This is a genomic window from Ferroplasma sp. Type II (genome assembly GCF_000496155.1).
The window spans coordinates 1-55,546 of record NZ_KI542801.1 but is presented as its reverse complement, the minus strand read 5'-3'; the positions used below and the strand labels follow the sequence as shown (position 1 = coordinate 55,546).

59 protein-coding genes and 1 tRNA gene are annotated in these 55,546 nt (G+C 36.8%); 47 read left to right on the top strand and 13 right to left on the bottom strand.

Annotation, left to right across the window (positions count from 1 at the left end; genetic code table 11):
• From AMDU4_RS12385 to map, 5 genes are all read left to right on the top strand, one after another.
• On the top strand, positions 1 to 759 hold a 759-nt coding region (locus tag AMDU4_RS12385; RefSeq protein ID WP_290705335.1), incomplete at its 5' end, for an IS4 family transposase.
• A 248-nt stretch (positions 760 to 1,007) separates the two neighbouring features.
• Positions 1,008 to 1,526 carry an RNA-guided endonuclease TnpB family protein gene (locus tag AMDU4_RS12380; protein ID WP_021788289.1) on the top strand — a complete coding sequence of 173 codons (519 nt, stop codon included), beginning with the start codon at positions 1,008 to 1,010 and terminating at the stop codon, positions 1,524 to 1,526.
• A gap of 281 nt (positions 1,527 to 1,807) precedes the next feature.
• On the top strand, positions 1,808 to 3,211 hold the full coding sequence (gene bgaS / locus AMDU4_RS12375) for a beta-galactosidase BgaS (RefSeq protein WP_021788288.1): 1,404 nt from the start codon (positions 1,808 to 1,810) through the stop codon (positions 3,209 to 3,211).
• 516 nt (positions 3,212 to 3,727) lie between these two features.
• Positions 3,728 to 4,258, top strand: coding sequence for a DUF6789 family protein (locus tag AMDU4_RS12370; RefSeq protein ID WP_021788287.1), 531 nt, complete (start codon positions 3,728 to 3,730; stop codon positions 4,256 to 4,258).
• A gap of 52 nt (positions 4,259 to 4,310) precedes the next feature.
• Entirely contained in the window at positions 4,311 to 5,186 is an 876-nt protein-coding gene (map, locus tag AMDU4_RS12365) for a type II methionyl aminopeptidase (RefSeq protein ID WP_021788286.1), read from the top strand.
• Here the strand turns inward: map and tmk are convergent, their stop codons facing one another.
• Complete coding sequence (gene tmk / locus AMDU4_RS12360) at positions 5,187 to 5,807, bottom strand: dTMP kinase (RefSeq protein WP_021788285.1); 621 nt, start codon at positions 5,805 to 5,807, stop codon at positions 5,187 to 5,189.
• 96 nt (positions 5,808 to 5,903) lie between these two features.
• Between tmk and AMDU4_RS12355 the strand changes: the two genes are divergently transcribed.
• The 5 genes from AMDU4_RS12355 (at position 5,904) to AMDU4_RS12335 (ending at position 10,562) form a co-directional block, all read left to right on the top strand.
• The gene (locus AMDU4_RS12355) at positions 5,904 to 6,482 is read left to right on the top strand and encodes a CBS domain-containing protein (RefSeq protein WP_021788284.1); all 579 of its coding nucleotides are present in this window, start codon (positions 5,904 to 5,906) and stop codon (positions 6,480 to 6,482) included.
• On the top strand, positions 6,475 to 7,032 hold the full coding sequence (locus tag AMDU4_RS12350) for a CDP-2,3-bis-(O-geranylgeranyl)-sn-glycerol synthase (RefSeq protein ID WP_021788283.1): 558 nt from the start codon (positions 6,475 to 6,477) through the stop codon (positions 7,030 to 7,032). The genes AMDU4_RS12355 and AMDU4_RS12350 overlap by 8 nt, the downstream gene beginning before the upstream one ends.
• Positions 7,026 to 7,376, top strand: coding sequence for a peptidyl-tRNA hydrolase Pth2 (pth2, locus tag AMDU4_RS12345; protein WP_342765611.1), 351 nt, complete (start codon positions 7,026 to 7,028; stop codon positions 7,374 to 7,376). Before AMDU4_RS12350 ends, pth2 begins: the two co-directional genes overlap by 7 nt.
• A gap of 572 nt (positions 7,377 to 7,948) precedes the next feature.
• Entirely contained in the window at positions 7,949 to 9,775 is a 1,827-nt protein-coding gene (locus AMDU4_RS12340; RefSeq protein ID WP_021788281.1) for a class I SAM-dependent methyltransferase, read from the top strand.
• Positions 9,776 to 9,779: 4 nt separating this feature from the next.
• Positions 9,780 to 10,562, top strand: a complete 783-nt coding sequence (locus AMDU4_RS12335) for a TdeIII family type II restriction endonuclease (RefSeq protein ID WP_021788280.1) — start codon at positions 9,780 to 9,782, stop codon at positions 10,560 to 10,562.
• A gap of 76 nt (positions 10,563 to 10,638) precedes the next feature.
• On the opposite strand, the gene AMDU4_RS12330 is transcribed toward AMDU4_RS12335, so the two are convergent.
• On the bottom strand, positions 10,639 to 11,262 hold the full coding sequence (locus tag AMDU4_RS12330; RefSeq protein ID WP_290705332.1) for a helix-turn-helix domain-containing protein: 624 nt from the start codon (positions 11,260 to 11,262) through the stop codon (positions 10,639 to 10,641).
• Positions 11,263 to 11,310: 48 nt separating this feature from the next.
• Between AMDU4_RS12330 and AMDU4_RS12325 the strand changes: the two genes are divergently transcribed.
• The 7 genes from AMDU4_RS12325 to AMDU4_RS12295 all read left to right on the top strand — a co-directional run bounded on the left by AMDU4_RS12325 (position 11,311) and on the right by AMDU4_RS12295 (position 19,811).
• Positions 11,311 to 12,369, top strand: a complete 1,059-nt coding sequence (locus AMDU4_RS12325) for a DUF763 domain-containing protein (RefSeq protein WP_021788278.1) — start codon at positions 11,311 to 11,313, stop codon at positions 12,367 to 12,369.
• A gap of 440 nt (positions 12,370 to 12,809) precedes the next feature.
• Positions 12,810 to 13,283: a hypothetical protein gene (locus tag AMDU4_RS12320; protein WP_009887036.1), complete on the top strand. Its 474-nt coding sequence runs from the start codon at positions 12,810 to 12,812 to the stop codon at positions 13,281 to 13,283.
• Between the two features lie 66 nt (positions 13,284 to 13,349).
• Positions 13,350 to 14,303, top strand: a complete 954-nt coding sequence (locus AMDU4_RS12315) for a M48 family metallopeptidase (protein ID WP_048074053.1) — start codon at positions 13,350 to 13,352, stop codon at positions 14,301 to 14,303.
• Positions 14,278 to 15,300: an RDD family protein gene (locus tag AMDU4_RS12310; protein ID WP_009887038.1), complete on the top strand. Its 1,023-nt coding sequence runs from the start codon at positions 14,278 to 14,280 to the stop codon at positions 15,298 to 15,300. The genes AMDU4_RS12315 and AMDU4_RS12310 overlap by 26 nt, the downstream gene beginning before the upstream one ends.
• Before the next feature lie 198 nt (positions 15,301 to 15,498).
• Positions 15,499 to 17,454, top strand: a complete 1,956-nt coding sequence (locus tag AMDU4_RS12305; RefSeq protein WP_021788277.1) for a hydantoinase/oxoprolinase family protein — start codon at positions 15,499 to 15,501, stop codon at positions 17,452 to 17,454.
• Complete coding sequence (locus tag AMDU4_RS12300; protein ID WP_021788276.1) at positions 17,451 to 18,983, top strand: hydantoinase B/oxoprolinase family protein; 1,533 nt, start codon at positions 17,451 to 17,453, stop codon at positions 18,981 to 18,983. The genes AMDU4_RS12305 and AMDU4_RS12300 overlap by 4 nt, the downstream gene beginning before the upstream one ends.
• A gap of 69 nt (positions 18,984 to 19,052) precedes the next feature.
• A complete protein-coding gene (locus AMDU4_RS12295; RefSeq protein ID WP_021788275.1) occupies positions 19,053 to 19,811 on the top strand; it encodes an exodeoxyribonuclease III in 759 nt (252 codons plus the stop codon).
• A 66-nt stretch (positions 19,812 to 19,877) separates the two neighbouring features.
• On the opposite strand, the gene AMDU4_RS12290 is transcribed toward AMDU4_RS12295, so the two are convergent.
• Complete coding sequence (locus tag AMDU4_RS12290) at positions 19,878 to 20,486, bottom strand: sulfite oxidase-like oxidoreductase (protein WP_290705329.1); 609 nt, start codon at positions 20,484 to 20,486, stop codon at positions 19,878 to 19,880.
• A gap of 124 nt (positions 20,487 to 20,610) precedes the next feature.
• On the opposite strand from AMDU4_RS12290, the gene AMDU4_RS12285 reads away from it, so the two are divergent.
• From AMDU4_RS12285 to rsmA, 14 genes are all read left to right on the top strand, one after another.
• On the top strand, positions 20,611 to 21,213 hold the full coding sequence (locus AMDU4_RS12285) for a hypothetical protein (RefSeq protein WP_021788273.1): 603 nt from the start codon (positions 20,611 to 20,613) through the stop codon (positions 21,211 to 21,213).
• 37 nt (positions 21,214 to 21,250) lie between these two features.
• Positions 21,251 to 21,487, top strand: a complete 237-nt coding sequence (locus tag AMDU4_RS12280) for a hypothetical protein (protein WP_290705326.1) — start codon at positions 21,251 to 21,253, stop codon at positions 21,485 to 21,487.
• Positions 21,488 to 21,528: 41 nt separating this feature from the next.
• Positions 21,529 to 22,641, top strand: coding sequence for an MFS transporter (locus AMDU4_RS12275; RefSeq protein WP_021788272.1), 1,113 nt, complete (start codon positions 21,529 to 21,531; stop codon positions 22,639 to 22,641).
• A gap of 29 nt (positions 22,642 to 22,670) precedes the next feature.
• Entirely contained in the window at positions 22,671 to 23,363 is a 693-nt protein-coding gene (locus tag AMDU4_RS12270) for a ribosome assembly factor SBDS (RefSeq protein WP_021788271.1), read from the top strand.
• A 107-nt stretch (positions 23,364 to 23,470) separates the two neighbouring features.
• Positions 23,471 to 24,139, top strand: a complete 669-nt coding sequence (rrp4, locus tag AMDU4_RS12265; protein WP_021788270.1) for an exosome complex RNA-binding protein Rrp4 — start codon at positions 23,471 to 23,473, stop codon at positions 24,137 to 24,139.
• Complete coding sequence (gene rrp41, locus AMDU4_RS12260) at positions 24,139 to 24,861, top strand: exosome complex exonuclease Rrp41 (protein ID WP_021788269.1); 723 nt, start codon at positions 24,139 to 24,141, stop codon at positions 24,859 to 24,861. The genes rrp4 and rrp41 overlap by 1 nt, the downstream gene beginning before the upstream one ends.
• A 2-nt stretch (positions 24,862 to 24,863) precedes the next feature.
• Entirely contained in the window at positions 24,864 to 25,646 is a 783-nt protein-coding gene (rrp42, locus tag AMDU4_RS12255) for an exosome complex protein Rrp42 (RefSeq protein ID WP_021788268.1), read from the top strand.
• A gap of 4 nt (positions 25,647 to 25,650) precedes the next feature.
• The gene (locus tag AMDU4_RS12250) at positions 25,651 to 25,908 is read left to right on the top strand and encodes a 50S ribosomal protein L37ae (RefSeq protein WP_021788267.1); all 258 of its coding nucleotides are present in this window, start codon (positions 25,651 to 25,653) and stop codon (positions 25,906 to 25,908) included.
• On the top strand, positions 25,901 to 26,032 hold the full coding sequence (locus AMDU4_RS12245) for a DNA-directed RNA polymerase subunit P (protein WP_290705322.1): 132 nt from the start codon (positions 25,901 to 25,903) through the stop codon (positions 26,030 to 26,032). Before AMDU4_RS12250 ends, AMDU4_RS12245 begins: the two co-directional genes overlap by 8 nt.
• A 13-nt stretch (positions 26,033 to 26,045) precedes the next feature.
• Complete coding sequence (locus AMDU4_RS12240; RefSeq protein WP_021788266.1) at positions 26,046 to 27,188, top strand: tRNA pseudouridine(54/55) synthase Pus10; 1,143 nt, start codon at positions 26,046 to 26,048, stop codon at positions 27,186 to 27,188.
• 15 nt (positions 27,189 to 27,203) lie between these two features.
• The gene (locus AMDU4_RS12235; protein WP_290705319.1) at positions 27,204 to 27,491 is read left to right on the top strand and encodes a 50S ribosomal protein L21e; all 288 of its coding nucleotides are present in this window, start codon (positions 27,204 to 27,206) and stop codon (positions 27,489 to 27,491) included.
• Complete coding sequence (locus AMDU4_RS12230; protein WP_021788264.1) at positions 27,488 to 27,796, top strand: hypothetical protein; 309 nt, start codon at positions 27,488 to 27,490, stop codon at positions 27,794 to 27,796. The genes AMDU4_RS12235 and AMDU4_RS12230 overlap by 4 nt, the downstream gene beginning before the upstream one ends.
• Entirely contained in the window at positions 27,797 to 28,345 is a 549-nt protein-coding gene (locus AMDU4_RS12225) for a DUF655 domain-containing protein (protein WP_021788263.1), read from the top strand.
• Positions 28,342 to 29,061: a 16S rRNA (adenine(1518)-N(6)/adenine(1519)-N(6))-dimethyltransferase RsmA gene (gene rsmA / locus AMDU4_RS12220; RefSeq protein ID WP_021788262.1), complete on the top strand. Its 720-nt coding sequence runs from the start codon at positions 28,342 to 28,344 to the stop codon at positions 29,059 to 29,061. The genes AMDU4_RS12225 and rsmA overlap by 4 nt, the downstream gene beginning before the upstream one ends.
• Here the strand turns inward: rsmA and AMDU4_RS12215 are convergent.
• Positions 29,039 to 29,884, bottom strand: coding sequence for an SPFH domain-containing protein (locus tag AMDU4_RS12215; RefSeq protein WP_021788261.1), 846 nt, complete (start codon positions 29,882 to 29,884; stop codon positions 29,039 to 29,041). The genes rsmA and AMDU4_RS12215 overlap by 23 nt on opposite strands.
• 145 nt (positions 29,885 to 30,029) lie before the next feature.
• Between AMDU4_RS12215 and AMDU4_RS12210 the strand changes: the two genes are divergently transcribed.
• The 8 genes from AMDU4_RS12210 (at position 30,030) to AMDU4_RS12175 (ending at position 37,877) form a co-directional block, all read left to right on the top strand.
• Complete coding sequence (locus tag AMDU4_RS12210) at positions 30,030 to 31,085, top strand: hydroxymethylglutaryl-CoA synthase (protein ID WP_021788260.1); 1,056 nt, start codon at positions 30,030 to 30,032, stop codon at positions 31,083 to 31,085.
• Entirely contained in the window at positions 31,030 to 32,241 is a 1,212-nt protein-coding gene (locus AMDU4_RS12205) for a thiolase domain-containing protein (protein WP_342765610.1), read from the top strand. The genes AMDU4_RS12210 and AMDU4_RS12205 overlap by 56 nt, the downstream gene beginning before the upstream one ends.
• 1 nt (position 32,242) lies before the next feature.
• Positions 32,243 to 32,647 carry a Zn-ribbon domain-containing OB-fold protein gene (locus tag AMDU4_RS12200; RefSeq protein WP_021788258.1) on the top strand — a complete coding sequence of 135 codons (405 nt, stop codon included), beginning with the start codon at positions 32,243 to 32,245 and terminating at the stop codon, positions 32,645 to 32,647.
• A gap of 94 nt (positions 32,648 to 32,741) precedes the next feature.
• Positions 32,742 to 33,557 carry a menaquinone biosynthesis family protein gene (locus tag AMDU4_RS12195; protein WP_021788257.1) on the top strand — a complete coding sequence of 272 codons (816 nt, stop codon included), beginning with the start codon at positions 32,742 to 32,744 and terminating at the stop codon, positions 33,555 to 33,557.
• A gap of 126 nt (positions 33,558 to 33,683) precedes the next feature.
• Positions 33,684 to 35,180 (top strand): cytochrome ubiquinol oxidase subunit I, encoded by a 1,497-nt coding sequence (locus tag AMDU4_RS12190; RefSeq protein ID WP_021788256.1) that lies wholly within the window; start codon positions 33,684 to 33,686, stop codon positions 35,178 to 35,180.
• A 5-nt stretch (positions 35,181 to 35,185) separates the two neighbouring features.
• Positions 35,186 to 36,256 carry a hypothetical protein gene (locus AMDU4_RS12185; protein ID WP_021788255.1) on the top strand — a complete coding sequence of 357 codons (1,071 nt, stop codon included), beginning with the start codon at positions 35,186 to 35,188 and terminating at the stop codon, positions 36,254 to 36,256.
• 41 nt (positions 36,257 to 36,297) lie between these two features.
• Positions 36,298 to 36,370, top strand: a tRNA-Pro gene (locus AMDU4_RS12180).
• Between the two features lie 376 nt (positions 36,371 to 36,746).
• Positions 36,747 to 37,877 carry a hypothetical protein gene (locus AMDU4_RS12175; protein ID WP_290705309.1) on the top strand — a complete coding sequence of 377 codons (1,131 nt, stop codon included), beginning with the start codon at positions 36,747 to 36,749 and terminating at the stop codon, positions 37,875 to 37,877.
• Positions 37,878 to 38,576: 699 nt separating this feature from the next.
• On the opposite strand, the gene AMDU4_RS12170 is transcribed toward AMDU4_RS12175, so the two are convergent.
• Positions 38,577 to 38,786, bottom strand: a complete 210-nt coding sequence (locus tag AMDU4_RS12170) for a CDGSH iron-sulfur domain-containing protein (RefSeq protein WP_021788252.1) — start codon at positions 38,784 to 38,786, stop codon at positions 38,577 to 38,579.
• Between the two features lie 88 nt (positions 38,787 to 38,874).
• Between AMDU4_RS12170 and AMDU4_RS12165 the strand changes: the two genes are divergently transcribed.
• The gene (locus tag AMDU4_RS12165; RefSeq protein ID WP_290705306.1) at positions 38,875 to 40,245 is read left to right on the top strand and encodes an NAD(P)H-hydrate dehydratase; all 1,371 of its coding nucleotides are present in this window, start codon (positions 38,875 to 38,877) and stop codon (positions 40,243 to 40,245) included.
• Positions 40,246 to 40,268: 23 nt separating this feature from the next.
• The gene (locus tag AMDU4_RS12160) at positions 40,269 to 41,441 is read left to right on the top strand and encodes an AMP-binding protein (protein ID WP_021788250.1); all 1,173 of its coding nucleotides are present in this window, start codon (positions 40,269 to 40,271) and stop codon (positions 41,439 to 41,441) included.
• Here AMDU4_RS12160 and AMDU4_RS12155 read toward each other — a convergent pair.
• From AMDU4_RS12155 to AMDU4_RS12140, 4 genes are all read right to left on the bottom strand, one after another.
• Entirely contained in the window at positions 41,429 to 41,905 is a 477-nt protein-coding gene (locus AMDU4_RS12155) for a hypothetical protein (RefSeq protein WP_021788249.1), read from the bottom strand. The genes AMDU4_RS12160 and AMDU4_RS12155 overlap by 13 nt on opposite strands.
• 69 nt (positions 41,906 to 41,974) lie before the next feature.
• Positions 41,975 to 42,331 carry a MarR family transcriptional regulator gene (locus tag AMDU4_RS12150; RefSeq protein ID WP_021788248.1) on the bottom strand — a complete coding sequence of 119 codons (357 nt, stop codon included), beginning with the start codon at positions 42,329 to 42,331 and terminating at the stop codon, positions 41,975 to 41,977.
• A gap of 102 nt (positions 42,332 to 42,433) precedes the next feature.
• On the bottom strand, positions 42,434 to 42,691 hold the full coding sequence (locus tag AMDU4_RS12145) for a UPF0147 family protein (RefSeq protein WP_021788247.1): 258 nt from the start codon (positions 42,689 to 42,691) through the stop codon (positions 42,434 to 42,436).
• Between the two features lie 4 nt (positions 42,692 to 42,695).
• A complete protein-coding gene (locus AMDU4_RS12140; RefSeq protein WP_021788246.1) occupies positions 42,696 to 42,995 on the bottom strand; it encodes an Lrp/AsnC ligand binding domain-containing protein in 300 nt (99 codons plus the stop codon).
• Positions 42,996 to 43,144: 149 nt separating this feature from the next.
• Here AMDU4_RS12140 and AMDU4_RS12135 point away from each other — a divergent pair, with 149 nt between their 5' ends.
• Complete coding sequence (locus tag AMDU4_RS12135; protein ID WP_290705303.1) at positions 43,145 to 43,753, top strand: thymidine kinase; 609 nt, start codon at positions 43,145 to 43,147, stop codon at positions 43,751 to 43,753.
• 112 nt (positions 43,754 to 43,865) lie between these two features.
• On the opposite strand, the gene AMDU4_RS12130 is transcribed toward AMDU4_RS12135, so the two are convergent.
• Positions 43,866 to 44,642 (bottom strand): hypothetical protein, encoded by a 777-nt coding sequence (locus AMDU4_RS12130; RefSeq protein ID WP_021788244.1) that lies wholly within the window; start codon positions 44,640 to 44,642, stop codon positions 43,866 to 43,868.
• A gap of 339 nt (positions 44,643 to 44,981) precedes the next feature.
• On the opposite strand from AMDU4_RS12130, the gene AMDU4_RS12125 reads away from it, so the two are divergent.
• Complete coding sequence (locus tag AMDU4_RS12125; RefSeq protein ID WP_021788243.1) at positions 44,982 to 45,464, top strand: acyl-CoA thioesterase; 483 nt, start codon at positions 44,982 to 44,984, stop codon at positions 45,462 to 45,464.
• A 268-nt stretch (positions 45,465 to 45,732) separates the two neighbouring features.
• The gene (locus AMDU4_RS12120; RefSeq protein WP_021788242.1) at positions 45,733 to 46,248 is read left to right on the top strand and encodes a hypothetical protein; all 516 of its coding nucleotides are present in this window, start codon (positions 45,733 to 45,735) and stop codon (positions 46,246 to 46,248) included.
• On the opposite strand, the gene AMDU4_RS12115 is transcribed toward AMDU4_RS12120, so the two are convergent.
• Entirely contained in the window at positions 46,243 to 47,595 is a 1,353-nt protein-coding gene (locus AMDU4_RS12115) for an acetyl ornithine aminotransferase family protein (protein WP_021788241.1), read from the bottom strand. The two genes, AMDU4_RS12120 and AMDU4_RS12115, sit on opposite strands and share 6 nt — an antisense overlap.
• A 218-nt stretch (positions 47,596 to 47,813) precedes the next feature.
• Positions 47,814 to 51,839: a protease pro-enzyme activation domain-containing protein gene (locus tag AMDU4_RS12110; RefSeq protein WP_021788240.1), complete on the bottom strand. Its 4,026-nt coding sequence runs from the start codon at positions 51,837 to 51,839 to the stop codon at positions 47,814 to 47,816.
• 546 nt (positions 51,840 to 52,385) lie between these two features.
• On the opposite strand from AMDU4_RS12110, the gene AMDU4_RS12105 reads away from it, so the two are divergent.
• Positions 52,386 to 53,375 (top strand): VIT1/CCC1 family protein, encoded by a 990-nt coding sequence (locus AMDU4_RS12105; protein ID WP_021788239.1) that lies wholly within the window; start codon positions 52,386 to 52,388, stop codon positions 53,373 to 53,375.
• A gap of 63 nt (positions 53,376 to 53,438) precedes the next feature.
• Here the strand turns inward: AMDU4_RS12105 and AMDU4_RS12100 are convergent, their stop codons facing one another.
• The gene (locus AMDU4_RS12100; protein ID WP_021786533.1) at positions 53,439 to 54,545 is read right to left on the bottom strand and encodes a transposase; all 1,107 of its coding nucleotides are present in this window, start codon (positions 54,543 to 54,545) and stop codon (positions 53,439 to 53,441) included.
• A 50-nt stretch (positions 54,546 to 54,595) separates the two neighbouring features.
• Between AMDU4_RS12100 and AMDU4_RS12095 the strand changes: the two genes are divergently transcribed.
• Both AMDU4_RS12095 and AMDU4_RS12090 read left to right on the top strand, forming a co-directional pair.
• Positions 54,596 to 54,898 (top strand): hypothetical protein, encoded by a 303-nt coding sequence (locus AMDU4_RS12095; RefSeq protein ID WP_021786172.1) that lies wholly within the window; start codon positions 54,596 to 54,598, stop codon positions 54,896 to 54,898.
• Positions 54,899 to 54,963: 65 nt separating this feature from the next.
• On the top strand, positions 54,964 to 55,546 hold a 583-nt coding region (locus AMDU4_RS12090), incomplete at its 3' end, for an ABC transporter ATP-binding protein (protein WP_021788238.1).

The window sequence follows — 55,546 nt, the reverse complement described above, 5'->3', positions numbered from 1 at the left end:
AACTATTCCCTTTACAGCAGGTTCCTGAATATCATAGGAATTGATTCAACATTCATCCGCACAGCCATAAAGGAATCCGGGAAGTACAGGAGGGAGAAGACTGAAACAGGGATAAAGATACATGAGGCAGCAGTTCTTTTCCCATTCACACTGCCACTGGAATCTCTCGCAACACCTGCCAACCTCAATGACTCACCGGTATTCGATGAGGTTCTTGGCAGTATAGATCCTGATCTTGTGAAGCAGTCAATACTCACCTTCGACCTTGGCTATTACAATCTTGGCAGGTTCATGGACCTTAAGGCAAGGAATATCCAGTTCGTGACCAGGATAAAGAAGAATGCCAGTTATGAGGTGCTGAAAACATACGCACATTCCAGCATAGTCAGGTTCCGCAATGGACTCACCCTCAGGCTGGTAAGCATGGAGATTGATGGAGAACAAAAGGATTACATCACAGACATATTTGATCTGCCTGATCTCTACATCCACTGGATATATTCCCAGAGATGGTCAATTGAGATCTTTTTCCGTACAGTGAAGACATACCTGAAGATTGGCCATCTCATCTCGAAGAGTATAAACGGCATTCTCATTCAGATATTTTCAGCACTGATTGCATACGTTATACTCCTCATGATACAGGCATCCCTGTCCTACTTGATGGGAATTCCGGAGATGGTCAGGTTGATCAGGCATGGCATTGCACTGCCCGTCAATGCAATGAATGTAACGGGCAACGGAACCGTGAAGATATAACCGGAGTTGAATAGCCGGGTCTCCCCCTGAGGAGAAGACCCTTACTACTCCACACAACTAGAGCATGCTATAATCCCCTTCTTTGAAAATAAGCTTTTCCATGGATTTTTCCACCAGCATGTGACATAAACGGGACTTAAATGTGCAATCATGAGTATCATTATCATGCATGAACTTAAAAATCCGGAGAATCTCGGTGAAAATTCATATGCTAAAACTTAAGTATTGGAAACACGATTGTAAAAAAATTGCATAGGAGTTTATCAAGGAAAAATAAAGGATCAAAAAACAGGGAGGAAGCAAGAATACAATTAGCAGGGATGGATAATCATATTTCAAATCAGAGGAATGACTTTACACAGAAATTATCAAATAAATTAATAAAAGAATATAATTTTATAGCATTTGAGGACTTAAATATAAACAATATGGTTAAAAACCATAAATTGGCAAAGAGCATAGAGGATGCATCATGGGGTAGCCTTATAAAAGATATAATTTATAAGGCTGAGAGTGCCGGTAAATCATATCTTAAGGTTAATCCTAAATACACATCAATGAAATGCTCAAAATGTGGAAATATAAAAAATGATTTAACATTGGATGATAGAACATATCATTGTGATGTATGTGGTATTACCATTGATAGGGATTTAAATGCGGCAATAAACATATTAAATGATGCTATAGATAAGATATTTAAAATGTTTATAATAAAACATAAAAAAAAGAGTAGGCACGGACTGTCGCCGATTTTATGCCCGTAGAGGCTCAACCTCTGCAATGCAAGTTGAGTTGTTGAAGCGGGAAGCCCCATGCGTTAGCTTGGGGAGGATGTCACTATCAAACTATTGATAAATTTTCACACCATCCCTAATTTAACATTGTATGTGAGAAATTCTACATCTTTCGCAGTAGGTCAAAAATCGTCTCTTTATGCGAAAGCAAAAGTGAGAACCTATAATGCTTAAGCTGGGAGATCATTTTGGAATACTCATATCAATAGTATGTAAAAAATTTTTAATAACCTGCACATATTAAAGAGATAATGTTTGATAAAAATTTTAAATTCGGTTTTTCCGAATGTGGTTTTCAGTTTGAAATGGGGTTATCTGATGAAGACAAAAATTCCGACTGGTATGCATGGGCAAACAGTAAGAGCAATGCACAAAACCACTATGTTTCTGGAGACCTCCCACAGAACGGAGTTGCATACTGGGATATGTACCCTATTGATCATGAAAATGCCAGAAATCTAGGCATGAACTCTGGAAGGCTTTCGGTGGAATGGTCACGTATTTTCCCTGAATCAACAGAGAGCGTATATGCAGACTCAATAATTGAGAATGGCGATGTCAAAAAAGTAATCATAACCATGGATATGCTTGAAAAACTGGATAAAATAGCAAACCAGGCTGCAATATCACACTACAGTGATATATTTTCAGACTTTAAATCCAGGGAAAACTTCCTTATAATTAATTTATATCACTGGGCAATTCCATTATGGCTCAATAATCCAGATAAAAATCCCGAAAAGTCACTATGCAACTGTTTCGATAACAGAATAATAATAGAATTTGCAAAATATGCCGCATTTATTGCGTGGAAATTCGATAGATTTGCTGACAGATGGTGCACAATGAATGAACCAAATATGGTTTACCAGGGGTGCAGTATGGATCATTCCCTGAATAACACAATACAGAAGAAAAGAAAATTTGCCGAAGGCCATGCAAGGGCATATGATTCAATAAAATATGTCTCCAGCAAACCTGTAGGAATTATTTTTGCTAATGGGGATATAATGCCTTTTTCTGAAAAGGATCATGAAGCATCTGAACGTGCAAAGTACATAAACAGATATTCGTTTTTTGATTCGATTATAAAGGGCAATTGTGAAGGTATAACAACGGACGGTAGGACAGAGAATTTAAGGGATGACCTTATGAACCGTGTAGATTGGCTTGGTCTCAATTATTATAGCCGGGATGTTGTGGAAAAAGATGATGGCGAATACGGTTTTAAAATAGTTAAGGGATACGGTCATTATTGTCCAGAAATGGAAACTTCAAAGGATGGTAATCCGGTAAGTGATACAGGGTGGGAAATATATCCTGAAGGAATATATAATATAATACATGATTATTATAATAGATACGGAATACCTATAACAATTACAGAAAATGGTTTAGCCGATGAGGCTGACAAATACCGGTCTTATTATATATCCTCGCATCTGAGCAATATTGAAAGGGCTATTAAAGATGGTTTTAAGGTCGAGGGTTACTTTCACTGGGCACTGACGGATAATTTTGAATGGGCATCTGGATTTTCAATGAAATTTGGACTTTTCTCGGTAAATATGGATACCAAAGAAAGAAAAATGAGGCAAAGTGCACTGACATTAAAAAAAATAATAGAAGCAAGAGAGGCATTTCCACTTGAATAAATTTAACATTTTTATATTAATTAGCTCTTCCTACTTTCGTGTGGGTTGTTCCAGGGAGATGAAATCTAAAAAATCTTGATATTACTGGAATCACATTGAATCATGTTATGTGGCTATCAGGATTATAGAATCACAGCCTTGAACATCCAGGGGAATATGGATTGTATGTAAATATCACTGATTTTACTCATCTAAAGATCCGATGGCTCCATCAATTTAAAACGGATAAATCAAGTGATGTTGTACAATATACTTTTTCCACTTCCATGCCAATCATTTATTGTTGGATGAATAATAATCTCTTATCATGTTATCGACCAGAATGTATAATTTTTGAAGACGTTATCCATGTCCCATATGTATGCTGCACACTATAAATGTTCAAATATTCATTATTTTAAGCAGGAAATTCTACTAAAAATAATTATTTCTCTTGTATAATGATTTTATACCAACTCTATATAATTATCACAGTTTCACTCGTAAGATTTAAATACACACATTATATACACTTTAATGGGGAAAGTTGGAACAGGGGCTAAAGCCGGGGCTGTTGCAGGTCTGGCATATGGTATTTTAGACGGAATATTAGCAATGGCGACTCTAATAATATTCAAGGCAGATGTAATGAATGAACTGTCAAAAGAGGCTTCCGCAGAGTCTGCACATGGCATAACGGTTACTGCCGCGGCACTTTATTCACTGACATTAAACCTGGCTGTGGCAGGAGGAATAATCGGCGGTTTGATTATTGGGATTATCCTTGGAATCATATTCGCATATGTGCATAATAAAATACCTGGGAAAAACATGATTGTAAAAGGTGAGGTATTTGGTTTAATTCTCTGGATAATATTTGGGGTGTTGATAGGATTAAATGATCTGAGAATCTATGGAACAACATATTATTTAACATCAATAGTTTTTGGCATCATACCCCTTTTAGTATTCGGTTTCATTCTCGGTGTACTATATAATAAGTGGGAAATAAAAGATAAACCCATGACAGACGAAGAATTCAACAGTGGGAATGCCGGAAACCCTTAAATTTTTTCTTAGATAACTTAATGCCAAATAAAGAAATAAAAGTAAGATACCTATGGATTCAGATGTAAAGGAAAAATACGTTCTTGCAGGCAAAATAGGCAGAGAAGCTTTGGAATATGCACAGACACTCATTGAACCTGGAGTATTATTTTATGATGTTGCAGAAAAGGCGGAACAATTTATAAGGGACAGGGATGCATTGCCCTCATTTCCGGTTAATTTATCCATAAACAATGAAGCGGCTCATTACACACCATACGAAGGAGACAGAAAAAAATTCAAAACCGGCGACCTTGTAAAGGTTGATCTTGGGGCCATGGTGGATGGCTACATGTCAGATAATGCTGCTACTATGGAAGTTGGAAATACCGGCAATTACAGCGATCTGATAGACGCGACAAGAGAGGCCCTGAATTCAGCAATAAAAACACTGAGGCCCCTTATCAGCATTCACAGAATAGGTGAGGAAATAGGGAACGTCATAACATCCTATGGGTTCAATCCTGTCAAAAATCTGGGCGGGCATGGGATTAACCGTTATGATCTCCATTCCGAGATTTTTATCCCGAATTACGATGATGGAAATGATGAAACAATAAAAACAGACAAGGTGATTGCCATAGAGCCATTTGCAAGCACTGGTATAGGCATGATACATAGTGGCCAGCTTGGCAACATATATATTATAGATCAGCCAAGCTCTAGAGACAAAGACGAGATTTTATATAAAAATTTCAGTACAGCCCCATTTGCTGAGAGATGGGTATCAAGACTGATGAAAAACGATCAGGAATACCTCAGGAAGAAAATGTCAACAAAATACATCTCAGGTTTTGCCGTGCTCAAGGAACACAGCAAATCAATGATAGCCCAATCAGAACACACAATAATGGTATTGGGGGACGAAATAATAGTAACTACAAAGTGATTATGTTTCCGTTGCACCTCTTATCAGGCTTTCTGCCTTTTCAAGAACATACTCAGAAGTTCTGCCAGCATTTATCCTTTCAATTTTTATGGGCATTTCCAAAAAGACCGATATATTTTCAAAAAAATATTCATAATATTCACTGATATTTTTTAATCCCTTAGATTCTTCCAGTATTGAAAGCGATTTTCCCCTAAAATTCAGATTTTTTCTGTTGTTTTTTATTCTTTTAAGCGCAACTTGCAGCGGCACATCCAGATAAATTATCATGTCTGGCATTTTTAGCATTTTTGACACATTTATCATCCATTTTATAGTTTCATCCCTGTCCTGAAAAAACTTCTCAATCATGGGTCCTTCATAGGCTATGGATGATGCCAGGTATCTGTCACATAAAACATTTTTATAGGTTTTTATTTCATTCTGGTGTTCAAGACGATCATATGTAAACAGAAAGAAGTTATAAAATGAATTATAGGGGCTGCTCAAAGTTTTCAGGTTTGCAAACTGGAAATTATCCGTTGGTTCTCTGGTAAAGTGGAACTCAGGAAATTTTTCCCTCAGAGAATTCGTAAGCGTGGTTTTTCCCGATCCATCTATACCTTCTATTGTAATAAACATCAAGTGGTTATAATTAATAGTTATAAATTATTATTTATGCTAAAGCCCAAATGATAATGTAAATAATTATTAATAGTAATTAATTATAAGAGATAAATGCTTCCGAGTATTGAAGAATTGAGAAAAATGCGGAAATCACTGGGTATCAGCCAGAAGGAACTGGCACGCATAAGTGGAGTAAGCCAATCCTATATTGCCAGGCTAGAGAAGGGGGAGATTAATCCAGCATATGATAAGGTTAGAAAAATTTTTGAATATCTTAACAGCTCAGGAAACCGCGCCAAGGATATATACATAAAAGCAGAACTTATAATGACAAAAGAGGTAGACACCTGTGAAATGAACGATTCCATAATTTCAGCACTTAACAAAATGAGGGAAAAAGGATATTCACAGCTTCCAGTGGTAACCTCCGATAAAAGAATCATAGGAACTATTACCGAATCAGACATTAATGACATGCTTATAAAGGGAACAAGCATCGAATCTTTGAAACATCTTATAATAAAGAAGGTTATGGGAAGTGTACTTCCACAACTTGACAAAAATAGCCCGATTTCCATGATATATCCACTTCTGAAATATTCAAACGCCGTATTGATAGTAGACGGAACAGAGCTTAAGGGTATAATAACAAAGGCCGACGTCCTAAAAGCAGTTGAAACATATGGGTAATATAATTCTTTTTACAATATATGCTATTATCCTATTCGCTCCTGCGTTCATAGCAAATCCTGGGGCAGTAGTAACAGGGGGGCATCTGGTCATAGACCGGGGAAAAACGTACAGGGGTAAGCGTATTTTCGGAGATGGAAAATCATGGTCTGGGTTTATTGGCGGTTCACTTATAGGCATATTGTCCGGTATAATAATTTATTACCTTGTTCTTATACTGAAAATTCCATATCCAGATTACGGACAAAACCTCGCTGCGGCAATACTTGTCCTTATACCAATGAGTTTTGGGTCACTATTGGGTGACATGGCAGGCTCTTTCATAAAGAGGAGAATAGGAATGAAGAGGGGAGCCAGAGGATCCATACTGGATCAGTGGCCATTTGTGATAGCATCATTCCTGCTGGTATTCGCATTTGCCCGAGATTTTTTTATGGAATTCTATGGAGACTTAATACCAATTGCTGTAATACTGATAATAACTCCACCAATACACAGGGGAGTAAATATACTGGCATACAAATATAAAATGAAGGATGTTCCATGGTGAAAATGGTAATAGCTGTAAGGAAAGATATTGCGATGGGAAAGGGCAAGATAGCAGCGCAGGTTGCACATGCAGCAGTTGCATGCACACTCATATCCATGAAGAAAAACAAAAAAATTTTTAATGAATGGTATGCAACAGGGCAAAAAAAAGTAGTTGTAAAGGTAGACAATCTTCAGGAAATCTATAAAATTAAGGAAGAATGCAAAATTCTGGGAGTTATAAGTGAAACCATAACAGATGCAGGTTTTACCCAGATTATTCCTGGAACTGTTACCTGCATAGGTCTCGGCCCTGATGAGGACGATCTGCTGGATCAAATTACAGGCGACTTTGCATTATTATAGATGTATCACCAGAGTTTATTAATTTTAATAAAGCATATTATCTGAAATTGTTTTCTCAAGTAGGTCTACAATCTATGAGAAGAATAGATCGACGAAAATGAAGGAATATGCTGAACCCAAAGACTATCATCAAGGTCATGAAGAGGGAGAACCTTCCACTTGAGCCTGATCAACTCAGGGAAACCATTCTTATATACATCCCCACTTCAGTTGTTATCACCAAAAAGTGAAAATGGAAGTCGAGAGTCAGACGGCTAAAAAATAGACGGATTGTTATAGATGAACAAAAGAAGCAGAGGAAGAGGTCAGAGGCAGATTACAAAAACCAACAGGAAAATTGGAAAAAGAAGAAAGATGTTGCGAAGGCTAGCGACATCCTCCCACAGCTAAGGCAGGAGACTTCTTGCTTACAGTGTTAAATATATTCTTGAAAGCCTTGAGAGTGAGTAAGTGTAATATATAGCTACTTATCACTCCGTTTTAGTAACACATCGCGGTTGTGCAGGAAAGCGGCAACCGCAGAATAAAAAGAATGCAAAATTTAGTATACTTATTGGAAATTATATAGTGATATGAATTCCGAGATATTTATAGATAAAGGCGAAGATGGACGTATTACTGTTTCATTACATTATAATCCTGAATATATTGCTAAATTAAAAAATATAAAAGGGTATCGTTGGCATCCTGAAAATAAGATTTGGAGTTTTCCTTCAGACAACGGCACACTTAGGGAAATATTATTATTATTTGAGGCGGAAAACATTCGTTTGGCACAGTCGTTACAGCATCATAACACCTCTCAGGTGTATTCTAACGCAAGCAATAACCTCTTTACAATTAAACAAGCCAGTGAATGGGCTACGGATTATATTGGAAAACGGGTTACACCATCTAATATTTCATATCTTATTCAGTATGGAAGAATTAGAAAAGTTAACGATAATGGAAATACTTTAATTGATAAAAATGATTTGATAAAGTATTATCAGTCATATCTTGGTAAACGTGAAATAGAATGGAAGGATCAATTAGGTAACGATTTAAATTGGGCTTTGTCTTTTGACTACCTAAAAGAGAGCGACACGACTAAACACGTTCATAGATTACATCCATATAAAGGGAAATTCATTCCACAGTTAGTACAATATTTTTTGGACGACCACACGGATGATTTTAAGAAAGAAGTTTATTTTAGAAAGGGAGATATTGTCCTTGACCCTTTTTGTGGGAGTGGAACAACTTTAGTAGAAGCTAATGAATTAGGAATTCACGCAATCGGAGTCGATATTTCAACATTTAATTGTTTAATAAGCAATGTTAAGATTGATAAATACGACTTTATTGATTTGAACAATGAGTTACAGAAAATTACTGAACGTTTAAGGCAATTTATCGCGGATTCTGAAACAGTTAAATTTGAAAATAAACTTTCGGAAGAACTTACAAAATTCAATAATAAATATTTTCCATCTCCAGAATACAAGTATAAGCTTAGACGTGGGGAAATAAATGAATATGAATACGGGCCCGAAAAAGAGGAAGAATTCTTATCAGTTTTTTCTACTCTCGTTAATCAATACAACATCCAGTTAAAGCAGGAAGGTAATAACACATTTTTGGATAAATGGTATTTAAAACCTATAAGAACAGAGATAGACTTTGTTTATAATCTTATAAAACAGATACGTAACCCAACAACTCAAAACATAATAATGGTCATCCTAAGTCGTACAATTCGTTCCTGTAGAGCAACCACACATTCGGATTTAGCTACATTAAAAGATCCTATAATTTCAACATATTACTGCGCTAAACACGGAAAAATTTGTAGGCCTCTATTTTCAATTTTTAGTTGGTGGAAACGCTATAGTGAAGACACGGTTTTTAGGTTAAAACAATTTGAGAAGCTTCGAACATCTACATACCAACTTTGTTTAACAGGCGATTCCAGAACTATTGATATTTTTGGAGAGATAAAAAGAACACATATGCCCCTTACTACACTAATGGAAAATCATCAAATCAATGGGATTTTTTCAAGTCCCCCTTATGTAGGTCTAATTGATTATCACGAACAACATTCCTACGCATATGATTTATTCGGATTTCAGAGGAATAACTCTTTTGAAATAGGAAGTATGTCCCTAGGGCAAGGCAAAGATGCGAGAAAACAATATGTAGAAAATATTTCTGAAGTGTTGATAAATTGTAGAAAATATCTTGTTGATGATTTTAATATATTCTTAGTAGCCAATGATAAATATAACCTATACCCATCAATTGCAGAAAGAGCAGATATGAAGATTGTTGAGCAATATAAAAGGCCAGTATTAAATCGAACTGAAAAAGATAAAGGTGCATATTCCGAAATTATATTTCATCTAAAGTCTAGGTGATAGAATGAGTTTGACTAAGGAACAAGTGGAAAATGTTGAGAATGTTTTGAAAACAAGTTTAAGGAATAAATTTCGAAATTATAAGCCAGAGCCGGCATCTATGCCATTTCATACCAGATTGTTAGGAAAAGATAGATTGGCATTGTATTCGTTTATTCACTCGCTTAACACTAATTTTGGGACAAGTATTTTTGAGCCTGTTGCTGTTACATTGGCAAAGAAAACTTTTAAGGAAGCAAAATCTCATATATCTGCCGGAGAGTATATTAGTGAGGGCGCACAAATGGAAATTCAAAAAATAATGGACAACCTCACAACTGCAGTTGCTTCTCCAGACAAACCAAGAGAAATAGAAGCTATACGAAAAGTATGCCAACAGGGGAACATGGTAAGAGTAAAACCAACACAGGTAGATGTTTATATCGAAAATAAAAATGGGGTTATTTATTTTTTTGACATAAAAACAGCGAAACCAAACGTCGGTGGTTTCAAGGAATTTAAAAGAACATTATTGGAGTGGGTTGCCGTAGCACTGGCATCGAATCCAACCTTAGAAATTAACACTTTAATTGCTATTCCATACAACCCTTATGAACCGCAACCATATAATAGATGGACAATGAGGGGTATGTTGGATATGGACAATGAATTAAAAGTTGCAAATGAGTTTTGGGATTTTATAGGTGGAATAGGGGCATACCCGGAATTATTGAATTGCTTTGAGAGAGTGGGAATCGAATTGAGACCAGAAATAGATAATTACTTTGCTGGTTTTAATAAATTATAAACGAATCTATATTGACTGTTTTTATAGTGAAAGAACTCACATCCTTGTATAATGATTTTAACCATAATACTATACTCTAAAACCGAAAGGTGTTAGCCCTGAACTTAGTGGTATTCTTTCTTATGGTAGGTTTTCCAAATGACCACATTCTTACTGTATTGGATGAAGTCTGTGGAGTAGCCTCATCAAAAAAACCTATTATACTTTCTGAAGGATTAACATTATCGAGTTTTTTTAGCTTTTTATCTGCATCATCCGGTTTATTGTAATACACCCGGTATGGCTTTGTATGGGTCATCTTGAAACTTTTCAGTATCCTCCTTATCTGTCTCTCTGAATATTCAACACTAAACTTTGTTGTTATAAGATCAACAATATCCTTCAGGTACCACAGGTCTTTGGCTTGCAGCAATGCCTTAAGCTCATCTTTCTGTTCCATGGAAAGTTTTCCAAGTTTACCGCCTGCAAATATTGGAGTGAGGCCATCATAACTGGATTCGTTCCATCTCTTGATCCACTGGTATCCAACTCTTTTTGCAACTCCAACATTCTTTGAAGCTTCAATAACACCCATTCCAGTGTAAAGGAACTTTATGAATATGAGTCTTGTAATAACTCTTACCCCGTTCCTCTCCTCTCTTATACGTTTTGTTATGTCTGCTTCACTCACTGATTTAATATGGATACGTAATTCTGTCAATAACTATGATATAGGAAAAATTATATATTTTTCTTCTCATGTCATATTATGAAAAATCATGGGTCATCAATAATGCCGTTGCATTATGGCCATCCTCCAGAATACCTTTACAGGAGAATGGTGAAGCTTGGTGGAATCATATCAGACCTCATGGTTCAAAATTACAGCGAAAACTTTTTCCTGGGAAAAATCGCCGATCCATTCTGGTTTCATTCATTATCACTTGCAATCGGCTTTGACTGGAATTCCAGTGGGACAACTACTGCAACCCTGAGTGCGTTGAAAGACCATATAAACAGTGGAGACAGTTTACGTATAGTGGGTGGAAAAGGCAGGCATATGGGTAATATAGGCCAGGAAATGTCTAAAATTGAACTGGAAGGAACTATGCCGGAGAAATATATCTATAGGATAAGAAAAGATGCAAAATCAATAGCCAGAGTTGATGAAAAGCTTCTTCAGGACGGTTTTGATCTTTATATGCAATTTATAATTATGGATTACCATGGGAATTATACAGTGATAAATCAGGGCATGAACAAAAATTCAAGCCTTGCCAGACGGTACCACTGGAAAAACAATGATATTTCTTTATATGATGATAAACGGAATGGCATTTCTGGCTATGAAGAAAATATTGCACTTGACCTTTCAACCAAAAAAAGTGAAAAAAATAGGGAAGGAATAATAAATATAATACAGGATAATCCCCTAAAATACAGCAAACAACGTTCTCTTGACAATTTTATGGAATCAGCACCTGTTCTTGACATGAATTATAAAATTAACTGGCAGAAAATGAAAGAACTTTACGAGTATAATCCTGGCAAGTTCGATGAATTAATGGACATGCCCGGACTTTCCAAATCAACTATAAGGGCACTTTCATATCTTGCTGAAATTGTTTATGGAAATAAACCATCCTTTTCAGACCCGGTTAAATATTCTTTTTGCCTTGGTGGGAAGGATGGCGTTCCAAAGCCCGTGAATATAAACGATTATGATGAAGCTATAAAATTTTATAAGGAAATACTTAACGGAAACAGCAACTATGCAGAAATATCAAAGCGCCTTGCCAGAATGAGCTATAGTCTATCCAGTAGATAGAAAATCAATTTTTTGCTGGGTACTATTTATATGCAATATTTGGTCTCCTATTCTAAAACTTGCTTTCTGGAGCCTTACTATTGGAATAACGTGTATGGCGTGTGTAAATAGTCGGTGCAATTTTGATAGTTGTCAATAATATAATTGATGCATAGCCAGCAAATACTGATGCTTAAATAGCTGATACTATAGAGACCGTGTCCATAATTTTGTGTAAATATAAACTCTATACTCTCAATGAATTTAATAATTAAAGAGCAGAGAAAGCCTCGTTTTTTGAAATTAATTCGACTAATAAGTAGGAATAAATTTATTAATGAAACTATTTCTGGATATTACAACTACAGGGTATAACAAATAATTTAAATTATATAGTAAGACATACAAAGAATTTGGCTATATAGAAAAGTTTAAATATAATTTATATATATATATATATTATGTTTGAAATAAACATAGTTGAGAGTAGTGTATTCTACCATAAAAGAACAGGGTTATCTTCAAACATGGCAATTGGGTCCATGCGAAAAGATAATAGGGAGCACTACAAGAGAGTTGCAAAAGCTATTGTGATGGTATCACTCTTCTGTATGATAGCGGGAGCAGGATACTTAAATATTGCCGGAGTTCCTATTATTGAAGACGCGAGTCATATGCTTCCCGGAGCACTAGTTAATACAGGTACGTCACATGGAAATTTCTTATATTATTACTTCACGCATGGTCATTTTCCTTCATCATCCACCTGGTTTAATTGGTTAACTGTTACTATGGGGCTGGAACCCTCGATCGCAACTATTGTCGCTGATGCATTAGGGGCTGCAGGATGGATTACAGCAGCAACTGCAGATACAATTTTAGCGGCAAGTGGATATGTTGGTGCGGCCATTGGCGCTGCGATAGCAGCTTATTAATAACATAGATATGAGATGAATAATTTCCAAAAACACATAATAATCGGTACATTGTATCCGATATCTATGTTTTTATTTATACCATCAATTATTATTTATCATTTTATACTGTTAATATGGTTACTCACTCTTATAGGTTCAGAATTTGTAGCGTTTATTCTCGTTTTTTTAACATATCTTATTGACAGGAAAGATAAGGGTATATCGGCAACATTTGCCGAATATCTAAAATTTAATATCTATGGGCCACTATTCGTGCTCATATTATTCTTTATGTTCGTTTCCGCATATTATATTATGACTCATATGTATATTGAGACTTTATTATACATAAATATTGCATTTGTCATATTCCTACTTCTGGTACTGTTTCAACCAATCTCAAATATAAAATATAATAAGACTCCATCAATAGAAAATAACGAAGACCCAAAGATACAGGCAATACTTAAGGTTTTTAAGGATTACAACATAACACCACACATAAAAATAATAGATACAAACAGCGTTAAAATAGCAAATGGATACCAATCGGACAAATACTATATTTATATTACAAGTTATCTGTTTTCAAATCTGTCACAGATAGAATTAGAAGCTGTTGTGGCACATGAAATAGGGCATTTGGTCATGAAACACAATTTAAAACATTTTTTGATTGACTGGTTGGCACTGGTAATTGGTATTAACGGTTTCCTGTTTGCATTGATTGAAAAAAGATTTTATATACTGATTCCTATCTCAATCGCTTACCTTTATATTTTTATCATATTGATATTTCCATTATTACAACGGAAAGATGAAGTTAAAGCCGATCTGTTTGCCTGTAAAGTCGTAGGCTCAGATGCTGTTAAATCAGCTCTTGTGAAGATAGACAACCTCAATAAGACCCCGTTAAAGTTTAGTCCTAAGTACATGTATACTTTTTCTTTAACTCTCGGTCATCCATCTACCAGTGTCAGAATAAAAAAAATCAATGAATGGAGTTATAAGCATGGTGAAGAAAAATTCCCAAGTTGAAGTAGCAACTTTCTTTCAAAGGACATTTGCATACATTATAGATCTAACTCTATTAATTTGCATAACATCATTTATTCTTTATCCTTTACATAAGCAGTTTGAGCTTTTTGATTTAGTGGAAGTTTATTCCTATGGCACTGCTGGAATTACTACATCATATGCCGATAAATTACTGATTTCATCTATAATATTTGTTCTTGTTTCATTTGTATATTTCTTTTTTGAAATATATGGAAATTTCTCATTGGGAAATAAGCTTGTCCATGGCAAAATAGTTTTATTGAAAACGAATAATAATTATATAAGCAAAATATTAACGAGAACCGCCATCAAAGCATTCCCAATTGCAAATATTGTAGATTCTCTCGGTTTGCTAAGGAAAAGAGAAAAGCCACAAAAATTTACTGAACAGGTATTCCATATATTTTATGTTGATAATGCTAAAAAGAAGCATATATATGATTACATACTTATATCAGCAATATTGTATTACCTCCCATTATTCACTATATCTATCATAACTTTAATGATTGGTAAAACATATTTTTCAGGTGGCTCTGGTTCGATAGCACCCTATCACAATCCCACATTTAACCAATTGAATAATATACTAATTGGGAATAACACATCGTATGATCTTCAATTGGAAATTGGTGGGCTTTTTTTGTTAATACCTACAATTTTTGTATTATACACTTCCTCACTACTGGAGGGGTCTATAATGGGTATGGCACTTCTTGGGAATAAGTACACTTTTGCGGATAAAGTCCTTCCACAATTTTTCCCGGAAACCTTTGCATATGTTTTAGGAATCGCATTTGCAATGTGCGTGGTTACAATTGTAACCAGTTTTTTAGAGAATTACATTAAAGGAATCAGCTACAAAAAGTTTCAAAGCATTTTAAAAGCACAGATACCTATGGGAGTATTTTATTTTGCCACTTCTATGTTTCTCATATTTATCGCCGCTAATATAGAATCTTATATGTTAAGGTAAGGCAAACGCATTAAACTAAATTCCATTCAATGGACCTCATTGTGATAGTGTACATGAATTTGAATCGCTGTAATTTCGAAAAGTCATGTAAAACTCTAATCTACCTTTGCGTTAATAAATGGTAAAAGCCATCAATATATAGTAAAAATTTAAAGTTTCCGTGAAAATATTAATAACGTAAAAGCCAATCCCAGTTTCATGGTTACAGTATCTATAGATATAGGGGGGACATTCACTGATATTATCATAATAGATGATGAAATTCACTATTACAAGGTTCCAACGACACCGGCAAATCCAGAACAGGCTGTCATGAACGGATTAAGCAAATATCTTGATAAGAATATAGATGAATTTGTCCATGCAACAACAATTGCAACAAATTCTTTACTTGGCCAGTATGGTCTTGAATTGCCAAAAACAGCCCTTCTGACCACAAAAGGCTTCAAGGATGTTATAGAAATAGGGCGACAGAACAGACCAGAACTTTACAATCTTGATTTTCACAGGCCAAAAACTCTTATACCTCCAAAACTGCGTTATGAGGTAGATGAACGCACGGATGTAAATGGCCACATCATAACAAAAGCTGGAGCATCCGGGATGGATTCCATTAAGGAATCTCTGATAAAAAACAGGGTTAAATCACTGGCAATATGTTTTCTGCATTCATACATGAACCCGGAGAATGAAATGAACATTAAGAATTATCTTTCTGAATATTTTGACAATATTTCTATTTCATATGATGTATCCCCTGAACCAAGGGAGTACGAAAGAACCTCAACAACCGTTGTAAATGCAGTTCTTATGCCGGTAGTTTCAGGATACCTGAAAAGATTAAAGTCTGTGTTGAGTAAATTTGGATCTCCTGAAATAAATATGATGTCAAATGCAGGTGGTCTTGTTTCGGTGGATGAGGTCATAAAGAAACCGGTTAATATTATAGAATCAGGACCTGCAGCCGGGGTAATAGCGGCCAGTGAATTTTCATCCATACTGGGTGTTGATAAGGTAATAAGCTTTGATATGGGTGGCACGACATCAAAGGCTGGTACAGTCATAAACCATAATGTTGAAATTACAGCAGAATACGAGGTCGGTGGTTCCTCCCATCACGGAAGGATAGTAAAAGGCTCAGGATACCCTGTAAGATTCCCATTTATAGACCTTTCTGAGGTATCATCAGGTGGTGGCACAGTTATATGGAAGGATAAAACCGGTGCACTTAATATAGGGCCAATGAGTGCCGGATCTGAACCGGGGCCTGTCGCATACAATAATGGCGGAAAGGAGCCAACCCTTACGGACTCAAATCTTGTGATGGGCATTATAAATGATAAAATGTCAGGATCAGATAAAATCATGAGAAAAGATCTCGCATTGAAGGCTCTGGAAAAACTTGGAGACCCATATGAAGTAGCTGAATCCGCCATAAAACTGGCAAATCTTGAAATGGCAAGGGCTATAAGGCTTGTGACCGTGGAAAGAGGTTTGGATCCGGTTGAATTCACACTATTTGGCTTTGGTGGAGCTGGTCCCCAGGTTACAATGCCCGTTGCCGATGAACTGGGCATCAAAAATGTTATAATACCGCCTGAACCCGGAGTATTCAGTGCTCTTGGCATGATGCTTGCTGATATAAAATACGAGGCCAGGATGTCATATCCAGAGAATCTTGAAGCCGGATTCAATGAGCTAGAGCAGAGGCTTGCATATCAAATAAAAGATCCTGAATTTGTTAGATACGCGGACTGCAGGTACGTTGGGCAGGGTTCTGAACTCACAATACCTGTGAATAAGCCAGAAAAGGATGATATTATACGAGATTTTACAGAAACACACAGCAAGACATTTGGTTTTACCCTGGACAGGCCAGTAGAGATACTTACCATAAGGGTTTTTGCAATAAAAAAAAGGATTAAGCCTGACATACAGAATGTGGGGAATAAAATAGTTGAACCATACAAAAGAAATGTATATATCAACGGTAAATGGGAAAATGTCGATGTTTACCAGCGGAATGCATTACCAGTAAAAAAGGAAATAAATGGTCCTGCAGTAATTGAGGAGGATGGATCGAGTACATTTGTTCCACCAAAATGGAAAATATTCCGTGGAGAAAATAACGAATTAAGGGCGGTGAGATTATGACTGATTGGGAAATAATTGGGAAGGCTACACAGTTTATAGCAGAGGAAATGGGTGTTGCACTGAAGAGATCGGCTATATCGCCGAATATAAGGGAAAGAATGGACCATAGTTGTGCCGTTTTAGACTCTGAAGGACGCATAATTGCGCAGGCAGAACACATTCCAGTGCATCTCGGGTCATTCAAAATAGGATCCAGGAACATTATAAATTATATGAAAGAGAATAACATAAAAATGAATGAAAATGAAATGCTCATAACAAATGACCCATATATTTCAGGAACACATCTTAACGATGTTACAATAATAGCACCTGTATATGACCAGGGAAAAATTTTCTGCTATGTCATTAACAAGGCGCACAACGTAGACGTTGGTGGCCCCGTTTTCGGAAGCCTTAACCCGGATGCACGCAATCTTTACCAGGAGGGGCTTATAATACCGCCTGTAATAATAACTCCTGATATAATAAAGATAATACTGTCCAATTTCAAGGACCCTGAAACTGCTAAAGGGGATCTGAATGCCCAGATATCCGCAAACAGAATGGGAATAAGCAGGATAAAAGAATTAAAGACAAAATATGGCTCAGAGGAAATACTTTCTTCATGGGATTCACTCATAAGCCATTCAAGGGAACTCTCACTAATGGCCCTGAAAGAATGGAAATCTGGAGAATACAGGTCAACGGATTACCTTGAAAAGGGCATTGAAAAGATAAATATAGATATAAACCTGAAAATTAGTGATAAAGGGATAGTGGCAGATTTCGAGGGCACTCATGGAGAAATAGAATATCCGCTGAATGCAGTCGAGGGAGTTACATTCTCTGCTGTGGCCTTTGCAATAAGGAGCGCAATGCGATATTCCATCCCTACAAATGACGGTTTTTATTCAATAATCAGTATAAAGGCACCATACAGGTCTCTTGTAAATCCTGAAAAGAATTACCCTGTTTCAGGCGGAAACGTTGAGACAACACAGAGAATAGCCGATGTTACACTGAGGGCATTAAGTGAATTTCTCCCCTATATCCCTGCAGCATCATCTGGCACAATGATGAATATCATGCTTGGGGGAAAATACGGCAACAAATACTGGTCATACTATGAAACAATAGGTGGCGGAAATGGGGGCAGACACGATTCCATAGGGGAGTCAGGCATACATAGTAATATGACCAACACATTGAATACTCCGGTAGAAATTGCAGAAAAGGAATATCCGTTCTTTTTCACCAAGAACAATCTCAGAAAAAACAGTTACGGCAGGGGGAAATATCACGGTGGGGAAGGCATTGTGCGGTCATTCAAAGTTCGAAGCAGAACTTACATATCCGTTATTGCAGATAGATTCATAATACCTCCATGGGGGCTTCATGGTGGATTCCCAGGGAAGACAGGTAAAATATACATAATAAGCAATGGGCGTAAGAAGTCTATGCCAAGCAAGTTCTCTGCCGTACTGGAAGAAAATGATGAAGTAATCGTTGAAACTCCAGGCGGTGCAGCATACGGGGAAAAACAATAAATTTTTTTAATAATATAAATTAGAAACTTCAATAATTTGTTTTATATACTTTATAATTATAACAGCACTGTGAAAATCTTATCGTGGAACGTCAATGGCATCAGGGCTGCGGTCAAAAATGGGATTATAGCCACTCTAGAAAGTGAGAATGCACATATTGTCCTCATGCAGGAAGTAAAGGCTGATAAACTATCTATACCAGAAGAGATACACCACTTAGGCTATAAAATATACATAAATTCAGCCGATAAAAAGGGATATAGTGGAACAATGGCACTGTCAAAAGAGGAACCAATAAGCTATTCAGAAAATATGGGAGACAGTGTGCAAGATCCCGAGGGAAGAACACAGACGCTTGAATTTGAGAATTTTTACCTGATAAATTCATATTTCCCAAATTCACAACGCGGGCTTCCAAGGCTTGATTACAAAATTCAATTCAATAAAAGAATATTAAAATATATGGACAGCCTGAGGGAGAAAAAACCAGTTGTCATTACAGGAGATTTTAATGTTGCCCATGAGAATATAGATATAGCAAGGCCTAAAGGAAATGAGAGGAATGCGGGGTTTACTATTGAGGAGCGTGATTCCATGACTGAGATTCTGTCGCATGGTTATGTGGACACATATAGATATTTCCATAAGGAACCTGGGCACTATTCCTGGTGGTCCTATCGTTTCAATGCCCGTGAAAAGAACATAGGCTGGAGATTAGACTATTTCCTTGTCAGTGATAATTTTATTGGAAATGTTCAGGATTCACTGATACTGGAAAATGTTACAGGATCAGATCACGCCCCGGTGGAATTGCTGATAAAGCAATAAAACGTGAAATATTAATTTCATAAATCTTTTTATTATAGACCTAAAAATAATTTTTCAGTGATAATTCTATTTATCCACTTCAGAATGCCTCCGTATTTTTTTCCATTCAAAGCCCTTGAAACGCTCCTGGTCCTCTACCCTTCCCCTTTCATGATACCCATAAGCCTCCCAGTAGCCATCTTCATACTTTTCAATCAGCCTTATCTCTGTAACCCATTTTGCACTTTTCCATCCATACAAAGATGGCATAAACGGCCTCGCAGGAAATCCATGCTTCACTCCTAGTGGCTTATCATCTATTTTCAATGCCAGTATACTTTTGTCATCCACAGCATCATTAAATGGAATTGGGGTATCGTATCCATCGGCACAGACAAACATTACCCATTCCGCCTCCGGTAACGGTTCTGAATTCATAATGATATCCCTTAGAGAAGGTCCGGTAAATTTTGCATCCCTTATGGACCATTTTGTGACACAGTTGAAATCAGAAATGTATTCAATTCCGGGCATTTTATTCAGTTCTCTGTAAGTATATTCCGCTGGTTTATTCACAAGCCCAGTGACTTTCAAAGACCATTTGTTCTGATCTATGGCAGGGCCATCAAGTGCATCATATATAATCCATTTATCCACATAGTGTTGTCCTGGATTTTTAACTTCTATCTTTTCCATTGGCTTTACCATATTCATTTCGTATTTAACAATTTTTTAAAAACAATTTAGACTATTAAGGCTACAGACCGGGTTTGCGGAAGATAAGCCATTACTTTTTTATAACACGGAACTATAACCTACTATGCTGGCATTATATCTTTTGCTTCCAGTTGCAATAGTTGGCCTTTCCATATTGATTGCCGTTCTTCACATGGTAGCACCTGATCACTGGACACCAATACTCTCATATTCGCTCCATAAAAAATTTAAAAGTAAGGAAACAGGGGTTCTTTCCTTTGGCCTTGGCTTAATTCATGGCATATTCTCCTCCATATTATCCTTTGCAATAGCCATATTCGGCGTGTATTTTTTTCCCCAATTCGACATAAAGATATTCGCCGTTGCATTGCTTGTGTTTGTGGCGGCATATATAATTTTGAATGCAAGGCACGAGGAAAAATCGCAGGAATCAAAGGGAAATGAGATTGAGAAATCCATATTGTTAGTAAGCATAATACCTGATCCCGCAATTGTCCCAATAATATTAATAGCTGTAGTTTACGGCATGCACTTTGTCTATATCACAATGTCCCTTTTTGTCCTGTCGTCTGCTCTTGCCCTTCTCCTTATAACACTGGTTCTCAGCAAATTTCTGATGAAAAAACTTGCCACGTTAACACCCAAGAAAATAGATTATCTGGTTGCAATAATACTGCTATTAACCACCGTGTTTGTATTATTTTGATTCAAAAATATTTTTTATCATAATATAATCATGGATAATGTTAATAGGGGTTTTGACCATTTACGGTTCCGTTGTTCTTGCCATAATGATGGTTTTCTATCTTCTGGAATCGCGGTCTCCCGTATATTCCCTTCTCTTTGGGATCATGTGCTTCGGCTCAGCCATTTATGGAATACTTGCCGGGGTGTATCCATTCGGTGTCATAGAATCTATATGGGGAATATTTTCAGTTCACCGTTTCATTAAACGAATCAGGGTGCCCGAAAAACAATAGCCGGACAAAAACATTTATATTAGCTAAATAATTTTTCTTCAATGAAGAAGGGATACATGATAATTGGAATCATTATAATGTCATTTAATTCACTTTATCAGTATTCATGGAATGTTTTTGAGCCATTACTTAAAACAGGATTAAATGTTTCCCTTGTTCAGATAGAGGTTGCCTTCACGCTTTTTGCTATTTTCTCTACTGGATTTCAGGGCATAGGCGGTTATTTTGCCGATAAAAACGGACCCAGAAACGTTGGAATACTTTCTGCTGTCTTATCATCCACTGGATTTTTAGGCACGTCATTTATCCATAGCCTGTATCTTTTTTATATATTGTGGTCACTGGGCAGCATTGGTGAAGGCATACTTTACGGTATATCCACAAATCTTGCAGTTAAATGGTTCAAGGGGAGGAGAGGTTTTGCAGTAGGTTTTGTATCACTGGGTTTTGGCCTGGGCGCAGCGGTTGCAAATATATTCATAGCAGAGGCTGTTTCCTTCAGGACACCTATGCTGATAATAGGGGTTTCAGAGATAATTATACTGCCAGTTCTATTGATGAAGGCCAAATACCCGGAAACTGAAACACTGACTGGTGAAAAAACATCAAAAAATCTTAAGAACAAAAGATTCTGGATACTGTATATCTCATTTATACTGGGTGCAGTTCCCCTGATAGTAGTTTCTGCCTCATTTGGATATATAGGGGAAACATTGCCACTGGTGGAATTTACTATACTTGTCTCTCTTTTCCCCTTGCTCAGTGGTGTAAGCAGGCCCATACTTGGGTATATATCAGATTTGATAGGTAGAATAAAAGTTGTAATGCTGATAGACCTATTTCTTATTCTCGGATCGATATTTTTAATTTTCAGGCTATACATTTTTGCCATCATTTTTATAGGATTTTTCGGTGGTGCCATGATTTCCATGTATTTTTCACTGGTTGGAGATATATTCGGGTCAAAGTTCTCAACGGCAAACAACGGAGTATTCTATACCGGAAAGGCAATATCCGGGTTTATAGGCAGCACTATATTTGCGGCACTATTTATCCTGAATCACAATATCTCCTTTTTATTTGTCCTGATATCCAGCATAGGTGCAATATTATTCCTTATTGCTTCTGTGCCTAAAGGAAAAATAAAAGTATAATTTTTTATTTAAATAAATGATTATCAACAATGGTAAATACAGATGAGGCAGTTATAGCACGATTTGAATACAATGGCTATCGATTCGAAATTCTCGTTGATCCTAATGCAGCTTCCCGTATACGTGAGGGGAAAATAGATATTGAAAACGATCTTGCTATTCCTGAGGTATTCAAGGACGCCAAGAAAGGTGAAAGGACTAATGAAGAAATACTTAAACATGTTTTTAAAACAACCGATATAGGGCAGATTGCAATAGAAATAGTAAAAAGAGGACAGATACAGCTTACTACAGAACAGAGAAAGGAAATACTGGAAATGAAAAGAAAACAGGTCATTAATGAAATTGTCCGGGAGGCAATAAATCCACAAACAAATACGCCAATACCAGTAATAAGAATAGAGGAAGCCATGGAAGAGGCAAAGGTAAGGATTGATCCGTTTAAGGGTGTGGAGGAACAGGTTCAGATGGTTCTCAAGGCAATAAGGCCATTAATACCAATAAGGATGGAAAAAGCAAGGCTCGCTGTCAGGCTTTCAGGGGACGCATACGGGCGCCTTTACGGTGATATTTCAAGAATGGGCACAATATTGAAGGAGGAGTGGTCAAATGCAGGAGATTACATATGCGTTGTAGAGATACCGGCAGGAATGCAGGGAGACCTTATAGACCTTGTTAACAGAAAAACCAATGGGGAGGCTGATATAAAGTTATTAAAATGATTTTTAAACATTACTATTATTAAAATGGTTTATATATTATTTTAAGATTAATCGCAAAGATAAATATAATACGAAAGTATATTTCATAAAGTAAAAGGTGTATTCAATTGGAAACAAAAAAAATAGTTTATCCCGGGGATAAAATAGAAGTAGAGGAACTAAAACCCCGAAATGGCATGTATGAATATAATTCAGAATTTTTTTCTGAATACTTCGGAGTGATTCAGGAAAGCGAGCGATTTATTGATGTGGCTCCATTCAACAGCCCATATCTGCCCAGGGCAAATGACAAGATAATTGGGAAGATAATGGACATAGGTCCTACAATGTGGACTGTAGACATAAATTCGCCCTATTACTCACTTCTCCATATGAACGATACGCCCTGGCATGTTTCATCAGGTGACCTGGAGCGTTACCTGAAAGTGGGTGATTATGTTTATGCAAGGATCTCAGTATCCAATGAAATAAAAGAGAGCTGGATATCTTTGAGAGATAGCGGGATGAGAAAGCTAGAAACAGGAAGAGTTATATCGGTAAAACCCCCAAAGGTTCCACGTGTTATTGGAAAGGGAGGGAACATGATAAATATTATAAAAAACTATACCGATACAAAAATAATTGTCGGGCAGAACGGATTTATATGGATAGACGGCGACCTTGAAAACGTGAAAAAAGCCATTAATGCTATCAGGCTTGTAGAAAAGGAAGCACATACCATAGGATTAACCGACAGAATGGAAGAATACCTCAAGAATATGAAAGGTGAAAATTAATGGAAGGAAATGTAAAACTAATTAGAGATGATGGGCTCAGACTGGATGGGCGGGCACTTAATGAAATGCGTCCCATAAAAATTCAAACAGGCGTTGTGGACCGTGCTGACGGATCAGCATTTATAGAATGGGGCGCAAATAAAATTATTGTTGCTGTGTACGTAAGAGAAGCATACCCGAAACACGCCCAGAATATCGACAGAGCAATAGTTAAGGCAAGATACAATATGTCAGGATACTCAGTAGAGGAAAGAAAACGTCCCGGCCCGGACAGGAGAACAATGGAGATATCAAAGGTTGTTTCAGAAGCCCTTTCTTCAGCAATAGTACTTGAAAAGCTTCCAAGAGCCGAGGTTGATGTGTTCATACAGGTGCTCGAGGCTGATGCAGGCACAAGAATAGCAAGCCTTACAGCATCATCTGTGGCTGTAGCGGACGCAGGCGTCCCAATGAGGGACCTTGTTGTGGGATGCACGGCCGGAAAGGTAGATGGCAAAGTAGTACTTGATCTTTCAAAGGATGAGGACAATTTTGGCCAGGCAGATATACCAATGGCAATTTTGCCAAGGACAGGAAAGGTAGTACTGCTTCAACTGGACGGGAATGTGACCGAAGAAGAATTTAACGAGGCCACATCAATGATGATGAATGCAATGCCAAGGATTTCGGAATTGCAGAGAAATGCTTTGATGAGCAAATACAGTATAGAGGATGGTGAATAAAAATGCCTATGGATTCAAGTGCAGTATTATCTGAAATAAGGAAAGGATTTATACTGGAAAGCATAAAAACAGGGAAACGCCTTGATGGAAGGGGACTTCAGGATTACCGTGAAATAAAAATCACGGAAAATTTTGTTCCCAAGGCAGCAGGGTCGGCTATGGTTGAAATTGGAAAAACAAAGGTAGTGGCAGGAATAAAGGTCGAGGAAGGCGAACCCTTTGAGGATTCTCCGGACAGTGGTGTAATGGCACTGAACATAGAATTGCTTCCAATGGCCTTTCCAACCTTCGAATCTGGACCGCCAAGTGAGCAGGCAATAGAATACTCCCGTGTGGTTGACAGGGGAATCAGGGAAAGCAAGATGGTAGACACCTCAAAGCTGGTAATAGAGTCTGGCAAAAAAGTGTGGATGATCTTTGTGGATATAGATGTTCTGAACTATGATGGCAATATAATAGACGCTGCCACGCTGGCTGCCGTTACGGCATTGAAAAATACTGTTGTTCCCGCATCCAGAATCGGGAAGAAAGATTATGCCCTTCCTGTTAATGCAACACCAGTATCAGTGACCATGGTTAAAATAGGGGACGAACTTGTATGCGATCCGGATCTAGAGGAGGAACAGGTTTCCAATGGAAGAATAACCGTAACCATATCGGAGGATCATAACATCCACGCCATGCAAAAGGGAGATATAGGAGAACTTTCACTGGAAGAAATAAGAAAAGCTATAAAAACATCGAGTAATATAGGTAACAAATTAAGAGAAACACATTTAAGGTGAATATATGACAAAACATACAGTAAAAGTAGGGGCTTCAGGCCGTTTCGGGCCAAGATATGGTGTTACAGTAAGGAAAGCATGGAACAAGATATACAAGCAGAAAACCAGCTTTTATACATGTCCTTCATGCAAGCAGAAAAAGGTTAAAAGGATTGCAAATGGAATATGGGAATGCAGGCACTGCAGCTACAAATTTGCTGGTGGTTCCTACACCCCAGAATACAGCAGCGAGACCGTAAAGGAGATAAATAACCATGTATAAATGTATTAGATGTGGAAGACAGCTTGAAAAATCCTTCGGCACAACAGATATAGAATGTGAATGTGGATCGAGGGTATTCATCAAGGAAAGGCCTAGCATAGAAAAAATAGTGAAGTCCAGATAATTTTTATTTTTTTATGAACGATTTTAAGGATTTATTTACTGATAACCTGTGCATAAGGTGTACCGGACGTATTTTTGCAAATGTTGATTCCGGTCTTACAAACTTTGAGAGGGGAACAAGGCTTGCTTTTGCCTATAAATCATTTTACGGACCATTTGAGGAGTCTAATACCTGCAGAATATGCAATGGAGTTTTCGATGAATTGGATAAATATTATAATATGGTTAATGATGTTATTGGCAAAAAAGAATACAAAACATTCTTAATCGGATCGAAATTTGACCCAGACACAATTCTTGAAGAAGAAAAAATACAGAATAAATACGGAAATAAGGGCGAAAGCATAAAAAAAGAATTTAACCGTGAATTTGGAAAATATTTTTCAGGCATTTCTGGCAAGGAATTTTCAAAGGATGCAGATATTACAGTAGAAATAAATACCATTTACGATAATGTGAATTTGATCATAAAGCCATTATATATCTATGGAACATACATAAAAAAGAGAAGGGACATCCCACAAACAAGATGGATAAATGGAAGTGGTGATTCACTGGAATCACTTATAGGTGAAAAGCTTTTAAAATTCACTGGTGGGAACAATTACAAATTACACGGTTCAGGCAGGGAAGATGTAGATGTGATGATGCTTGGCAATGGCAGGGAATTTGTAATGGAGGTAGACTGTCCAGAGATTAGAAACTTTTCCCTGAACGAGTTCATGGACGAAGTGAATAATTCAGGAGATAACATATATATATCAAACCTGGAATTCACAGACAGGAAAAGAATAAGGGAGATAAAGGAGGCTATATATGATAAAACCTATGTGGCAACTATAGAATTTGAAAATCCAGTAGACGAAAAAAAACTTCACGAATCTACTGATAAATTCAAAAATTTAACTATATCCCAGAGGACACCAACAAGAGTTATAGGCAATCGATCTGATCTTATAAGGAAAAAAGAAATAAAATATATAAATATAGAAGATATACATGATAAGGAAGCCATATTAAAAATCAGGACACAATCCGGGACATATATAAAGGAGCTGATAAATGGGGATAACGGGAGAACAGTGCCAAGTCTCTCCTCTGTCTATGGATCTGAATTAAAGGTAAAGTGCCTGGATGTATTAAAAATAGAGAGGTGAATAAGGATGACAAGAATGTCTAATGGAACCAGATCAGGTTCAAGAAGTAAGTTAACAAAGAAGATAAAACAAAGAGGAATGCCTAAGGTTAATAGCCTTTTAAAGAAATTCGAAATTGGTGAAACGGTTGCCGTTGTCATAGATCCAGCGATACAAAATGGAATGCCATTTCACAACTTTCAGGGAAGAACAGGGAAAATAACAGGAATGCAGGGTAATTGCTACATTCTGAAAATAAAAATCGGAAACACAGAAAGAAAAATAATATCTGCACCTGTTCATCTCAAGAGGTTAACTCAATGAAAATAACCTATAAAACCAATAACGAAGTTTACAATATGCTAATGGAAATTGAAGACAGGACTCCAAATGAAAATGACACACTTGCATACGTTGAAAAATTCTTGAAATACAGTAAAGATACAGATATGAAGCAGCTTTACAATGATATAAGCAAGGTCCATAAACTCCCAAAGGAGGCTATAATTAAAATTATAGACATAAAGCCTTCCACATCAGAGGAACTGGTGGCAATATTGAACTCATATAGTGTTACTGTAGATGACAAAGTTTTAGATAGTATATTAGATATACTCAAGGTTTTATAAATGGAAGAATATGCCTATATTATAGATTATCTGCCCCAGGGGAGAGCAGAGGATAAAAATTTCCGCAAATCTCCACTCATACTGGCAATCGGTGAAAACGAATTCAAACTGTTAGAAATTCTTCCGAAACCGGATGCCGTAATCACAGTTGGTGATAAGATATATATAGGGAAATCACCGGAAAAAAGAGATAAGATAATATCCATAAAACGGAGAATTACTTATAAGGAATTGACAAGTGCAGCAATCAGTGAACTTCCATATACAATAGAAAATATAATTGATGATAATCCACAGAGATTCGTTGATTTTTTTAACAATTCGGAGGCAATAAATACAAGAATGCACACGCTCGAGCTTCTACCCGGATTAGGGAATAAGAGCATGTGGACTGTTCTTGAAGAGAGAAAAAAGGAGCCCTTCAAGTCCTTTGATGATATAACGGAAAGGGTAAAAAGTGTACACAACCCAAAGAAAATGATTGTTAACAGAATTATGGATGAACTGCAGAACAGGTACGAAAAATATAAACTGTTTGTTGCAAAATGACCGGAAATTTTTCTAAAAAATATGGGCAGGTATTTTTAAATGATAAAAATATTGCTGCCAAGGAAGTAAGGCTGCTGGGTGTAAATCCCCACGACCATGTTCTTGAAATTGGCCCAGGCAATGGAATATTGACAGATATTCTGATTAATCTTCCCATAGAACTTACTGCTATTGAACCAGATCACAGATTTTATGAAAATCTAAGTATAAAATATTCTGAACAGAGAAGATCAGGCAAATTCCATATTATCAAGGAAAATTTTCTGGATACAAAACCATCATACTATAATCATATTATAGGCAATATTCCATATAACTTATCCTCACCAATATTATTTAAAATTCTGGATTTTGATTTTGACTCTTCCATACTCATGGTCCAGAAAGAATTCGCTCTAAGGCTTGTTGCAAAACCTGGGACAAAGGATTATTCCAGGCTCACCATCAATGCCGCTGTGAGATCAAATATTAATATTCTTTTCAATGTTACCAGAAAAGTTTTTTTACCTGTTCCTGGGGTAGATTCCGCAGTTATATCCATAGTAAAAAAACCATTTGATGTTGATATTCAAAATTTTGATAAATTCCTTGTAAAAATATTTTCAATGAGAAGAAAAAAATTATCCACAATATTAAATTATAATGGCCCATTCAATGAAAAAAGGCCTGGAGAGCTGGATATAAATCAGTTACTTATGGTTTACTCCCAGATATAGTGCTATTGCCTACATTTCCTGTACTCTTGCTAAGGATGTTATTGAGGGCAGTTGCCGTAAAGAACTGTGATGTATCTCCAACAGTAGGCACATTCTGTGGTATCATTATGAGTGAACCTTTTCCTTCAAGCCCTATCTGATAAACTATATCCATCCATCTCAGCTGGAAAGCGGTTGGATTGTTTGCATACTGTTTTGCGGCATCAACCATCTTTCCCGCAGCTTCAACTTCAGCCAGTGCAAGGGTAACCCTGGATCTTCTTTCCCTTTCTGCTGCTGCCTGCCTTGACATAGCGTCCTGCAGAGTTTGTGGGACAAGCACATCTCTTATTTCTACGGATGATACCTTTACTCCCCAGTGTTCTGTTTTTTCATCAATTATCTGCCTTGCTGCTTCTCCAACTTTCTCTCTTTCTGATAATATTTCATCGAACGAGGATTTTCCCAGAACTTCCCTCAGTGTTGTCTGTGCTGCAAGTTGTGTTGCGGCTGCATAGTTTTCAACATTTAGAATGGCCTTGTCTGGATCAATGATCTGGAAATACATTACTGCATCAACATTCACAGGAACATTATCCTGAGTAAATGTAGACTCAGTTTTAAAGGCCACTGCCTGTATCCTGGTTGAAAGCACTACTGTAATCTTACTTATAATAGGCGTTACATAAACTAATCCCGGTCCTTTTAATCCTGTATATCTTCCCAGGGTTAAAACCGGCGCTCTCTGCCACTCTTTCAAAATATGAATTCCTGACAATATAATTGCCACAATTATTACCAGAACAAGAATCAAAATTACTTCTCCTACATCAATAGCTACCATAGTATCACAATGGGAAATCGTATATAAATATTTTTAAAGTATTTTTATTGGTATACTTGCAGAAAGAAAAGATTTTCCATATAGTACGGCAGTTAACGAATTATTAAACGTGAATTTTTATATATGCCCTTATACTTATCCAATTATGTCTGGAATTGTAAGCTATGGGTCATATGTTCCCATATATAGAATTAAGCCAGAGGAAATAGCCAGGATATGGGGCGACGATCCGGAAAAAATGAAAAATAATCTTTTTATACTCAGTAAATCGGTACCCTCACCTGATGAGGATGTAGCATCCATATCAGTCGAGGCTGCAAGAAATGCACTTAAAAGAAAAAAAATTAACCCTCATGATATTGGAGCAATATATGTCGGTTCTGAATCTCATCCCTATGCTGTGAAACCCACTGCTACAATAGTAGCTGCCGCAATAGGCATGCCCCTTGAGTATTTCGCTGCAGATTATGAATTTGCATGCAAGGCAGGTACGGCCGGAATGCAGAATGTCAAGGCAATGGTTGATGCAGATTATATAAAATATGGCATAGCTATTGGATCAGATACCTCGCAGGGAGCTCCAGGAGACGCTCTTGAATATAGTGCATCGGCTGGTGGTACCGCAGTGATTATTGGAAAGGATGATGTAATAGCAGAGATTAATGATACATTATCAGTATCCACGGACACCCCTGATTTCTGGAGAAGGGAAGGAGAGCCCTATCCAAGGCACGGTGAGAGATTTACCGGAGAACCGGGGTATTTCAAGCATGTCATATCCGCAGCAAAGGCAATGATGTCCAGGATGGGAACAAAAAGCAGTGATTATGATCATGTTGTGTTCCATCAACCCAATGGGAAATTTCCCACAAGGGTTGCAAAAATGCTGGGTTTTACTGAGGAACAGTATAAAACTGGCCTGTTAACGCCATATATCGGAAACACTTATTCCGGTTCTACAATGACCGGATTGTCCGCCATACTGGATGAAGCCAAACCTGGAGACAGGATACTTGCAGTTTCCTTCGGTTCAGGTGCCGGATCGGATGCCTTTGATATTACTATAACAGATAATATGAAAAGCTATAAACATGAAAATGCCCCTGGCGTCAGAAAAATGATAGAAAATGTAAAGTTCATAGATTATGCTATGTATACGAAATTCAGAAAAATGCTTATTATGGGTGAGAGTTTTGAGTAATGAAGTTTATATTATCGGTGCTGGAGAAACAAAATTCGGGGAATTGTGGAACAAATCACTTAGGAATCTGGCAGTTGAAGCCGGATTAAAGGCTATTGAAGATGCTGGAATTTATTCCAGGGACGTGGATGCAATTTATGGCGCAAACTCACTTGCTGGCGTTATAAATCAGCAGGAAAATATAGGTGCCCTGATAGCAGACTTTTCAGGATTGTCTGCTGACGGCATTCCATCCTTAAGGATAGAATCATCCACAGCTTCGGGCGGAGCTGCATTAAGGGATGCTTATCTATCCATAAAATCTGGAGAATACGATGTTGTAGTCGTCGGTGGTGTAGAAAAAATGACAGATATACACGGAAATGACATCCTTGAGAAATCATCATCAATACTTGACCGCGAGTGGGAAGCATTCTTCGGTGCAACACCTGCAGCAATGGCAGCACTCATAGCCAGAAAATACATGCACGATTTCAACGTTGAAAAAGAAGCTTTATCGATGTTTTCAGTAAATGATCATCTGAACGGTTCAAAGAATCCAGATGCACAGTTCAGAAACAAGTTGACGATACAGCAGGCAATGAACGCAACTGCTGTTGCCGACCCCCTTAATATGATGGACTGTTCCCCTCTGAGTGACGGTGCGGCAGCACTGGTTCTGGCATCTGAGAGTTACACGAAAAAGAATAATCGTGAAGGTATCCGCATATTAAGTTCTGCAGTGGCAGAAGACTATCTCGCTGTCGGTTCAAGGAAATCTATATACACATTAAATTCAACAAAACTTGCGGTGGAAAAAGCATTCCGTAAAGCACAGATAAAAAGGAGTGACATATCATTCATGGAAGTTCATGACTCATTTTCAATATATGGCCTATTAGAACTGGAAGACCTGGGATTCGCGGAAAAGGGGAAAGCAAAGGATCTTGTATACGATGAAATAAAACTGGATGGAAGTATTCCGGTAAATCCCTCAGGCGGACTGAAAGCCAAAGGAGATCCATACGGTGCTGTTGGTGTTGGGCAGGCAGTGGATGCATATAAGCAACTAATGGGCAAAGCTGGCGATAACCAGATAAAGGATGCAGGGTACGCTCTTATCCATAACATGGCTGGAACCGGGTCATCCTCTGTAATACATATACTGGGTGAATAAAATGACAGAATTATCAAGAATTTGGAGAGAGACAGAATATAGATACAATCTTATTGGATTTAAATGCAAGAATTGCGGGAACTCATATTTTCCTCCAAGGGACATATGCCCCACATGCCACAGAGAATCTATAGGAAAAATGGAAAAGGTAAAATTCAGTGGAAATGGTGAAGTATTATCCTATACTATTGTACATGATGCACCGCCCTCTTTCAAAAGGCAGGTTCCCTATGTTCTAGCCCTTATAAAATTGGTAGAAGGCCCTGTTATAACTGCTCAAATAGTCGATTGCGCACCTGAGGATGTTGATATAGGAACAAAGGTACATACAGTCTTCAGAAAGATTCGCCAGGATGGGGAAAGTGGTATAATAGAATATGGATATAAATTTGTTATAGATTCATAGACTATTCGCATAACTAAATATTTCAACTCCTAATTTTTTCCTGGAAATATTCCATAATAAAAAACGCTTTTAACCTTATTGCAATATAATACTCATGAAAATGTTGATAGCACACACACCTGATCCAGACGACGCCTTTATGTTTTATGCAATGTTTGAGCACAAGATAGAAACATCATTTGATTATGATCAGGTAGTAAAGGACATAGAAACTCTTAACAAAGAATCAGTTGACGCAAAATATGATGTAACGGCAATATCGGCAAATGGGTACATGCACGTCTCCGATAAATATGATCTGACAACATCAGGGGCAAGCTTTGGTTTATCCTATGGACCGCAGGTAATAGCCAAAAAGAAAATTGACCTGAAGGGCAAAACTATAGCCAGTCCCGGTAAATATACTTCTGCAGAACTGTTGTACAGAATGTTTGCGCCAGAAGCTGGTAAATTTAAAGAGGTACGCTTTGACAAAATAGTGAATGCTATTATGAACGATGAAGTTGACGCAGGAATCCTTATACATGATGAACAATTGACATTTCAGGAAAAGGGACTGGTACCGGTGTTAGGTCTTTACGATGAATGGAAAAAATATGCAGGCGATCTCCCCATACCTCTGGGGTTTAATGCTATAAGGAAAGACATGCCTCTGGAAGATAAACTGAAATACAAAAAAGACTTTGAAAACTCAATAAAGTATGCAATGGAACACGAAACAGATGCGGTAAAATACGCTATGAAATATTCAAGGTACGACAACTTTGATCTCGAAAGGAAGTTCATTTTAATGTATGTAAATGATCTTTCCATAGATTTTGGCGAGAGGGGCAGAAAAGCTCTAGATCTGTATTATAAAAGAGCCGCCGATAAAAACATAATTAAACCCTTTAAACCAACCATAGTTTAAATATCTTAAATTATTAATGCATTATTTATGATAAATATTTCACAATAATGATATTTTAATAATATTTAGTTAGTCTGGGAATAAAATTAACTTTAAATATGATTTTGTAATTTTCCGCCGATAAACATGTCCATATCATATCCAGTTTGGGATAGTGCAATGTTCGCTTATACTATATCAGCGCATATACTGCTGGTATCTTTGAGCATGGGTCTGGCAATAATGGTAACTATTGCCGAATTTCTCGCACTCAAGAAGAAGGACAAATATTATGACACACTTGCATATAAACTATCAAAGGCCCTTGTAATATTCTTTGCGGTAGGAACCGCCTCAGGAACAGTGATGGCTATGGAATTATTCCTGTTCTGGCCATCTTTCATGAAGCTGGTGGGAGAGGTTTCTATGGGGCCATTTTATGTTGAGGTGTTCTCTTTCCTTCTGGAGGCCATAGCTCTTCCAATGTATGTATATTTCTGGAAGGATTTCAAAAACAGGTGGGAGCACTGGGGTTTAAGCCTTGCAGTTACAATAGGAACATATCTTTCAGCATTTACCGTTACTGAAATAAACGCATGGATGAACACTCCTAATGGATTTAATGTGGCCAAATTTGTAACTACCGGCCAGGTAACAAATGTAAATCCATTCGCACCCTTTATTACTGCCTCAACCGCTGCGGAAGAACTTCACATGTCCGGTGCTGTATATTATGCAGGTATAGCAATGATTCTTGCGTATTTGATATATAAATATCTGAAAACAACCAATATGTCTGAAAAAATGATCTACAGGAGAGGAATAAATATAGCGGCTGTTTTCATGATATTAGATATTATATATCTCGGTGCTACAGGTTCAGAAGAACTATCAACATTACTGGTTATAGAACCAATAAAATACGCCGCACTGGAATTGGATTTGCATGCAACAATAGGAACCTCGTTTGCTACCATGGCACCGGAACATATATTTGGCATTCTTATAAATCATAAACTGGCTTACGCCCCATCACTTCCATACGCACAGTCTTTGCTTGCTTTTCCATTTACCTTCGGAAAGGGTCATATTCCCGGGCTTATCCCTTTAACAACATATCATGGTGTAACTGATTATGGCGTATGGCCACCATACATAGTGCATGACACATTAGACCTCATGGTCGGTTTCGGTGTCCTGATGGGGCTCTACTGGCTATACGTTGTAGTACAGTATTTCAGGAAGAAAGACCCATTAAGCCACAGATTTACACTTCTTGGTGGAATAGCAGCTGCAATAATGGGTGTATTTACCATGGAAGATGGCTGGTACACTGCCGAAGTTGGAAGAGTTCCATTTATAATAAGATCACCGGTTCCAGGCGGTTTTGTTGTCAATGGTGTAAAATATTATGGAACAATGACAATTGCACAGGCCGCATCAACTTCACCAGCTGTTTTCCCTCTTGGAATAGCCATTATCGCATTCTATCTGATAATATTCCCGGCAACATTTTATTTCGCTGCCAAAGTAATGAAATTGTCAAATGTAGAAGAAGACCTCAAACTTGGCGAGGACGACATAAAAATGGAAGATGAAAGAAGGAGCAGGAAATCCGTTTCTGCAAAAGCAGGTATGAGGTGAATTAAATGGCAAACTTAATTTATGGCTTAAATTTCGACGTACTATTCTTAATTGTGGTAATAGCTTCAATGGTTGCAATGTTTTCAACAGAACTGATGGCCGTGGTTCCAATTGCAATGAGGTTTAAGGACAACAAAATAAGGATAAACGTTTTATCCTACATTGTCCCAGTTTGGGAAGTGGTTGGCACGTTTTTTGTCCTCTGGCTGGTAGATATGGAGAATATAATCCCTGTACTGATGCCATCAATAGCATATTCCCTGTTCCTGTTATTTGCAATTTTCATATTCTTCCTCGTGGTGAGAAACTCTTTTATCATATACGCGGAATTTGTATGGCATGAAAACAAATATTTTGATGAAAGGAAATTGTACATCGTATATTCTGTTGCAACGTTTATAATGGGTATTATGGCGCTTTCAATCCTGGCAGCAATTTCCAGTGGATACGGAGTTCACATTTATGGCTATGGCAAATTTTCAAATATACCATATTCTAGCAGTTATACCAATTTCGGGGTATTATATTCACATCCTGGTGTGATAGGCTTCATTATCGGGGCACTTATACTGGCAAATGGAATAGGAATGGTATTTTACCGTCTTACGGATATAAAAACAACAGTAGGAAAATTCCTTCCCTTGATACTGGTTGTAATAGGCCTCGCTATATTTATGCCCTCATATTACTCAATTACAGCCAGGGATTATACATTAAACAATGCATTTATAGGAATACCCATAGTACTGGCTTTGGTAATACCGTTGCTGTATGCCTTTAAGGGGACAACTTACCTTGCTTCCTATAAGCCATTTGTTGTAATCCTGACCATAATATCTGTGGCTTTCCTTGAACTGAAGCAGTATCCATATGTGTTTGGAAATGCAAATATGGCGGCATATATACCTGCAGTGACAACCAACTCTGCGATGGAATATCTTGCTTTTATAATATCCGTCGTTGGTGGTATATGGCTCGTACTGATGATGATATATTATGCCTACGTATCAAACCACAGAATTGCAAAGTTCATACCAGAACATTCCACTGCGGAAAAAACGGCCGAAACAAAATAATAAATATAAATTTTAAATACCTTTTTAAACTCTACTGTTAAGGGGCTGTGGGGTAGCTTGGCATCCTACGGGCTTTGGGAGCCTGAGACTCCGATTCAAATTCGGGCAGCCCCATTTAATTTATGGGAATATGAATAAGAACGAAAAAATAACACCACTTTATAAACTAATATTTAAAACCTTAACTCCGCAATTTTTTAGGGAATACGTCGGTTTATATGTTTTTATCCATTTTTTTAACACTTGCAGATATCTTATTCAATGTTTCCTGACTTTCCTATCACTGTAAACAAATAATAAACTTATCTATATTCACATGACCCAACCAGATCTGCGGACGCGATTATCTATTTCTTTGGCAAAACACCAGTTGTTTTTGGAAGGATATCTCTGGGAAATTATAATGGAATATAGTACTATATTATTTATTACTAAATTATTTATTAATATTGTTACCGATATATATATATATTCATACGTTTATATCATTATGAATAGAAAGAAGGTAATAATAGGTGTGTTAATGGCAGCAATATTTGTAATGGTGGCTTTTATTCCTTTAGCAAATAATATTCCCACTGATAAAGGCAATACAGGTGTTAATAGTATTTCACCCCAGATTGCCATAAGCAAATATGTTATAAACAAATCTCCTGCTGCAAAGGGCAATATAAATTCAAACATATCAAATAAAATAGCAATATCATTTTCCACCTGGTACATAAAGAATCATGCTCAGGACAAACTCCCTCCAATATCATCAAAAACTGGATCTATGCTATTCAGAGAATATCTTAACCAATCAATAGCAGGAAAGGCATATATTATGAGACTTACAAATATTGAAAAATCATCATTCAATTACAGCAACAGAATGGCAGTGAATTCTGTTGAATCAATCCTGCATACTGGACATAATGTTCCATCTAAAATACAAACTGGCAATTCAACTTCTTATGTTATTAACATAAAGCCGGACCTTCCTGGTGGTGTAACATCAGACAGTGGAACCTGGGTAATGGTCTCTATTAACTATTTTGTATATCATGCACCGTGGTGGCTTGGCGGGTGGAGCGTAACATATGGTCAACAGGATAATTTCAATGAATTATGGGCAGGACAGACAGCACAGAAACAATACAACAACTTTGAATCATATATGACGTTGGGTGGATTACTAAGTGGCACTGCCGCATCTGGTATTACTGCCTATTTAGTAGCAGACGCAATAGCTGGTACAAGTGTAGGTTCACGTGCAGGTCTGGTTGGAGCAATAGTGGGGGGAGTAGTTGCAGTGTTAATGGGATTCGCAATTTATAAAGTTGAAAATGCTATGACTCAGTTATATGAATCAACGTATGCTAATGAACCAAGCGGGAATAAATATATCTGGACATACATGCAAAATGATTATTATTATCCATCGGTGACAGTTGCGGGTTCTCTAGCTTCTTCTATAGGATTTTATGGGCACCTATCCAATGGGAATCTAGTAACATTATGGCCAGCTATACCATTTGTAGCGGTCGGGTCATTGACAGGTGTCGTAATCAGTAGTTATTTCGCCTCCTATACAAATTATATAGAAAACAAGTACGGTGATAATACATGGGTGAACTAATAATCTTTTATTTTTATTTCATATCTGTTTATATAGCACTTTCAGTTATCCTTCTATTACAGATCATTAAATTTAAGGCTAAAACGCTTCCAAAAAAAGATAAATATATTTTATTATCCCTAGTTTTTTTGATGATTTTAAATGTTATTGTGCTTCTTATAATAGCGTATCCATACTCGTCCCAAATGTTTAAATATGACTCGTATTTATCCCATCAAATTGGGAACATTGCTATATTTAGTGTAATAGAACTTATAGTTGTACTAACAGTTGTACTAACAGTTGCAATTTTACAAATTAATTCAAAAAATAATAAGTCACTTAATAAATAGTGAGACAAAATTATCTTATTGAGTTATATACATATTAAAAGAAGAATTGAAAGAGATCTATAGGAAATAATGGCAGAATGGCAAAGATGAAAGACGGGGGAGAAACTTGCCATAATAAAGGAGATAGAGGGAAGATAGAGCTTATTAATTCGGTTGGTTTTGTATCATTTAACATAAATTTTCAAATCCCTTCCATATTATTGATTTTTTTAATTCTCAACGTTTGTAGAAACTCCTTTTAATATAATTTTGTAAATTTAATATATGATAAAATAATATTCCACCGCCGCAGTGATGATATTTATAAATAAATGATTTAATGATTAATGACGGGCAAGCTGAGCGGTAAAAAAGTAAATTTTTATAATTATTCTTTCTTATAAAAAGAACTTATTTCAATTCTGTTGCCGTTATGGTCATAAACGTATAATTTACTTCCTTCATCTGTCGTTTTCATATGATGGCCATCGCAATATGGCTTGTTCTCTGAAAGTCCACATGCGCACAGATGGAGTTCTTTATCACCAACTTTTATCAGATATGGTTTATCACTTTCATGCATTACTACCCTTGACATAATTAAATATTATGAATTGATATATATTTTTGGTGTATTTTTATCGGCTACTCAGTCACATTTAAGTATGCTTATATAATCTTTTTTTATGGATTATCTGGATGAAAAATGTATGGATATTAACTATGCCAGGATTTATGGAGATACATATGAACTTATGAAAAATGCTGGAAAAGCACTCTCAGATTTTGTAATAAGCATGGTTCCTCCAGGAAAATCAATAGCCATAATATGCGGTACTGGAAATAACGCTGGCGACGGCATATGCTCCGGTGAATTTCTCCGTAAAAGATACAGGGTTTCTGTTGTATTAATAAAAGGGATAAATGGGTTAAAAACACCAGAAGCCAGAAGGGCCATAAATGAATATGAGGGGCAATATTATGATATATCATCAGTAGATAGTATTATTTCCGAATCGGATATAATAATAGACTCAATATTCGGAATAGGAATAAACGGTGAACCGAGGAAACCATATGATGGTGTAATTGATATAATGAACAAAAGTGGCAAACCAATAATATCTGTGGACGTTCCCTCTGGATTCCCAACAGATATACAAATAAAGCCCCAGTATACAATCACATTTACAGATATTAAAAATGGCATGAATCCTTCAAACAGCGGTAAAATTATAGTTACCGACATAGGCATACCAGATGATGTGAAATCTATTTCCGGTCCTGGGGACATGGTTTATATGCCCATTTCTACCCCGGAATCTCATAAAGGCATGAATGGAACCGTCGGAATTCTGGCCGGTTGGGAATTTTCAGGTGCTGCAGTCATGTCATCCCTATCAGCATATAACACAGGAACAGATCTTGTAAAGGTATTTTCAAATGATGCAAATAGATCAATAATACTCTCATATAATCCAGGTTTAATGTTTTACCCGGTAAAAGATAAGGTTTTTGACATATCTGGATTAGATGCCCTGCTCATTGGCCCAGGAATGGGTAAAACAGATGAAGCACGAAGTTTAATGGAATATGCAGTAAATAATTACCCGGGGCAATTAATCCTGGATGCCGATGCCCTCAAAATTATAAAACCCTCAAAAATTGCAGGCAGAAATGCCATAATAACACCTCATAAAGCAGAATTTACTGCATTTACCGGATTACCACCAACTGAAGAAAATGCCATAGAAACCGCCAGAAAATACGGAATCGTAATTTTATTAAAGGGAAGCAGGGATATAATCACCAACGGTGAAACAACCACATATTCATATGGGGGAAACAGCCGCATGACTATGGGAGGTACAGGTGATGCACTAGCCGGCATAGTGGCCGGTATTGCTTCCAGAAAAGTCAATCCATTCAGGTCTGCGGTGTTGGGATCCTTTATTAACAAAAGATGCGCCGAGATGTCATTTGAAAAATATGGGTATTATTATGGCATAATGGATATGATAGACAATATAAAAAATATTTTGCATAATAAAATTTAAACCTATTTAATGATTATATCATGATGATTGAGGCAGTAAATGGCCATGTAAACATTCCGGATATGTCAATATACTCCCTTCTGCAAAAAAATGCTGAGGTAAATGGAAGCAAGCCAGTAATAATATTTTATGATAAATATATTACATACGCAAAATTGCTTAAATATGTGGATTCTATGGCATATCAGCTTGAGCATCTCTTGAACGTCAGGAAAGGGGATACAATAGGCATTTGGATGGATTATTCTCCACAATATGTTATTTCCATAATATCATCCATGAAAATCGGTGCCCGCATTCTAATAATTGATGGGAATATTGATGAAAAAATAGTAAATGCATATACTGATAAATACGGCATAAAGGTAATGATAATATGTAAAAAATTTGCAGAAAAAGCAAATAATGAAAGAATAAAATATATAATATCAGATCCAAATGATTTTCTTACACTGGGAAAAGCCATAGTCAATAATATCTGGAACCGGTCACCTGTGAAATACGGGAAAAACGTACTGAAATTCTATGAATTTATATACAGTGATAACAGCTCCAAAATTTCAGAAACATCAGATTCTCACAGCATCATGTTTCATATAGATGGTAAGCTGTTGACCTTCAGGGTGAAAGATATTATAGCACCAACTTTCCTGATCAATTACTGGCTTCCAAAATTTGATGGCAAGCCCATATTTTATTCACAAATAAATCATTCAACACCACTGGGGCTCATATACTCAATAACCCTGCCAATATCATTCTCTGGAACCATTGCAATAAACAAATTTAATAATATATCCAGGAATAGTCCCGATTTTATAATAGGAAATCCAATATTTTATTCGACCATAGTAGAAAAGAAAATAAATATCAATAGTGCAAAATATTGTATAATGCCCTTCTTCGACCCTAAAATTGAGGATGTTTTTAATAAATATACTAAAATTCCGTTGATAATGGGCAGATCGGATCAATACACACTTACAACGCACATGAACCCCTTCGATGATATCAGGAAAGGGTCACTAGGGCTGCCTCTTAATTACGTTGAATGCACTGTAGGAAAGGAAAACCAGCTGGTTGTCAGAACTCCTTACCTCCCTGTAATCTACGAAAGCGGAGAAAAAAAAGAATATGAATGGTATGATACTCATTTTATGGTAAAAATTATAGATAATTATTATTATGCATTTTGATTGAGGTACCTTGAATTATATTTTTCCAGCAACTGTCCGAATAAAAGTGCAAGGAAGAAATTCACCACAATATATGTTACAAAATAAAATATTGTCCCGTACAGGCCATCTATGCCAAGACTGTATGCTGTTATTATGACAAAAAATACAAGCCAGTATGCGAGTACCATGAATTTTATCTTTCCGTTCAGTGTGTTTCTCGGGATAATGTCGAAATACTTTGCAAGAAGCAGGGAATAAAACACCCCGAAAAACATGCCCAGTATGAATATGTCACGTACCTGTGAAACAGAAAACACAGTAAATAATAGAGATAGTTCTTTTGAAGTAATAGGTAGGCCATATGCATATGCCAGTTCTCCTGAAAAGATGTAGATTATTATTACATTTACGATGGAAGCAATAATGAAGTAAATAAAACCGGATTTTAATCCTGCTATGACCCCATCCTTAATAGATGACATAGCTGTATATGTAAATATATGATTAATATTTTTATATACTAAAAATTGTGTTTATAAAAATTGGATTATTTAATCCTTAAAATTTTTCAGTTGATTTATGGTATTGTTTATTTCATCAATCTTTTTTTCACGTTCGTTTATTATCTCCTCAAGTATCTCATTGAAATCCTTGGATAACTTATAGCCATGTATAGGCCGACCTTTGCCTTCCTTTTTCATGTTTCTCTTCACAATCCAATTTTTTCTTCGCAACCATTGCATAGCGATAGATACCTCAGGCTGTCTTAATCCCGTTTCCCTTTCTATCTCAACAGACGTTATTTCTCCCTTGTCTTTGATATAAACTAAAGTGTATGCCACACTTCTCGGTATGTCAGACACCATTAGATATTTAGCCAACTTGTTAACTTCTTCAGAAAGCGTCATTTTAATCGTATAATAATATTATAATGTTATATATATTTAACTATACAAAAAAAAATTAATATATAATAAAATTCATATTCTTCCAGGATAATATGGATATATTCAAGATTTGGAAAGTGCTTCCAGTTTGCTGATTATAGTATATATGGCAGCCCTGCCATGTGATGGAACATTTGGATCATTTGAGATATCATCAAGTTCTGATATGACAGTGGCACACCTGAGATCAAGACTTTCTTTATTGTCCTTCATTTTCTCTTTTGCTTCGGAAGACGTTTTTCTTACATTTCTTGGTATGGACGAATCATCTTCCAGTTCATCCATCAATGCCAAAACTTCATTAAACAAATTTTCATCCATTCTATCACCTCATATAGATATCCTTAATGATGGATAGTACCATCATCGTTTTAGATTTCCTTATTCCCTGTATTGAATTAAGGTTATTAACTATGAACTTTTCAAGAGCTATATAATCAGGGAATCGGACTTTTATTATTAAATCATATTCGCCTGTAACAACAAAGACTTCTTCCACATTCTTGTTTTCTCCTATAATCCTTCCGATTGTATCAACATGGTTGACATCCGCCTCTATTCCTATCAACGCCGTTATGATTTTATTATCATAATATTCCCTAAAATTTGTTATCTCTGCCTCCATTAATTCACCTGGGTATATTCATAATTATCTCAATACTCATAATATTTTCTAATATATAATTAATCATCTTAATAACACATCACTGTGACCTATTATGGAGATTCCTGATCACCAGTCAAAAACTTATACAAGTTAACTATACGATTACTATGAAAAATATCAATATGGGCAAACTTATAGTTATCACCGGACCAATGTTTTCGGGTAAAACCTCACGATTAATAGAATTACTCGAACGCGAGATCCTTGCAGGAAGAAACACACTGTTATTTAAGCCGGAGATAGACAAAAGATACGATACTACATTCGTAACTACTCATAAGGGCATGAGGCTCCCTGCAATAGTCCTGAATACAGATAATGCTGGTGTCAAGAAAATGTACAGTCTGTCAGAAAATGTTGATGTAATAGGAATAGACGAAGCCCAGTTCTGGAATCATGATTCCATATTGCCTGAGATAGCAAATAAAATAGCCAGCGAAGATAAAATTGTTTATGTTGCAGCACTCAATAAAAACCATCTGGGAACTCCTTTTAAAACCTCAATGGAAATAATATCACGGGCAGATCAGGTATATTCCCTGACCGCAGTATGTGCTAAATGCGGAGAAGATGCAACATTCACACAGAGAATTATGAATGGCAGGGAGGTATTTGGTGAGCAGATAAAAATAGGAGGCATGGAAAGCTATGAACCTCGCTGCAGAAAATGTTTTGTTTATCCTGATGAATCGGAAATCCAAAGGCTAAAGGAATAAAATTGGCATGTGGCATAAATGTTTATAATCCAATCAACAGTCAGTAAATCCTTCTATCCAGAAATTAGTTGTATTTAGGCATTATTATAATGGAGTCAACAGATAAATGAATTTACAGCGTGACTACAATTTCAGTGTTCATATTTAATGTCATAAGGATTGCCTTTTTCCCTCCCTTTGAAATAAAATCTAGCATTGGTTTTATCTTACTGTCCATTTCAGACCCGGCAAAGTGGCCATTTTTATACATTGCCATAAGGTTATGGAACCGTATACTTTTCAGGCAATCGGAATCAGTTACTGAAATACTACCAGAATAACTGCTGCACTCTGATATTATTATAAACTCATCCGCTTCAATAAGTGTCCCAAGGAGAGACGATGAAGAATAATTATTAACAATTCCACGGCATTCCTTATAATACTGTAGTTCTTTTATTACAGGGAAACCTGCACCTATAACGAGGGGCAAATACCCATCGGATAGCAGCGTCATTATAGCAGATTTTTCAGGTATATCCAGTGGTTCTAAGCACTTCTCTATTTTAAGATTTCCAAGTTCCTCTTCCTGGATATTTCCATTTATGAGCTTATCCTTAGTAGCACTGTCATTCCACGAATCGTGGTAGCTCTTAACTTCAATTCGGGTCAAAAGGGAAATAATATCCTTTGAATATCCATATGTATATTTTACATGGTCATATGAATTCATGATCGCAGTCGGAGAGGGTTTATTTTCATTACAACTACCTGAATATGTTATTACAACATCATTTTCAGCTATCATTTTACCCATTTCTGTAAATATTTTCTCAATTGAATTCAAATACACGGATTTCTTATGCTGATCAGGATAATTTCCCCCAATGGCTATTACAATTCTTTTCATAAAACATCCTCAATAGATATGGATATTTGATAAGATTAGTGACCTCTTCCCCCAGTTTTCACAAGGAGCTTCCCACTTCAACGGTCGGTGGTGGAATCTCCATGGGCTTGAATTCCCCTCGGTGAGTAGATACTTTGTTATTCATGCCAAGCAATCTGACTTTACGGATTCAGGCACTAATGAAGCAATATGCTATCTTATCTCTTTCACTTCTGTCTGCCAGCGGACAGAAGAATATTTTGAGAGTGATAATATACTTTTCGCTCGCTTTCATCTATTATCCGGCAAAATGAGAATTCTCGCTCGCAAATGTTAAATTATCTGCAAGAATAAACCTGTATGGGAAAAAAAGTTAGTGAATCTGAGGTTCGTTCGGAAATTATTGTACTCCCTGAAGATACAAATATGTTCGGAGACCTGTACGGTGGGAGGCTTGTCGAATGGATGGATAACATAGGAAGCATTACAGCGTTTAAGCACAGCAGGAAGAAGGTAGTGACAGGAAGCATAGACAGCCTTTTCTTCCTTTCTCCTATAAAACTCGGTTATATTGTACACCTGCACTCCATGGTTACATATACCACAAAATCAACAATGGAGATTGAGATAGACGTATCATCGGAAAATGTGATCACAGGTAATAAAAATGTCACAACCCGGGCATTTTTTACATACGTTGCGCTTGATGAGAGCGGTCATGCATCAGAAATACCAGAAATAATACCGGAGAGCGACGAGGAAAAGAAAAGATTAGAAGATGCAAAAAACAGATCAGAATACCGGCTTCAGGCCTTAAGCAATTTACGGAAAAATTTGAATTGAAGGTTTAAGTCAACTACCCCTAACTGAGGGACAGCGCAAGAGTTGATTATGTGTCTTTGAAAACATGAAAGAAAGGCAGAGGTTAAACCGGAGAGATACATACACACCCGGGATGCCCCATTTGGAAAATCAATCATTACAAAAGGAGGAGAATAGAAGATGAATATACGCACGAAGAAGGTCAAAACAGTAAGATACGGCAAGGGATTGAGGTTTACTATACAATTTTTTCCACGCTTCCGCATGGGGTCTCATTGGAGGGTGTAAGATGAATGGTAGCATCTATGAAAGGGAATTAATGAACATATTATCAGGAACAAAAAACACAATAGAGAGGATTTCGAAAAATTTAGACCCTGTATCCAGGGATACAATATATACAATGATGGACAAACCTTTCTATGTTGCAAGGGCAGCTGGTTCATTCGGTGCAGACCTAGTGGCCCTCCGTGATGATTACTCTCTTGTTATAGAGGTAAAATCCTCATCCAGAAATCATCTCGCGTTCAGCGAAGCCTCAGGGACAAAACAGGATCAGGCATTGAAACTGCATAATAGATGCATTTTATCTGGACTTTTCATAACATATGCATACAGATTGAAGAATTACAGGGGGGATTTCTGGAGATTTTTTTCAATAGAAAGCGATTTCAGCTACAAAGGGAAAATGCGTGGGCTCTATGAACTTCTGCCTAAACAGGAAATCACAAAAACAGGGAATTATATATTAAGATGGGAAGAAGGGCTACCCCTTACTACCCTTATAAACTATTTAAATTCATAAACTCTTTTTTATGGACTCATCCAGTATATCCATGGCTTCATCTATTTGTTTTTCATTAATTATCAGAGGAGGTATGAATCGTATTGCGCTTTCTCCGGCACCGAGTAGTATGAGTCCTTTCTTATATGCATTTTCTACGGTTTTATCTCTTAGCCCACGGAAGTGTGCCTTTGTCTTCCTGTTTTTGACAAAATCTATTGCCTGCATTAATCCGAGTCCCCTCACGTCGCCTATATTATCATATTTATCTTGCAATTCGTGCAACCTCTTATTCAGGTAACCTCCAGCACTTCTGGCATTGCCAATCATATCTTTCTTTTTGATTTCCTCTATTGTTGCACGGCTTGAAACAGCAGCGAGAAGATTCCCACCAAATGTGTTTGAGTGCAAACCTGATTTCTCAAAATTATACCGGCTTTTGACAACTGATGCACCCATGGGTATCCCAGAGGCTATTGATTTCGCCACAGACATAATATCTGGATCGACATCAAAATATTCAGATGCAAAGAAATAACCGGTTCTGCCAAAGCCAGTTTGCACCTCATCCATGATATACAGTATTTCATTGTCATGGGCAACTTCCATGAGTTTTTTATGGAAATCCCTTGGTGGTACTACGTATCCACCTTCGCCCTGTATTGGTTCAACAAGTATGGCTGCAACATTATTTGACGGCAGAAACTTTCCAAACACATAATCTTCAAGATAATCTATAGTTGCATTTGTCAGATCCTCAGGATTCTCATAACCATCTATATTGAATGGATTTCTGTATGGGTCTGGAAATGGAATATGTGTTACACCACCCATCTCAGGGAAAAATCCCTCATGATGCACAGGTTGGGATGCTGTAAATGCAAGGGCTCCCATGGTTCTTCCATGGAATCCGCCTATAAACCCTACGAACTGTGGCCTCTTTGTATAACTTCTGGCCAGTTTCAACGAGGCCTCATTGCTCTCTGCACCACTGTTGGTATAAAAGACCTTTTTATCATGGCTTCCTGGAGAAACCCCAATTAATGCCTTTGCTGATTCAACCTGTTCACCATAGTAAAAATCCGTGCCTGCGAAATGCCATAGTTTATGCAACTGGTCCTGAACCTTCGAAATAACGTATTCATTGCCATAGCCTATGTTTGTCGTGCTTATACCGCTTGAGAAATCAAGAAAAACATTGTTATCAACATCCTCAATATAGCACCCCTGACCTCTATAGGCAACTACCTGCAAAGCTTTTGTGGACGTGGCCAGATATTTTTCATCCTCTTCCATAATTTTTTTTGCATTCGGTCCTGGCAGGTCTGTTGATATCTTAACACCGTTTAGCAACGCATTATTTTCCATAAAATTATAATGCTAAAACAGTTATATAGTTTGTTATGTGTACATTTTTATTTAAAATTTAGTTATCAATCACTATTTAACCAATACAAATTATCATAATATTAGAGTCATTGTAAATAACCATCCAACATAATTCCGGCAATATTAAAATTGCACTAAATAGATGTAAAACACGACATTATTATAAAATATTATAATTAAAAAAATAGAAATAATGTTTATTTTTTAAGCCTTCTGATTGCAAGCAGATATCCTGCAAGTCCGATTCCAATTGAACCTGCTGCCACGCCTCCATATGCTATATCATAGACAATGCCATTGCTTTTAGATAACTTCGATACTGTATGGCCCAGGGTAGAAATCTGATTATCTGTAGTTAATGTTGTACTGTTTTGGGATATTATTCCATCCTTTTGCATTACCTGAACTGTTACAGGATATGATCCATCTTTAAGCCCCGTTGTATTAAATGAGTAATGTATCAAACCTGTATTTGTCGTATTATACACGTCCTTACCTGCTATGAACAATTCTACATTTGATATATCATTTCCGACCACATTTAGCTTGATATTCACTGTTCCGTTGTACGAATCGTTCTGCACTGGGGATATTATATTTATGTGTGCCTGTCCAGGAGTAATTTTATTTACGGTGGAGTTTTCGTTTATGATTCTAGACATATTCAGATTTAATGTATTTAGGCTACTGGAAACCATTGTTATAGTGCTATTTGTAGCTACTATATTCAAACCGTATACATCGAATAAATGTATATTGCTGTTATTTACATATAAAGTACCGTTTATGCTAGAATAGTATATATTTAGATTAGAATTATTAACTGTATTCATTGCTAATAAAACACTACCTGTAAGATTGCCAGTAAAATGGTCCATAGTAACATTATTTAAGGCTAGTCCATAATTCTGCACCAAAGAATTTTCAATGGTATTGGTGATGTAGTCATATGGCTCTATTGTTATCTCTTTTTGTGCATTTGAATTTGTGGTTGTCGGCACACCGTTGGAAGAGATACCTGATACATAGATATAATATTGCCCAACAGGCAACTCAGCTGCGGTTAAGGATAAACCGTAATAATCTTTTCCATAACTGCCTGAGTTATATGGAGATGGTAGAACCATAGTACCCTCCCATCTGTTTATAGTGGAATTATAATATAGTGGTATTTGCGTAAGTTCTGTTTCAATAGAATACTCCGAGCTCAATATTTTTGGGTATAGTGTTGCTGAGTACATTCCATATTTGACCTCAGTTCCATTTTTAAATTGTATATTTGCCATTATATGTGTTGTTTCTCCCTCGTAAAGTGATGAATTTACACTAATTTTTGGGATATTATACTGGGATGAAACATATATCTGCCCATAGAACGACCCGTTAATGTAATCATTGTAGTTTACGGATTTGTATGTTGTATTGATTAATATTGTGTATAATCCGGTGGTAGCATTTGATGGTACAGGTAGTTGGTCGGCCACAGCCACACCAGTAATAAGTTCTAAATCTACAGGTTTTGTGGTAATTTTGCTCACAACCTGATTGTTTGGATTAATCAATGAAAATGTTATATTTGAGCAATAGGAACCCAGACCTGTTAATTCGTTAGTAGGTGGCATTACAGTGCCATGAATTAATATATTCTGGCCGGCGCCAACAGTTCCCGGCTCACCAATAACAGGCCCAAAGATCTCAGTACCCTGAAGATACGCTCCATTCATGAATGGAATATATGCATATGCATTTATGCCTTTCAATAGTGCAACCGTATCAGGATAGTTTCCAAGTATAAGCCCACTCAATGTTCCATTGGTATCAACCAGGGTCAAATTGAGATCATTTGTATATTCATTTGACATTATGGAATAAGTATACAGTGACATTGTAACATTATATGGTTTTAAATGAAATTGTGTATTATTTACCACTGTCCCATTTAACCATTCTAATTCTCCACTAACTGGTATGCCACATTCTGTTGATATTGGTTCTGTTGCTGATGGGTTAAATATATGAACATAATATCCGCTGAATATGTTGTCAACATTATTTCCGTAGGTTGTTCCATTGTACCCAGAGACATCTATATAAGAAGGACCTGTGGCATTTGATGGCATGACAAATGAGGATTCCCATACACTTTTTGATGCGAGTTTAGACAATGAACTATTATAAGATAATTTGGTAGACAATACCGTTCCATTCAATGTTATTAATGATGCATTATAATGGCCTGTGGTTACATTGGATAATTTCCCTGTAACATTTTCTTGGATTTCTGCCCACACATATACAGTCATACCCGGGGTATATTCCTGCAAGGCAGTAGCATTATTCATGCCCAGGGCAATATCTGTTAAATTTTCATTTGTAGTCTTTATTATAATATTAAGTTTAGGTTTAACATTGTAATTAAGCATTTTATATTCGTTTGCAAACGCTCCTATATTTAATGAACCCCATCCATTGACCAGGTTATATCCATAATGGTCGGTGAAGGGTATATTATATCCAAAAGTCACAGGATTAAAGACCTTGCTATAATTATGTTCACCCATATAATATATGTCTGGATTTATCATTCCTGCCTTTGTATGGTCAGCATCATCCATTAATGCCATTAATCCAGAAAATAGGGGGCTCGCCTCACTGGTTCCACCTGATAATCCCGTAACATTTCCTGGCATAACATAGAAGAATCCCGGATATAAAGTAGCTTCAAATGACAAATCAGGGACCATCCTACCATTCGGGTAACTTTTAGGTGTCTTCAACGAGTCCTGATAAAATGGTTTAGGTTGTATATAACTTATTCCACCAGTTGATCCACCATAATTCACTTCTTGAGGAACAAAACCGTAATTGGACCATGCGGTTTGGTTAAATGATACTACCTGCGTTCCGTTTATATCAAGGTATGTGCTTGTTCCACCCACAGCTGTTACATATGGTGATGTTGCAGGATATCCCACCGTTCCTAGTGGACCAGTGCTGAAACCGCTTGCTCCAACATCTCCAGAAGATGCACTGAATGTTATGCCCTCCAATGACCCCATAGCATATAATTCATTCGTGGTCTGTATACATGCCTCATATCCGCTCGCAGTACTGGAAAGATCCGATTCAGGTATGGAGAAGCTCTGCGATAGTGTATTGACCTTATCCTGCGAATCTATAGTGGCTATTAAGGGTGCAAGGGCACAATTAAGATTCCCTATATACAGTGTTATATTCGCTCCTGGGGCCATGGTATGTGAGGATTCAACATCAAGGCTTATTTCTCCTGCCCACCCAGATGTAACACCAAATAGAGGTTGATAAGGGCCTACTGGCACTATTGTAAAATTGGGGGAATTAGATATATTGAATTCATGGTCAAAATAACTTAATTGCTCTTTTATATACGGATCACCACCAAAATCAAGTATTCCAATAGTTTTACCAGAACCATTGTATCCTTCTTTATACAATGATGTAGCGTTATAAACCTGCTCAAGATATTTAGGTGAATATCCTTCTAAGGGTGCGGTTTGATTTTCACTTTTATATGTATGCTGAAATTCCTTTTGTGTTACCAAAGTGGAAGGATGCGATAAATATAAACCTGTAATATTTGTGACTAGGACATTAACATTATTCAATGAAGGGGTGCCGTATCCATAATAATAACTCGAAATTCCATTTGAATAACAACTTATATTTAATCCCAACTCATTTGATATATACCCTGCAGATTGTGATGCGACTATTATAGGGTCTGAAGATGAAGAATCTACATGAAAGCCTTTACTTTTTAAGATCGTAATTTCATGATTATATCGATTAACGGGCAAAAACATGTTTTTTATTTCCTTATTAGTCATAAATTTATGATATAACGGAGATCCCGGAGTATTAACTTCATTGGCATATGAATTTAAAAGTGATACATTATTTAAAGGAACATCTACTGTAAATAGTATATTTTTGTTTGTAGGAGTTTGGTGTATATATTTATATCCTTTCAATATGGTGTTATTTACAGGAATCGGATGATTGTTAACATCCATACTATTTAGACCGGGATGCAATGTATTAACGTTTGCGTTAATATCGCCAACATAATTTCCATTTCCTGTTTGGGAAATCGCCGCAAAGGCAGAACCAACCATGATTATAGCTGTAAAAACTATTAAAAACATTTTAGTATTATTAATATGAGATTTTCTAATAACACTCATATTTGTGGTATAATATTCATATATATAAATTTATTTGTTATTCAAACGTCATCTTTACATTGTATTATATAAACTTATTCAAACCAGTTATTCTGTTTAATTCCCTTTATATTATAATTTCCGTCAGTTATTATTTTTATAATTACCTATAATGTTTTATTACGTTCTCGATCCTCCATATGCATGCATTTTGCCATAATTGCTTATTGTATCATATAGCCAGAATCAGCCATAGAATCTTTGATATTACTGAAAGTGCTAAAGGGCTGCAGTCTACTTGGAAAAATGTCCATCAACGAGATTATCTTTGAACTGTCAAAGATGGAGAGGATAGTAGAAAAGATTATTGGTATGTTCAAGGACATGATACCTATGGGTTAAAATAGGGGAGTTCAGGTTCTTATAATTATCTTGGTTCTTTTTTTGTTCATGCTATCTACTTCGTCAGTCATAAACTTCCTTTCTGACATAATCATCTGTAGAAAATTTCATAGGTTTACCGAAAATCTCAAAAGGACTTTTATATGATTTAATTATAAAGTTTACATGGTTGCCGATTCCAACTCAAAGTATCAGGTAAAATTTCTCCGTGATGAATTGACTGATATGATATTCTACACTTATCTCTTTAGGAAAACCGAAGACCCCGAGTTAAAGGAAAATTTCAGGAAACTGGCTACTACAGAAAGCGAACATGCGAATTTCTGGGGTCAGGCATTGAAATCCTCAAATGTGAACGTTAATAAAATAACATACAGGAAATTCAAATATTTTTTCATGAAAATGTTCAGGAACATACTTGGAAAAAGCCTTATTATTAATCTTCTTGAACATGGTGAATACCAGTCAATTAAAAAATATAAAGCATACCTTGACAGTTATAAATTGGACGATGACTATAAGAAAAAGGTAAACGACCTGATAATCGCTGAAATGGAGCATGAAGAAATATTTGCAAACAAAATCTCCATGAGTGCAAAGAATATACAAAAAAGCCGGGATTTTTTATACGGAATGAGTGATGGACTTGTGGAAGTCTTAGCTACCCTGGTAGGTCTTTCCGCAATAATAACAAGCCATATAGACATAGCATTAAGTGGTGTGGTTGTGGGTATAAGTGGAACATTCAGCATGACCCTGGGGGCATATCTTGCACAAAAATCAGAATCTGAATATAAAATTGCCATGCTCAACCGAAAGAATATATTCTCTAAAAGCAAGGGAGTGGAAAATATGATTCAGCAATATTCTTCGGAGGCTACAAATTCCGCATTAAACACTGCAATTTCCTATGTACTTGGCGCTGTAATTCCCATACTGCCCTTTATTTTCTTTTATAAATATACTGCAGTAATACTTTCAGTGACACTTGTGTTCATAGCACAGGGAATCTCAAACTCAATTGTGGCATTATCTCTTAATACACCTATACTTAAATCGGGACTCAGATCAGCATTACTGGCACTGGGAGCTGCTGCAGTAACTTTTACAGTAGGAGAAATATTCCACCTGATATTCCACATTTCATTGTTTTGAATGTAACAATATATAAAATCTTCCAGTATTAAGCTTGACTGCCATCAAGGCTTTGGGACAATATTATTTTGAGGGGAATCCCCGGTAATCTTTTATCATCTCCGGATTTGTACGCCTCAGGTAGCTGTACTGCCTCAGGTTGTGCATGTTGATCTTCAGGGTCTCCTCCGTCTTCTTTCTCTGAGACAGTTTCTTCCTTATCTTTACAGGCATCTTCCTCTTCATCATTGAATTCACAGATTCTGATATTGATCTCATATGGTACTGCTCCATCCAGTATTGAGTATTATCAATGAATCCATATAGCATTGTTTTCCATGATGGCACTCCTTTGGAACGGAATGTTGCATTAGTTTTTGGAAGGAAATAGGGAGTTATACCGTATCCATCAACAGTAGAGCAGATCTTCCTGCTTGAATACAGTGCATCCCCCAACATTGTCTCTATCTGAGGGCACAGGTCTATGGTCTGTGCCATTATACCTGGAAACATGGACAGCTCTCCTATTGAGTGGTCATCTGTGGTGTATAGGCCCGCTATCATCTTTGTATGGACTCCCACTGAAAATGATGAATACTGGAAGTCGTGTTTTCCCTTCGTGTGGGGAAAAGAATCCGATTGCTCCTTCTCGCCCTTTTTCTTCTCTTTCTCGATCCTCTGCTGGCTTCTCTTCGATTCATAGTTGGCCTTCATCGTTGCCGGATCACCTGTTCCATCTGTGGAGAATATCTTCTCCGTGGAATTGCCTGATTCGTTCATGATCCTGAGAACCTCATCCAGGAGCTTCTTTGATCGTTCGGGTTCATAGCCTCTCTCTATGGTCTTATAGGAAAATTCTGAGGATATCCCAAGCTTTTCACTGAACAGCCTAAGAAATCCCTCAGCTATGCGGTTGGGCATGCCGAAGTATGCCTGCATCAGCATAACCTTGACTATGTCTGAGGCTGGAACTGGAGGCCTTCCAGCTCCCCTCTTCTCCTCCTGAATACGGGAAGAGGCTATGTTAACCACATCCCTGATTGTTTCCAGCACATCGGCTATTTCATTCACCTGTGCCTGGTCATAGAGATGCCAGTTCCTTTCGGCCTGATCCCTTTTCTCGTAGGGGAAGGATTTATCCCTTACCGATTTGACAAGATTCCTCAGATCCTCTATATTCTTCTTTGCCACATATATGTATAACGAACAGGTTTAAATAGTTATGTGTACTATTCCACATAATGAATGGAACAATGATACTCTTTCATTTTCCAGAGAAGACAGCTCATGGAACAATAAACAAGTTCATGCAGAAGTTCTATGGACAGGATTCAACCTCAGGGAATGGCAAGTATAAGTACCATAGGCATGGTTTGCTGGAAAGCATACCTCATAGAAAGCTCCTAAGAGGAGTTCTGATACTCAGGAATGAGGATGCTGCAAAGGTATTAAATTTCCTGGAACAGTATTCCCTTACACTGCATGTCAGAGAGGTGAAACTAACCTCAGATGATGAAAAAATACTGAGGGGAACCCATGAATAAATTTGTCCCAAAGCCTGCCATCAACAAAAATATTTATAATAGGTATAACTCTTTATATTGTTGATATGGTGTTGAATATTATTGAAATAAACAATCTGTACAAGCGTTATGGTAATACTATAGCCCTTAATGGCATAAATTTATCCATAGCAGGTGGACAGATATACGGCATTCTTGGTCCTAATGGTTCCGGCAAAACAACTTTACTAAAAATAATTGCTGGCATATTGCCTGCCTCTTCAGGTGACATAATGGTTGATGAAATATCAGTTTCAAGAAATTCAGACAATATAAAATCCATGATCGGATATATACCTGAAACACCTGCATTATACGAATCACTTACACCCATAGAATATTTCAATTTCCTCGCATCGGTATTCAAAATAGATGACAATATATTGAGAGACAGGGTAAACGCATTTTCCAATGCACTTGAAATAGGGAAATATCTTGATGAATTTATAGGGTCCTTATCATTCGGGACAAAGCAGAAGGTTGCAATAATAGGATCATTAATACATGATCCCAAAATAATTGTTATGGATGAGGGAATGAATGGACTCGATCCAAAATCATCTAAGATAATCAAGGAACTATTGAAAGACATGACAAAAAAGGGAAAAACGGTAATATTTCCACGCATAT

What these genes read in the sequence shown, in the direction of transcription:
- pth2 (WP_342765611.1), top strand. Translation starts at nt 7,026, where the DNA reads ATGGTGAAAATGGTAATAGCTGTAAGGAAAGATATTGCGATGGGAAAG.
- AMDU4_RS12205 (WP_342765610.1), top strand. Translation starts at nt 31,030, where the DNA reads ATGCTATGTATACGAAATTCAGAAAAATGCTTATTATGGGTGAGAGTT.
- AMDU4_RS12150 (WP_021788248.1), bottom strand. Translation starts at nt 42,331, where the DNA reads ATGACGCTTTCTGAAGAAGTTAACAAGTTGGCTAAATATCTAATGGTG.
- map (WP_021788286.1), top strand. Translation starts at nt 4,311, where the DNA reads ATGGATTCAGATGTAAAGGAAAAATACGTTCTTGCAGGCAAAATAGGC.
- AMDU4_RS12165 (WP_290705306.1), top strand. Translation starts at nt 38,875, where the DNA reads ATGGATTATCTGGATGAAAAATGTATGGATATTAACTATGCCAGGATT.
- AMDU4_RS12140 (WP_021788246.1), bottom strand. Translation starts at nt 42,995, where the DNA reads ATGGAGGCAGAGATAACAAATTTTAGGGAATATTATGATAATAAAATC.
- AMDU4_RS12310 (WP_009887038.1), top strand. Translation starts at nt 14,278, where the DNA reads ATGGTGAAGAAAAATTCCCAAGTTGAAGTAGCAACTTTCTTTCAAAGG.
- AMDU4_RS12340 (WP_021788281.1), top strand. Translation starts at nt 7,949, where the DNA reads ATGAATTCCGAGATATTTATAGATAAAGGCGAAGATGGACGTATTACT.
- AMDU4_RS12215 (WP_021788261.1), bottom strand. Translation starts at nt 29,884, where the DNA reads ATGGTAGCTATTGATGTAGGAGAAGTAATTTTGATTCTTGTTCTGGTA.
- AMDU4_RS12145 (WP_021788247.1), bottom strand. Translation starts at nt 42,691, where the DNA reads ATGGATGAAAATTTGTTTAATGAAGTTTTGGCATTGATGGATGAACTG.
- AMDU4_RS12195 (WP_021788257.1), top strand. Translation starts at nt 32,742, where the DNA reads ATGAAAATGTTGATAGCACACACACCTGATCCAGACGACGCCTTTATG.
- rsmA (WP_021788262.1), top strand. Translation starts at nt 28,342, where the DNA reads ATGACCGGAAATTTTTCTAAAAAATATGGGCAGGTATTTTTAAATGAT.
- AMDU4_RS12335 (WP_021788280.1), top strand. Translation starts at nt 9,780, where the DNA reads ATGAGTTTGACTAAGGAACAAGTGGAAAATGTTGAGAATGTTTTGAAA.
- AMDU4_RS12120 (WP_021788242.1), top strand. Translation starts at nt 45,733, where the DNA reads ATGAATGGTAGCATCTATGAAAGGGAATTAATGAACATATTATCAGGA.
- AMDU4_RS12185 (WP_021788255.1), top strand. Translation starts at nt 35,186, where the DNA reads ATGGCAAACTTAATTTATGGCTTAAATTTCGACGTACTATTCTTAATT.
- AMDU4_RS12105 (WP_021788239.1), top strand. Translation starts at nt 52,386, where the DNA reads ATGGTTGCCGATTCCAACTCAAAGTATCAGGTAAAATTTCTCCGTGAT.
- AMDU4_RS12275 (WP_021788272.1), top strand. Translation starts at nt 21,529, where the DNA reads ATGAAGAAGGGATACATGATAATTGGAATCATTATAATGTCATTTAAT.
- tmk (WP_021788285.1), bottom strand. Translation starts at nt 5,807, where the DNA reads ATGTTTATTACAATAGAAGGTATAGATGGATCGGGAAAAACCACGCTT.
- AMDU4_RS12135 (WP_290705303.1), top strand. Translation starts at nt 43,145, where the DNA reads ATGAAAAATATCAATATGGGCAAACTTATAGTTATCACCGGACCAATG.
- AMDU4_RS12370 (WP_021788287.1), top strand. Translation starts at nt 3,728, where the DNA reads ATGGGGAAAGTTGGAACAGGGGCTAAAGCCGGGGCTGTTGCAGGTCTG.
- AMDU4_RS12095 (WP_021786172.1), top strand. Translation starts at nt 54,596, where the DNA reads ATGAATGGAACAATGATACTCTTTCATTTTCCAGAGAAGACAGCTCAT.
- rrp41 (WP_021788269.1), top strand. Translation starts at nt 24,139, where the DNA reads ATGGAAGGAAATGTAAAACTAATTAGAGATGATGGGCTCAGACTGGAT.
- AMDU4_RS12285 (WP_021788273.1), top strand. Translation starts at nt 20,611, where the DNA reads ATGCTGGCATTATATCTTTTGCTTCCAGTTGCAATAGTTGGCCTTTCC.
- rrp42 (WP_021788268.1), top strand. Translation starts at nt 24,864, where the DNA reads ATGCCTATGGATTCAAGTGCAGTATTATCTGAAATAAGGAAAGGATTT.
- AMDU4_RS12235 (WP_290705319.1), top strand. Translation starts at nt 27,204, where the DNA reads ATGTCTAATGGAACCAGATCAGGTTCAAGAAGTAAGTTAACAAAGAAG.
- AMDU4_RS12170 (WP_021788252.1), bottom strand. Translation starts at nt 38,786, where the DNA reads ATGTCAAGGGTAGTAATGCATGAAAGTGATAAACCATATCTGATAAAA.
- AMDU4_RS12320 (WP_009887036.1), top strand. Translation starts at nt 12,810, where the DNA reads ATGTTTGAAATAAACATAGTTGAGAGTAGTGTATTCTACCATAAAAGA.
- AMDU4_RS12300 (WP_021788276.1), top strand. Translation starts at nt 17,451, where the DNA reads ATGACTGATTGGGAAATAATTGGGAAGGCTACACAGTTTATAGCAGAG.
- AMDU4_RS12250 (WP_021788267.1), top strand. Translation starts at nt 25,651, where the DNA reads ATGACAAAACATACAGTAAAAGTAGGGGCTTCAGGCCGTTTCGGGCCA.
- AMDU4_RS12240 (WP_021788266.1), top strand. Translation starts at nt 26,046, where the DNA reads ATGAACGATTTTAAGGATTTATTTACTGATAACCTGTGCATAAGGTGT.
- AMDU4_RS12355 (WP_021788284.1), top strand. Translation starts at nt 5,904, where the DNA reads ATGCTTCCGAGTATTGAAGAATTGAGAAAAATGCGGAAATCACTGGGT.
- AMDU4_RS12130 (WP_021788244.1), bottom strand. Translation starts at nt 44,642, where the DNA reads ATGAAAAGAATTGTAATAGCCATTGGGGGAAATTATCCTGATCAGCAT.
- AMDU4_RS12315 (WP_048074053.1), top strand. Translation starts at nt 13,350, where the DNA reads ATGTTTTTATTTATACCATCAATTATTATTTATCATTTTATACTGTTA.
- AMDU4_RS12225 (WP_021788263.1), top strand. Translation starts at nt 27,797, where the DNA reads ATGGAAGAATATGCCTATATTATAGATTATCTGCCCCAGGGGAGAGCA.
- AMDU4_RS12325 (WP_021788278.1), top strand. Translation starts at nt 11,311, where the DNA reads ATGAAAAATCATGGGTCATCAATAATGCCGTTGCATTATGGCCATCCT.
- AMDU4_RS12190 (WP_021788256.1), top strand. Translation starts at nt 33,684, where the DNA reads ATGTCCATATCATATCCAGTTTGGGATAGTGCAATGTTCGCTTATACT.
- AMDU4_RS12160 (WP_021788250.1), top strand. Translation starts at nt 40,269, where the DNA reads ATGATTGAGGCAGTAAATGGCCATGTAAACATTCCGGATATGTCAATA.
- AMDU4_RS12210 (WP_021788260.1), top strand. Translation starts at nt 30,030, where the DNA reads ATGTCTGGAATTGTAAGCTATGGGTCATATGTTCCCATATATAGAATT.
- AMDU4_RS12155 (WP_021788249.1), bottom strand. Translation starts at nt 41,905, where the DNA reads ATGTCATCTATTAAGGATGGGGTCATAGCAGGATTAAAATCCGGTTTT.
- AMDU4_RS12110 (WP_021788240.1), bottom strand. Translation starts at nt 51,839, where the DNA reads ATGAGTGTTATTAGAAAATCTCATATTAATAATACTAAAATGTTTTTA.
- AMDU4_RS12290 (WP_290705329.1), bottom strand. Translation starts at nt 20,486, where the DNA reads ATGGAAAAGATAGAAGTTAAAAATCCAGGACAACACTATGTGGATAAA.
- AMDU4_RS12200 (WP_021788258.1), top strand. Translation starts at nt 32,243, where the DNA reads ATGACAGAATTATCAAGAATTTGGAGAGAGACAGAATATAGATACAAT.
- AMDU4_RS12270 (WP_021788271.1), top strand. Translation starts at nt 22,671, where the DNA reads ATGGTAAATACAGATGAGGCAGTTATAGCACGATTTGAATACAATGGC.
- AMDU4_RS12280 (WP_290705326.1), top strand. Translation starts at nt 21,251, where the DNA reads ATGTTAATAGGGGTTTTGACCATTTACGGTTCCGTTGTTCTTGCCATA.
- bgaS (WP_021788288.1), top strand. Translation starts at nt 1,808, where the DNA reads ATGTTTGATAAAAATTTTAAATTCGGTTTTTCCGAATGTGGTTTTCAG.
- AMDU4_RS12125 (WP_021788243.1), top strand. Translation starts at nt 44,982, where the DNA reads ATGGGAAAAAAAGTTAGTGAATCTGAGGTTCGTTCGGAAATTATTGTA.
- AMDU4_RS12305 (WP_021788277.1), top strand. Translation starts at nt 15,499, where the DNA reads ATGGTTACAGTATCTATAGATATAGGGGGGACATTCACTGATATTATC.
- AMDU4_RS12350 (WP_021788283.1), top strand. Translation starts at nt 6,475, where the DNA reads ATGGGTAATATAATTCTTTTTACAATATATGCTATTATCCTATTCGCT.
- AMDU4_RS12115 (WP_021788241.1), bottom strand. Translation starts at nt 47,595, where the DNA reads ATGGAAAATAATGCGTTGCTAAACGGTGTTAAGATATCAACAGACCTG.
- AMDU4_RS12245 (WP_290705322.1), top strand. Translation starts at nt 25,901, where the DNA reads ATGTATAAATGTATTAGATGTGGAAGACAGCTTGAAAAATCCTTCGGC.
- AMDU4_RS12175 (WP_290705309.1), top strand. Translation starts at nt 36,747, where the DNA reads ATGAATAGAAAGAAGGTAATAATAGGTGTGTTAATGGCAGCAATATTT.
- AMDU4_RS12230 (WP_021788264.1), top strand. Translation starts at nt 27,488, where the DNA reads ATGAAAATAACCTATAAAACCAATAACGAAGTTTACAATATGCTAATG.